Origin of the sequence: Streptococcus parapneumoniae, from assembly GCF_037076355.1 — a bacterium.
GTDB lineage: Bacteria > Bacillota > Bacilli > Lactobacillales > Streptococcaceae > Streptococcus > Streptococcus parapneumoniae.
Map to the genome: position 1 here is coordinate 148,779 of NZ_AP026968.1, position 48,722 is coordinate 197,500.

41 protein-coding genes, 2 tRNA genes and 2 rRNA genes (2 of these 45 cut by a window edge) are annotated in these 48,722 nt (G+C 41.5%); 33 read left to right on the forward strand and 12 right to left on the reverse strand.

Going from position 1 to position 48,722, the window contains the following annotated elements; all coding sequences use genetic code 11:
- The 9 genes from SP4011_RS00840 to SP4011_RS00880 form a co-directional block, all read left to right on the forward strand.
- On the forward strand, positions 1-23 hold the 3' portion of the coding sequence (locus SP4011_RS00840; protein ID WP_050365217.1) for a hypothetical protein. The gene continues 166 nt to the left of window position 1, outside the view; only the last 23 of its 189 coding nucleotides appear in the window; its start codon lies off the left edge, out of view; the stop codon is at positions 21-23.
- Positions 10-198, forward strand: a complete 189-nt coding sequence (locus SP4011_RS00845; RefSeq protein ID WP_001046123.1) for a hypothetical protein — start codon at positions 10-12, stop codon at positions 196-198. The genes SP4011_RS00840 and SP4011_RS00845 overlap by 14 nt, the downstream gene beginning before the upstream one ends.
- An 11-nt stretch (positions 199-209) precedes the next feature.
- Positions 210-959 (forward strand): DUF3169 family protein, encoded by a 750-nt coding sequence (locus SP4011_RS00850; protein ID WP_173277670.1) that lies wholly within the window; start codon positions 210-212, stop codon positions 957-959.
- Positions 960-969: 10 nt separating this feature from the next.
- Positions 970-1,794 carry an ABC transporter ATP-binding protein gene (locus tag SP4011_RS00855; RefSeq protein WP_000621677.1) on the forward strand — a complete coding sequence of 275 codons (825 nt, stop codon included), beginning with the start codon at positions 970-972 and terminating at the stop codon, positions 1,792-1,794.
- Positions 1,787-2,485, forward strand: coding sequence for an ABC transporter permease (locus tag SP4011_RS00860; protein ID WP_173277672.1), 699 nt, complete (start codon positions 1,787-1,789; stop codon positions 2,483-2,485). The genes SP4011_RS00855 and SP4011_RS00860 overlap by 8 nt, the downstream gene beginning before the upstream one ends.
- Positions 2,486-2,494: 9 nt before the next feature.
- On the forward strand, positions 2,495-3,136 hold the full coding sequence (locus tag SP4011_RS00865; RefSeq protein WP_173306492.1) for a type II CAAX prenyl endopeptidase Rce1 family protein: 642 nt from the start codon (positions 2,495-2,497) through the stop codon (positions 3,134-3,136).
- Positions 3,137-3,153: 17 nt separating this feature from the next.
- Entirely contained in the window at positions 3,154-3,384 is a 231-nt protein-coding gene (locus SP4011_RS00870) for a hypothetical protein (RefSeq protein ID WP_000832181.1), read from the forward strand.
- 135 nt (positions 3,385-3,519) lie between these two features.
- Positions 3,520-5,283, forward strand: coding sequence for an aspartate--tRNA ligase (gene aspS / locus SP4011_RS00875; protein WP_338619487.1), 1,764 nt, complete (start codon positions 3,520-3,522; stop codon positions 5,281-5,283).
- Positions 5,261-6,202 carry a YitT family protein gene (locus SP4011_RS00880; protein WP_164226272.1) on the forward strand — a complete coding sequence of 314 codons (942 nt, stop codon included), beginning with the start codon at positions 5,261-5,263 and terminating at the stop codon, positions 6,200-6,202. Before aspS ends, SP4011_RS00880 begins: the two co-directional genes overlap by 23 nt.
- A 29-nt stretch (positions 6,203-6,231) precedes the next feature.
- On the opposite strand, the gene SP4011_RS00885 is transcribed toward SP4011_RS00880, so the two are convergent.
- The 5 genes from SP4011_RS00885 to SP4011_RS00905 all read right to left on the reverse strand — a co-directional run bounded on the left by SP4011_RS00885 (position 6,232) and on the right by SP4011_RS00905 (position 11,808).
- Positions 6,232-7,218, reverse strand: coding sequence for a LacI family DNA-binding transcriptional regulator (locus SP4011_RS00885; RefSeq protein ID WP_164226273.1), 987 nt, complete (start codon positions 7,216-7,218; stop codon positions 6,232-6,234).
- Between the two features lie 9 nt (positions 7,219-7,227).
- Complete coding sequence (locus SP4011_RS00890; protein ID WP_338619490.1) at positions 7,228-8,028, reverse strand: DUF1189 domain-containing protein; 801 nt, start codon at positions 8,026-8,028, stop codon at positions 7,228-7,230.
- A 261-nt stretch (positions 8,029-8,289) separates the two neighbouring features.
- A complete protein-coding gene (locus tag SP4011_RS00895) occupies positions 8,290-9,132 on the reverse strand; it encodes a sugar ABC transporter permease (protein ID WP_004236955.1) in 843 nt (280 codons plus the stop codon).
- A 1-nt stretch (position 9,133) separates the two neighbouring features.
- Positions 9,134-10,426 carry a carbohydrate ABC transporter permease gene (locus tag SP4011_RS00900; RefSeq protein ID WP_172581575.1) on the reverse strand — a complete coding sequence of 431 codons (1,293 nt, stop codon included), beginning with the start codon at positions 10,424-10,426 and terminating at the stop codon, positions 9,134-9,136.
- Between the two features lie 110 nt (positions 10,427-10,536).
- Entirely contained in the window at positions 10,537-11,808 is a 1,272-nt protein-coding gene (locus tag SP4011_RS00905; protein ID WP_338619493.1) for a maltodextrin ABC transporter substrate-binding protein, read from the reverse strand.
- Between the two features lie 554 nt (positions 11,809-12,362).
- On the opposite strand from SP4011_RS00905, the gene malQ reads away from it, so the two are divergent.
- The 3 genes from malQ (at position 12,363) to SP4011_RS00920 (ending at position 17,065) form a co-directional block, all read left to right on the forward strand.
- A complete protein-coding gene (malQ, locus tag SP4011_RS00910; RefSeq protein WP_338619495.1) occupies positions 12,363-13,880 on the forward strand; it encodes a 4-alpha-glucanotransferase in 1,518 nt (505 codons plus the stop codon).
- A 25-nt stretch (positions 13,881-13,905) separates the two neighbouring features.
- Positions 13,906-16,164 (forward strand): glycogen/starch/alpha-glucan family phosphorylase, encoded by a 2,259-nt coding sequence (glgP, locus tag SP4011_RS00915; protein ID WP_220052609.1) that lies wholly within the window; start codon positions 13,906-13,908, stop codon positions 16,162-16,164.
- A gap of 712 nt (positions 16,165-16,876) precedes the next feature.
- Entirely contained in the window at positions 16,877-17,065 is a 189-nt protein-coding gene (locus tag SP4011_RS00920; protein ID WP_057488177.1) for a hypothetical protein, read from the forward strand.
- A gap of 139 nt (positions 17,066-17,204) precedes the next feature.
- Here the strand turns inward: SP4011_RS00920 and SP4011_RS00925 are convergent, their stop codons facing one another.
- The gene (locus tag SP4011_RS00925) at positions 17,205-17,777 is read right to left on the reverse strand and encodes a hypothetical protein (protein ID WP_338619500.1); all 573 of its coding nucleotides are present in this window, start codon (positions 17,775-17,777) and stop codon (positions 17,205-17,207) included.
- 67 nt (positions 17,778-17,844) lie between these two features.
- On the opposite strand from SP4011_RS00925, the gene SP4011_RS00930 reads away from it, so the two are divergent.
- Complete coding sequence (locus SP4011_RS00930; RefSeq protein ID WP_120164296.1) at positions 17,845-18,060, forward strand: hypothetical protein; 216 nt, start codon at positions 17,845-17,847, stop codon at positions 18,058-18,060.
- A 337-nt stretch (positions 18,061-18,397) separates the two neighbouring features.
- On the opposite strand, the gene SP4011_RS00935 is transcribed toward SP4011_RS00930, so the two are convergent.
- Positions 18,398-19,246, reverse strand: coding sequence for a putative RNA methyltransferase (locus SP4011_RS00935; protein ID WP_120164295.1), 849 nt, complete (start codon positions 19,244-19,246; stop codon positions 18,398-18,400).
- A 150-nt stretch (positions 19,247-19,396) separates the two neighbouring features.
- Between SP4011_RS00935 and SP4011_RS00940 the strand changes: the two genes are divergently transcribed.
- Positions 19,397-19,675, forward strand: a complete 279-nt coding sequence (locus SP4011_RS00940) for a DUF6110 family protein (protein WP_000910910.1) — start codon at positions 19,397-19,399, stop codon at positions 19,673-19,675.
- A gap of 1 nt (position 19,676) precedes the next feature.
- Entirely contained in the window at positions 19,677-21,740 is a 2,064-nt protein-coding gene (locus SP4011_RS00945) for a heavy metal translocating P-type ATPase (RefSeq protein ID WP_120164294.1), read from the forward strand.
- A gap of 77 nt (positions 21,741-21,817) precedes the next feature.
- Here SP4011_RS00945 and tyrS read toward each other — a convergent pair whose 3' ends face one another.
- On the reverse strand, positions 21,818-23,074 hold the full coding sequence (gene tyrS, locus SP4011_RS00950) for a tyrosine--tRNA ligase (RefSeq protein ID WP_120164293.1): 1,257 nt from the start codon (positions 23,072-23,074) through the stop codon (positions 21,818-21,820).
- 141 nt (positions 23,075-23,215) lie between these two features.
- Here tyrS and pbp1b point away from each other — a divergent pair, with 141 nt between their 5' ends.
- The 6 genes from pbp1b to SP4011_RS00980 all read left to right on the forward strand — a co-directional run bounded on the left by pbp1b (position 23,216) and on the right by SP4011_RS00980 (position 30,011).
- Positions 23,216-25,681, forward strand: coding sequence for a penicillin-binding protein PBP1B (gene pbp1b / locus SP4011_RS00955; RefSeq protein WP_338619502.1), 2,466 nt, complete (start codon positions 23,216-23,218; stop codon positions 25,679-25,681).
- Between the two features lie 82 nt (positions 25,682-25,763).
- The gene (locus SP4011_RS00960; RefSeq protein ID WP_120164291.1) at positions 25,764-26,675 is read left to right on the forward strand and encodes an EamA family transporter; all 912 of its coding nucleotides are present in this window, start codon (positions 25,764-25,766) and stop codon (positions 26,673-26,675) included.
- Positions 26,676-26,904: 229 nt separating this feature from the next.
- Positions 26,905-27,603, forward strand: coding sequence for a 2,3,4,5-tetrahydropyridine-2,6-dicarboxylate N-acetyltransferase (dapD, locus tag SP4011_RS00965; RefSeq protein ID WP_164226280.1), 699 nt, complete (start codon positions 26,905-26,907; stop codon positions 27,601-27,603).
- A 68-nt stretch (positions 27,604-27,671) separates the two neighbouring features.
- Positions 27,672-28,802: an N-acetyldiaminopimelate deacetylase gene (locus tag SP4011_RS00970; protein ID WP_338619505.1), complete on the forward strand. Its 1,131-nt coding sequence runs from the start codon at positions 27,672-27,674 to the stop codon at positions 28,800-28,802.
- A gap of 11 nt (positions 28,803-28,813) precedes the next feature.
- Complete coding sequence (locus SP4011_RS00975; protein WP_338619506.1) at positions 28,814-29,353, forward strand: 5-formyltetrahydrofolate cyclo-ligase; 540 nt, start codon at positions 28,814-28,816, stop codon at positions 29,351-29,353.
- Entirely contained in the window at positions 29,337-30,011 is a 675-nt protein-coding gene (locus tag SP4011_RS00980; protein ID WP_338619507.1) for a rhomboid family intramembrane serine protease, read from the forward strand. The genes SP4011_RS00975 and SP4011_RS00980 overlap by 17 nt, the downstream gene beginning before the upstream one ends.
- Before the next feature lie 251 nt (positions 30,012-30,262).
- Here the strand turns inward: SP4011_RS00980 and galU are convergent, their stop codons facing one another.
- From galU to argS, 4 genes are all read right to left on the reverse strand, one after another.
- On the reverse strand, positions 30,263-31,162 hold the full coding sequence (gene galU, locus SP4011_RS00985; RefSeq protein ID WP_338619509.1) for a UTP--glucose-1-phosphate uridylyltransferase GalU: 900 nt from the start codon (positions 31,160-31,162) through the stop codon (positions 30,263-30,265).
- 21 nt (positions 31,163-31,183) lie between these two features.
- On the reverse strand, positions 31,184-32,200 hold the full coding sequence (locus tag SP4011_RS00990; RefSeq protein ID WP_338619510.1) for an NAD(P)H-dependent glycerol-3-phosphate dehydrogenase: 1,017 nt from the start codon (positions 32,198-32,200) through the stop codon (positions 31,184-31,186).
- Between the two features lie 169 nt (positions 32,201-32,369).
- Positions 32,370-32,615, reverse strand: coding sequence for a hypothetical protein (locus SP4011_RS00995; RefSeq protein WP_020903404.1), 246 nt, complete (start codon positions 32,613-32,615; stop codon positions 32,370-32,372).
- A gap of 302 nt (positions 32,616-32,917) precedes the next feature.
- A complete protein-coding gene (argS, locus tag SP4011_RS01000; RefSeq protein WP_338619512.1) occupies positions 32,918-34,609 on the reverse strand; it encodes an arginine--tRNA ligase in 1,692 nt (563 codons plus the stop codon).
- A gap of 135 nt (positions 34,610-34,744) precedes the next feature.
- Here argS and argR point away from each other — a divergent pair, with 135 nt between their 5' ends.
- From argR to SP4011_RS01060, 12 genes are all read left to right on the forward strand, one after another.
- The gene (argR, locus tag SP4011_RS01005; protein ID WP_001231476.1) at positions 34,745-35,191 is read left to right on the forward strand and encodes an arginine repressor; all 447 of its coding nucleotides are present in this window, start codon (positions 34,745-34,747) and stop codon (positions 35,189-35,191) included.
- 50 nt (positions 35,192-35,241) lie between these two features.
- On the forward strand, positions 35,242-37,776 hold the full coding sequence (gene mutS, locus SP4011_RS01010) for a DNA mismatch repair protein MutS (protein ID WP_338619515.1): 2,535 nt from the start codon (positions 35,242-35,244) through the stop codon (positions 37,774-37,776).
- Positions 37,777-37,921: 145 nt separating this feature from the next.
- Entirely contained in the window at positions 37,922-39,628 is a 1,707-nt protein-coding gene (patA, locus tag SP4011_RS01015) for a multidrug efflux ABC transporter subunit PatA (RefSeq protein WP_338619516.1), read from the forward strand.
- A gap of 1 nt (position 39,629) precedes the next feature.
- Positions 39,630-41,396: a multidrug efflux ABC transporter subunit PatB gene (patB, locus tag SP4011_RS01020; RefSeq protein WP_338619517.1), complete on the forward strand. Its 1,767-nt coding sequence runs from the start codon at positions 39,630-39,632 to the stop codon at positions 41,394-41,396.
- Between the two features lie 138 nt (positions 41,397-41,534).
- Entirely contained in the window at positions 41,535-42,224 is a 690-nt protein-coding gene (locus SP4011_RS01025; RefSeq protein WP_000124770.1) for a gamma-glutamyl-gamma-aminobutyrate hydrolase family protein, read from the forward strand.
- 168 nt (positions 42,225-42,392) lie between these two features.
- A complete protein-coding gene (locus tag SP4011_RS01030) occupies positions 42,393-43,742 on the forward strand; it encodes a glucose-6-phosphate isomerase (RefSeq protein ID WP_000018268.1) in 1,350 nt (449 codons plus the stop codon).
- A gap of 127 nt (positions 43,743-43,869) precedes the next feature.
- Positions 43,870-45,330: a glutamate--tRNA ligase gene (gene gltX, locus SP4011_RS01035; RefSeq protein WP_172927958.1), complete on the forward strand. Its 1,461-nt coding sequence runs from the start codon at positions 43,870-43,872 to the stop codon at positions 45,328-45,330.
- A 13-nt stretch (positions 45,331-45,343) separates the two neighbouring features.
- Complete coding sequence (locus tag SP4011_RS01040; protein WP_050243285.1) at positions 45,344-45,778, forward strand: cytidine deaminase family protein; 435 nt, start codon at positions 45,344-45,346, stop codon at positions 45,776-45,778.
- A 382-nt stretch (positions 45,779-46,160) separates the two neighbouring features.
- Positions 46,161-46,232, forward strand: a tRNA-Glu gene (locus tag SP4011_RS01045).
- A 243-nt stretch (positions 46,233-46,475) separates the two neighbouring features.
- Positions 46,476-48,021 (forward strand): 16S ribosomal RNA (locus tag SP4011_RS01050).
- A 51-nt stretch (positions 48,022-48,072) separates the two neighbouring features.
- A tRNA-Ala gene (locus SP4011_RS01055) sits at positions 48,073-48,145 on the forward strand.
- Positions 48,146-48,269: 124 nt separating this feature from the next.
- Positions 48,270-48,722: ribosomal RNA gene (locus SP4011_RS01060) — 23S ribosomal RNA — on the forward strand; it runs 2,448 nt beyond the window's last position.
- Together the 16S and 23S rRNA genes with 2 tRNA genes alongside form the textbook arrangement of a ribosomal RNA operon.

Consider the following 48,722-nt stretch of genomic DNA (forward strand, 5'->3'; position numbering starts at 1 on the left):
AGAAAAATGATGAACAAGTATAAAGTGATTTATTATGTAGTTGCCATAGCTCTATTAGTCAGCCTGTGTCTACTAATTGGAACAAATCTAGGATGGTTTGATCTCTATTACAGCGACCAATTTATCTGGGCCTACTTTGCTCTTATCCCAGTCGTTGACTGGATTGAAAAGAAATCCAAAAATCTAGCAAGTAAATAAGGAGAATGAATATGGAAAAGAAAAAGAAAAAGAAACGTGGATTGTTATTATTTTTGATGTCTATTGTCTTGGGAGGTTTCTTGGGCATGTTTGTAGGGATGTTTAAGGCACGTGCCGAATCCCACGAAATTATGTTAGATGTGAAAGTCTTGATACCATGGATATCAGCTATTTGTTTACTGATAGGTTTCATTAGTCTTCTTTTGACGTTCAATTTCCTAAAGAAAAGCAGAAAATTTCACTCCTTGTATCAAGAGGAAATGGATGATGATCTGAATGAAGCCTATTATGTGCAGATGTATCGGAATCTCGAGTTTGGAACTATTGCTTTTAATAGTGCAAGCGTAGCGATTTTATTGGCTCTCTTCATTTCAGGAAGTGAAGTAATTGTACTCGATATAAGCCATATAACCTTATCCCTTTCCTTTTTGGGATTAGTGTTGGTTTTCAATGCTCAAAATTATCTTTTTAAGACTATTGCGATTGTTCGTCAGATTGGTTTGGTGTTTTTCTCTACACCAAAGGATATCTTGGAGCATTTAGATTCTTACGATGAAGGGGAGCGCAAGGCTAATTTGGAACAGAGTTTTCGGATTTTATTCCAATTAAATAACTATGTCTTGCCAGGTCTCTACTTTCTGATTGCTCTCTTTTCTTTACTGACAGGAGAGATTCAGTTACTAGCCTTCTTGCTTGTCGGAGCAATCCATATTTATATCAATGTGATGCAGTTACCTATGGTAAAACGCTATTTCAAATAAAGGAGTTTCTATGATTCGTGTTGAAAATGTAAGCAAAAGTTTTGGGAGCAAAAAAGCTCTTCATCAGATTTCTTTTGAGATTAAGGAGGGTGAAATCTTTGGTTTTCTTGGTCCTTCTGGCTCAGGTAAAACAACCATGATCAATGTCTTAACAGGACAGTTGGCTGCTGATCAAGGTAAAACAGTTTTGTTAGGCAAGAATTCTCAAGATTTAACCTCAAATGATTTGGAACAAATTGGTATTGTTAGTGATGGCAGTGGTTTTTATGAAAAGATGAGTCTTTATAAAAATCTTCTCATCTATGCTAAGTTATATGGTCTCAAGTCAGATAGAGTAAATCAGGTACTCCAACAGGTTGGATTGGCAGATGCTAAAGATATTATCGCAGAAAAACTATCTACAGGAATGAAACAACGAATGTTCTTGGCTCGTGCCCTTCTGAATGCACCTAAGATTCTCTTCCTAGATGAGCCAACCAGTGGCTTAGACCCTACAACATCTAAGATGATTCATACCCTACTTCAAGAATTAAAGCAGGCGGGGACAACTATCTTTCTGACCACGCATGATATGAATGAAGCAACTCTGCTTTGTGATCGCTTATCTCTTTTAAATAAGGGGAACTTAATAGAGTATGGAAGTCCGCAAGATATTATCCAGAAGTACCATGTGGATAAGAAAGTACGTGTGGTTTATAACGATGGACGAGAACAGATAGTTCCATTTGAAGAATTACCACATTTAGACACGACAGATTTGATGGTGGTTCACTCTTGTGAGCCAACACTAGAAGAAATCTTTATCAGATTGACAGGAGAAAAGTTAGATGTTTAGAAAATTAAATGCCCTACTATGGTTAAGAGTGCAAGTTCTTATTAGCAATTCAACTTTGTTGGCGACTTTATTGATGCCTTTTGGTATTGCTGTTTTATATAATGAATTTTTAAATAAGAATGGACAATTGAGCCTGTTTTTACTATCTGCTAGCTTGACGATGGTCTTGAGCATGGGAAGTGGTTATATGGTATCGATTATGATGGCTGAAGATAAGGAAAAGCGCAATCTTAAATCACTCATCCTAAGTGGTGTGACAGCAACAGAATATACTTTCAGTATGCTCATTCTCCCTATGTTGATTATGTTGCTTGGAATGATTTCACTACCAATCTATCTTAAAGTGGATGTATCAGGTTACTTATTTGCCTATGTTATCTATTTGGTCCTAGCAACTATTAGTGTTATTTTTCTCAACCTTCTAATCGGTGCGGTGTCAGATACTCAATCTAAAGCGCAAGTTTATAGTATCTTTCCTATGTTTATCGTCTCTTTTTTACCCATGTTTGCTCTTCAAAATGATACGGTTCAGAAAGTATTGGATTACTCTTTTATTGGTCCAATTGTAAATCTTTTAAATAAAAAAGGTGGAGAAATATCTTTTTCTAACATCGGCATGTTACTTGCCTGGGTACTTGTGTTAGGAATAGCAAACCTCTTTGTATTGAAAAACAGTTATAAAGCAAGATAGGAGACTTTTATGAAATTACTTAAAAACCTCGGCTGGTTTATTCTAGCCATTCTATCCTTTTTATTCATCTATGGCTTCATTCAGGTGCTCGCAACTACGTCGCTTGCCTTAGGCGGTTCACCCTATGCTGTGACCTTGCTCTATGTGGCCTTGGCTGGAGTTTATGTGTACGGCATTTACAAATGGTACCAGAAAGGTTCTGTCCATATTGAGAAGAGCGACTTCAACCGATTTATTTGGCTTCCTGCCTTGGTTTGGTTCTTATCTCTGGTTGTCCAGTTTTTCTTGCCAAATGACCCTTCAGTAAATCAGCAAATAGCGATAGACTTGACCTTATCTCAACCACTTTTCTCATTCTTTGCGGTCGTTATTTTTGCTCCTTTGACGGAAGAACTTATCTTTAGAGGGATGTTAGCACGCTACCTCTTTCCTAAGCAGGACAATAGTAAACAAACTCTGATTTTTCTTCTGGTATCCAGTGTTTTGTTTGCTTTGATTCATTTCCCAGGTGATGTGCAACAATTTTTTGTCTATTTTAGCCTTGGTTTTAGTTTAGGCTTGGCTTATATTAGCAGAAAAGGTCTGGTCTACAGTATTTCTCTTCACGCTTTGAATAATTTAGTCGGCTTTTTGATGATTCTCATGCTATAATAGAGTCAGGAGGTCACATGAAACGAGTAATTTTATTAGCAGTGATTCAAGCAGTTGTTCTATTTTTCATTATCGGGGCACTAGCTTATGCCTTCAAAGGCGATTTCTTCTACAATTATCTAGCAGTTGTCTTTGCCCCTATTGCAGGTGTACTGCGTTTTGGGACGGCTTACATAACGGAAATTGTCTTGCCTCGAAAGGCAGCCGAAATTGCTGAAAAGCGTAAAGCAGGCAACAATTCAAAATAAAAGAGTCCGGTGAACTTCATCGGATTTTTTGTATGGGCGCTAATTTTTAAAGACTGGCAAACTTTTCTGCTGATTTTCATGAAGAGCCTGCGCTTTTATGGTAAAATAGTAACAGAATAAAAGAGGAGAGAAACAATGAAACGTAGTATGTATGCTGGTCGTGTTCGTGAGGAACACATCGGACAAGAAATAACCTTGAAAGGATGGGTTGGCCGTCGTCGTGACCTTGGTGGTTTGATCTTTATCGACCTTCGTGACCGTGAAGGAATCATGCAGTTGGTTATCAACCCTGAAAAAGTCTCTGCAGAGGTTATGGCAACAGCTGAAAGCCTTCGTAGCGAATTTGTTATCGAGGTGACTGGTCAAGTTGCTGCGCGTGAGCAAGCCAATGATAAGTTGCCAACTGGTGCAGTTGAGTTAAACGTGACGGCTTTGACAGTGCTTAATACAGCTAAGACAACACCATTTGAGATTAAGGATGGTATTGAGGCCAATGACGATACGCGTTTGCGTTACCGTTACCTTGACCTTCGTCGTCCAGAGATGCTGGAAAATCTTAAACTTCGTGCTAAGGTGACCCACTCTATCCGCAACTACTTGGATGAGTTGGAGTTTATCGACGTGGAGACACCATTCCTTTCTAAGTCAACGCCAGAAGGGGCGCGTGACTACTTGGTGCCATCTCGTGTTAATAAAGGGCATTTCTATGCTCTTCCTCAAAGTCCACAAATCACGAAACAACTCTTGATGAATGCTGGTTTTGACCGCTACTACCAAATCGTCAAATGTTTCCGTGATGAGGACTTGCGTGGTGACCGCCAGCCTGAGTTCACTCAGGTCGACTTGGAAACGTCTTTCCTTACTGAGCAAGAAATCCAAGATATCACAGAAGGTTTGATTGCGCGCGTCATGAAGGAAACAAAAGGCATTGAAGTCACTCTGCCTTTCCCTCGTATGAAATACGATGATGCGATGGCTCTTTACGGTTCTGACAAGCCAGATACCCGTTTTGACATGTTGCTTCAGGACTTGACAGAAGTGGTCAAAGGTGTAGACTTTAAAGTCTTTTCAGAAGCACCTGCTGTAAAAGCAATTGTAGTCAAAGGCGCTGCGGACAACTATTCACGTAAAGACATCGACAAGATGACAGAAGTAGCCAAACAATATGGTGCCAAAGGCCTTGCTTGGGTCAAGGTGGTTGATGGAGAATTAAACGGACCAGTTGCCAAGTTCTTGACAGGCATCCAAGCAGAATTGACAACAGCGCTTGCTCTTGAAGATAAGGACTTGGTTCTCTTTGTGGCGGATACGCTTGAGGTAGCAAATGCAACGCTTGGTGCCCTGCGTGGACGTATCGCCAAAGAGCTTGGTTTGATTGATAACGATAAATTCAACTTCCTTTGGGTGGTTGACTGGCCAATGTTTGAATGGTCTGAAGAAGAAGGTCGCTACATGAGCGCCCACCATCCGTTCACCCTTCCACAGGAGGAGACTACTCATGAATTAGAAGGTGATTTGGCTGAGGTTCGTGCCATTGCTTACGATATTGTCTTGAACGGCTATGAGCTTGGTGGTGGTAGCCTTCGTATCAATCAAAAAGACCTTCAAGAACGTATGTTCAAGGCTCTTGGTTTCTCAGCCGAAGAAGCCAATGACCAGTTTGGCTTCCTTCTTGAAGCCATGGACTATGGTTTCCCACCACACGGTGGTTTGGCTATCGGGCTTGACCGATTTGTCATGCTCTTAGCAGGAGAAGAAAATATCCGTGAAGTTATTGCCTTTCCTAAGAACAACAAGGCAAGTGACCCAATGACACAAGCTCCTTCAACAGTCGCTCTCAAACAACTAGAGGAACTCAGCTTACAAGTAGAAGAAGATGAAACAAGCAAAACGAATTAAGCGGTGGCGCTATTATCTGCGCCGCTTTGCTTATCAGATAAAAATTTTACGTGTCTTACAAAGCATCTCTCGGGAAAAATATGATGAGAAGATTTCAGCTTCTCTGGTCTATGGTTTTTTATCAGCAGTGGCAGTCAATTTCTTTTTCCAACCAGGGCATGTGTATTCGAGTGGTGCGACAGGTCTGGCACAGATTATCTCTGCCTTGAGTAATCACTGGTTTGGTTTTCATATTCCGATTTCGCTAACCTTTTACGCTATTAACTTCCCTTTGATGGTCTTGGCTTGGTATCAGATTGGCCATAAGTTCACCGTCTTTACCTTTATCACGGTATCCATGAGTTCCTTCTTTATCCAGTTTGTCCCTGTGGCAACCTTGACGGAGGATCCCATTATCAATGCCCTTTTTGGGGGCGTTGTCATGGGCTTGGGGATTGGTTTTGCTCTTCGCAACAATATCTCTAGTGGTGGGACGGATATTGTCAGTTTGACTATTCGCAAGAAAACAGGTAAGAATGTCGGTAGTATTTCTTTCTTAGTAAATGGGACTATCATGCTGATAGCAGGCTTGACCTTTGGTTGGAAATACGCTCTCTACTCTATGATTACCATCTTTGTCTCTAGCCGTGTCACAGACGCTGTCTTTACTAAGCAAAAACGCATGCAGGCTATGATTGTGACCAATCATCCAGATAAAGTAATTGAGAAAATCCATAAAAAATTGCACCGCGGAGCAACCATGATCCACGATGCAGAAGGAACCTACAATCACGAGAGAAAGGCAGTTTTAATCACTGTTATTACACGTGCAGAGTTTAATGAATTTAAACAGATTATGAAACAGGTGGACTCAGGAGCCTTTGTCTCTGTATCGGAGAATGTTCATATTCTGGGACGATTCGTTGAAACAGAAAATTAGTGACCAAAAAAACCAGCGCGAGCTGGTTTTTATTTTTCGATAATTTTGTGGGCGATTAACTGACGGTAACAAATTTGTTTATTGCTTTTAGCATCGTTGATAATCTGAAGAATTGTTTCAAATGATGTTCGACCAAGTTCTAGGCTATTAATATCGACATAGGCTGCCAAGTTGAGCTTGGGATTGACTGAGTCGAAGCTGAGGACAGGGACATCCAGTTGGTGTTTTGCGATGTAATCACAGACCCCTGCAGCAAGGAGACTATCAATGGTAATAATAGCGTCAATATTTGGATCGTGTTTGAAGAGAAGTCTACTAAAGCGATAACCATTATCTTCAAGAAATTCAGTAGCAAAGTAAGTCAGATTAGTATCGAGAGGAAGTTGGTATTGTTTTAGAGCTAGCTCGTAACCTGTCAGACGGTCTTGTGTTACGAAGAGTCGCTTAGTACCTCCGATAAAGGCAATTCGCTTGCATCCTTTTTTGATGAAATACTCTGTCGCATCAAAACCAGCTTGGACATTGTCATTATCGACAAGTGGAATGAAAGGAGATAGAGATTTACCTAAGATAAGGAAAGGAAATTGCTCGTCTGCTACTAACTTAACCAAAGGGTCCTCTTCTTGGGCATAGAGGAAAATCAAACCATCTACACGCTTACCATAGACCATCTGAGAAATAGCTTTAAGACGCTCTTTGGCATCTTTACCTGTCGCAATCTGAATGGCGTAGTGATTTTCAGAAGCGACTTGGGCAATGCCACGGAGAACAGATGGGAAGAAAGGATTTTGATAGAAGGCATCTGAGTCGTCAGGAAGCACCAAGCCAATAACTTGGGTATAACTGCTTACCAAGCTACGAGCATTGAGGTTGGGGTGGTAGTTGAGTTCCTTCATAGCCTTGCGAACGCGTTTTTTTGTTTCGTCGCTAATGGTTGATTTATTTTGAATAACACGGGTTACGGTTGAAGGCGAAACACCAGCAGCCTTGGCCACGTCTTTAATCGTAACGGGCATAAAAATCTCCTATTTATGGTAATCTGGATCACGGAAATGTGTTTTATAAAAGATAGTGACCAGATACAGAACAAAAAGAATGTTTTGTATAGTGATGAGGTTTGACATATTTTGGCCAAATAATCCCAAAATAAGCGTAATCAGAGTTGGCAATCCTAAACAGTTCAAGATAAAATGATAGCACTCTTTAAAGGTTCTAAATGAAAAGAGGCGTGATTTCTTAGTGATATAAAGGAGAAGACTAGCTCCTAGAGAGACAATAAAGAAATTCAAACCAAAGAGGAAGCTGGCACCGAGAACTAGGAAGAGACTGATATAGACACGATTCTGTTGGTACCAGTCTTTAGAAATCGCTTGGGTTAAGCTGTCTTTGCTTTTGAAACTCTCAGTATCAATCACTCGGTAAGAGACTCGGGTCAGTTCCTTATTTTCCTTGCTGATGACGAGCTCATTCGTATCGAAATGCAGTTGCAAGTCCTTAGGTAACTCCTTACTTTGACTGGGACCAATCACAATAGAAGGCGCTTGACTAGCTGTGCCTGTATAAGTTAATGTACCATCAACAATTGCAGCATGCTCAGAGAGATCCTGGACAACCTCATCTGTCAATGGTTCATAGACATTATCGATAAAGGTTTCTAGCGGATAAGTCTCCTGCGAGCTGTTTTGAATGGCAATGGGTACCATAGACAAGCTGATAAGGAAGATACTGGTAAAGAGTAGTTGGAACCAGTTGAGTCCGAAACGTTTGGACAGGGGCTTACGAAATCCCCAAATACTTGAAAAATAGGAAAATGGATATGGAAGCATAGGTATCTTTCTAAAAGGTGTTTTCTATATGAGTATTATTATATAGAGAAATGTGCTTTATTTCAAGTCTAGGAGAAAAATTGCTTGTTGTAAGGATGTTATTTACAGTAACAATCGCTAATACTCAATGAAAATCAAAGTGCAAACTAGGAAGCTAGCCGCAGGTTGCTCAAAGCACAACTTTGAGGTTGCAGATGGAAGCTGACGTGGTTTGAAGAGGTTTTCGAAGAGTATAAAATGAAAAAGGGTGGCGGGGATATATTATCCCTTGTCGCCACCACTTGTAAGTCCTGAAACAAAGTTCTTTTGTAGGAAGAAGAAGAGAATACAGATTGGAAGGGCGATGAGGATAGCACCTGCTGAGAAGTAGGCAATCTTCATGTTTTTCACATTGCTAACGAAGGTTTGGAGACCTACGGCAACAGTAAAGTATTCTTTCTCACGAAGCAAGAAACTAGAGAGGATGTAGTCCCCAAAAGGTCCCATGAAGGCCCAGAGAGCTTGTACGGCAACCATTGGGCGAACAAGTGGAAGAACAATTTGCCAGAAACGGCGGAAGTGTCCTGCACCGTCTAGTTTTGCAGATTCGTCTAAAGACATTGGCACTGTATCGAAGTAGCCTTTCATGAGCCAAGCATTCATCGGGATACCACCACCAACGTAGAGGAAGATGAGGAACCAGCTGTGGTTAAGGGCGTTCAACATAAGCGCCATAACGAAGAAGGCTGTCAAAGCGGCCATAGTTGGCACCATTTGGATAATCAAGAAGAAGACCAAACTTTGTTTACGAGCCAAGAAGTTGTAACGGCTGTAAGCATAACCAGCAAGTACGATAATACTTGTTTGAACAGCCATGGTAATCAAGGCGATAATCAAAGTGTTGAGGTACCAAGTACCGTACAAGGTTTCAGTGAAGAGGCCTTTAAAGTTATCAAAATTGAGGTCGATGTTAGTATCTAGTTTAAAGGCTGAGACGTTACCTGCTTTAAAGGCTGACATGATGGTAATCAAAAGTGGATAGATAATGACAATTGATAGACCAATCAGGTAAAGGTAAGTAAGGGTTTGAGTCAGTCTACGTTTGAGTTTAATTGAGTTATTCATCTTAGACGTCCTCCATATCAAATGCGTGTAGTTTCTTGAATGCGATCATAGAGATTGAGATGACAATGATAGAGATAATCAAGGTAACAGCTGCCGCCATTGAGTATTGAGGAGATGTACCTGTTGTCAAACGGTAAATCCATGAGATCAAGATATCGGTTGAACCAGCTCCACCACCGACACTACCAGGACCTCCACCATTGAAGAGGTACATGATAGAGAAGTTGTTAAAGTTGAAGGTGTATTGACTAATCAAAGTAGGTGCCGCAACAGCCAAGATCATTGGGAAAGTGATGTTGCGGAATTTTTGCCAAGCATTAGCACCGTCAATATAAGCTGCTTCGTAAAGGTCGTTAGGAATAGATTGTAAGATACCCAAAGTCAAAACGTAGATGTATGGGAATCCGAGCCAACCTTGCATCATAATCAAGGCAATCTTAGTCCAAGTTGGGTCTGTTTTCCAAGGGATAAGAGCCCCATCAAGGAAAGGAAGGAATTTAGCAAAGATTGGCAATACTTGAGTGTTGATAGCTCCGACACTATCATTAAACATGTTTGAGAATGTCAAGATAGTGATGAAGGCTGGGACAGCCCAAGGAAGAAGGAAAATAACACCAAAGATACGTTTTCCTTTGATAAATGGTTGGTTAGCAATGATAGCTGTGAAGATACCAATCACAATCTGTAAAGTTGAGGCTGCCAAAGCCCAGATGATAGTCCAAGAAAGAACAGACCCAAAGGCTGAACGGAAGGTACTCAAGCTCCAGATATTACTAAAGTTTGTTAAACCAACCCAGTCCAACAATTTGTTTGGTGGTAAGTGTTGGAAGTCATAGTTGGTAAAGGCGATCATCAAGGTTACGATAACTGGGAAGATAATCGCGAAGGTCATGGCAACATAAGATGGAATGATCAAGAGGTAAGGGAAGCCATTTTCATAAATCCCTTTGATCATGTCTTTGAATGTGCGTGGAACTGGAATTCCATTGTTAATGCGTTTTGCAATCGTATGTGCATCTTTGATATTTGAGAAATAAAAGAGTACATAAACGACTACAAAGATTAAATGGAAGGCACCGCGAATCAGCATAAAGAGGGAATTGTCACGACCTGGCTTGTCACCAAGAGTGATGAGGTTGCTCAATTCAGGGGCTGCAAGTGCTAGGAAATAAAGGACAAATACGATGGTTACACCAAGGAAGATAAAACCTTTGGCTTTTTGTTTATTGTAAATCTGTCCTAACCCAGGAATGATAGACAGCAGGGCTGCTTTACTAGGTTGTTGCTTTTCCATAATAACTCCTTTCATAGGATACTGCTTTTTTATAAGAAAGCTAAATTATTTGTGTTTCTATTGATAAATTCAAAGGGGGATTTGATTTCCACCCCCCTTGAACAAATTTGTTATTCACCAAATTTTTGTTTGATTGTTTCTTTAATCAATGTTACAGCATCGTTAGCAGATGTTTTCGCATCTTTTTGACCACTTACAGCATCAAAGAGCATGTTTTTCGCTGGATCCCAAACTGCAGACATTTGAGAGATGTTTGGCAGTGGCTGAGTGCTCTTGAACTGTTTGATAACAGCTGTTGTCAACTCATCGTTTTTACCTTCAGCGTATGAACGAGCTTCAGTATTAGCTGGGATTTCATTAGTCTTATCGTATAAGGCTTTTTGTTGTTCAGTTGAAACAAGGAAGTCTACAAATTTTTGTGCGGCTTCAAGGTTCTTAACGGCTTGAGGGATGACCCAGGCTTTACCACCACCGAATGCAGCATATTCTTTTCCATTTGGAAGAGTTGGAATAGTTGCAACTCCGTAGTTTACTTTAGCATCTTTGAAGGCTTGAGCTTTCCAAGGTCCGTCGATGATAGCAGCTGTTTTACCTTCTTGGAAATGAGTTTGGATCAAGTTTCCAGCACCTTCTGTATCTTGCATACCTTTAGGCCATTTTTCATACCAAGATTTAGCGTAGTTGATACCTGCGATAGAACCGTCGTTGGCAAGACCGATGTCTTTAGGATCTTTACCATTTTGACCGAATACGTATCCGCCGTTACCAGCAAGAAGTCCGTATGCATAGTAGAAGTTTGTCCAGTCAGCTAGGAAGGCAGTAGTTTTGCCATCTTCTCCAGCGAAGGCATATTTGCTATCTTTAGCAAGGTTTTCCAAGTCAGCAAATGTTTTTGGAGCATCTTTTACCAAGTCTTTGTTGTAGTACATAACAAGTGACTCGATAACGGCAGGAGCACCGTAAACTTTACCATTAGCAGCGGTTACAAGAGATTTAGTTGTGTCGTCTGTTTTAGCACCATCGCTCAATTTCACTTCTGAAAGTTGTCCGTCAGAACCAAGGCTACCTACACGGTCGTATGGAGCCATCATAATATCAGGGACATTACCAGATTGGTTATCAAGTGAAAGTTTATCAAGACCTCCTAGAGCATCACCAGTTTTAAGAGTAATTTTTACGCCAGCTTCTTTTTCATAAGCTTTAGCAATCTCTTCAATATAGCTCTTATATCCTTCGTCTACATATACAGTGAGTTCTTTGGCTTCAGATGAACCAGACTCAGCAGGCTTATCAGCAGTTTTGCTTCCACAAGCTACCAAAAGCAAGCTAGCAAGTGTAACAGTTCCAAGCACCGCAGCGCTCTTCATGAATTTAGATGACATAGTGTATTCCTCCTAAAGAATAACAAGTTTTATTGATAAGGAAAACGCAAACGTTTTCCTTTATGAGCTTAGTATAGCACAAATAGAAAACGGTTGCAAGTGTTTTTGTCAAAAATTTTAAAAAAATTTTAAGCTTGATTTGATAGCATGATTTTGCTTTTTAATAGAAGAAAAGTGTGAAATAGATAAGAATACAGTATTTTTAATAAAAAATAGATGGAATCTGTCTAAAGAGGGAAATCAGGAGGGGCTATCTCCCTGTTTCTAATTCCTATCTATTTTCTATAGACCTTTGTGCCTCCTTGCATCTAAATTCAAGTTTTCTAGGGGAGGATTTGCAGTTTGTAGACTGTTCTGTGAGAGTCAAACTTTAGGATTAGATAGTTTTAAGTTATCTTTGCTAAAATGGGTTAGTCTCCTTAAAAATAATCAAAAAAGTTTTTTAAAAACGCTTGCAATTATGCTTGAAAAGGAGTATACTTATAAGTAGCGCAAACGTTTGCGTCTGCAAAAATACGCAACGTTCCATTAATTTTAACACATGAGGTGCTATTATGAAAAAACGTCAAAGTGGTGTGTTGATGCACATCTCTTCTCTTCCAGGAGCATACGGAATCGGATCATTTGGTCAAAGTGCTTACGACTTCGTTGATTTCTTGGTTCGTACAAAACAACGTTACTGGCAAATCCTTCCACTAGGAACAACTAGTTACGGGGATTCTCCTTACCAATCTTTCTCAGCCTTCGCAGGAAACACTCATTTTATCGATTTGGATATCTTGGTGGAGCAAGGTTTGTTGGAAGCAAGTGACCTTGAAGGAGTTGATTTTGGTAGCGATGCGTCTGAAGTTGATTATGCGAAAATCTACTATGCACGTCGTCCTCTTTTAGAAAAAGCGGTAAAACGTTTCTTGGAAGTAGGAGATGTTAAAGATTTTGAGAAATTTGCTCAAGACAACCAATCATGGCTTGAACTCTTTGCAGAGTATATGGCTATCAAAGAGCATTTTGACAATCTTGCTTGGACTGAATGGCCAGATGCTGATGCTCGTGCTCGTAAAGCTTCAGCACTTGAAAACTACCGTGAGCAATTAGCAGACAAGTTGGTTTACCACCGTGTGACTCAATACTTCTTCTTCCAACAATGGTTGAAATTGAAAGCTTACGCTAACGACAACCACATCGAAATCGTTGGGGACATGCCAATCTACGTAGCGGAAGATTCAAGCGATATGTGGGCAAATCCACATCTCTTCAAGACAGATGTCAACGGTAAAGCAACTTGTATCGCAGGATGCCCACCAGATGAGTTTTCTGCAACTGGTCAGCTTTGGGGTAACCCAATCTATGACTGGGAAGCAATGGATAAAGACGGTTACAAATGGTGGATTGAACGCTTGCGTGAAAGCTTCAAAATCTACGATATCGTTCGTATCGACCACTTCCGTGGCTTCGAATCTTACTGGGAAATCCCTGCTGGTTCCGATACAGCAGCACCTGGTGAGTGGGTGAAAGGTCCAGGCTACAAGCTTTTTGCAGCCGTTAAGGAAGAACTTGGTGAGCTAAACATCATCGCAGAAGACCTTGGCTTCATGACAGATGAAGTTATTGAGTTGCGTGAACGTACTGGCTTCCCAGGAATGAAGATTCTTCAATTTGCTTTCAACCCAGAAGACGAAAGCATCGATAGCCCACACTTGGCACCTGCTAACTCAGTTATGTACACAGGAACACACGATAACAATACGGTCCTTGGCTGGTACCGTAACGAGATCGATGATGCGACTCGTGAGTACATGGCTCGTTACACGAACCGTAAAGAGTATGAAACAGTTCCACACGCTATGCTTCGTACAGTCTTTTCATCAGTTAGCTTCATGGCAATTGCAACTATGCAAGATTTGCTAGAATTGGATGAGACAGCTCGTATGAACTTCCCATCTACCCTTGGTGGAAACTGGTCTTGGCGTATGACTGAAGATCAATTGACACCAGCTGTCGAGGAAGGTTTGCTTGACTTGACAACAATCTATCGCCGAATCAATGAAAATTTGGTAGATTTAAAGAAATAATACAATATCAGGAGACATCTTAAACATGTTATCACTACAAGAATTTGTACAAAATCGTTACAATAAAACCATTGCAGAATGTAGCAATGAAGAGCTTTACCTTGCTCTTCTTAACTATAGCAAGCTTGCAAGTAGCCAAAAACCAGTTAACACTGGTAAGAAAAAAGTTTACTACATCTCAGCTGAGTTCTTGATTGGTAAACTCTTGTCAAACAACTTGATCAACCTTGGTCTTTACGACGATGTCAAAAAAGAACTTGCTGCTGCAGGTAAAGACTTGATCGAAGTTGAAGAAGTTGAATTAGAACCATCTCTTGGTAATGGTGGTTTGGGACGTTTGGCCGCCTGCTTTATCGACTCAATTGCTACTCTTGGTTTGAATGGTGACGGTGTTGGTCTTAACTACCACTTTGGTCTTTTCCAACAAGTTCTTAAAAACAACCAACAAGAAACAATTCCAAATGCATGGTTGACAGAGCAAAACTGGTTGGTTCGCTCAAGCCGTAGCTACCAAGTGCCATTTGCAGACTTTACTTTGACATCAACTCTTTATGATATTGATGTTCCTGGTTACAAGACAGAAACGAAGAACCGCTTGCGTTTGTTTGACTTGGATTCAGTTGATTCTTCTATTATTAAAGACGGTATCAGCTTTGACAAGACAGACATCGCTCGCAACTTGACTCTCTTCCTTTACCCAGATGATAGTGACCGTCAAGGTGAATTGCTCCGTATCTTCCAACAATACTTCATGGTTTCAAACGGTGCGCAATTGATCATCGACGAAGCAATTGAAAAAGGAAGCAACTTGCATGACCTTGCTGACTACGCAGTTGTGCAAATCAACGATACTCACCCATCAATGGTTATCCCTGAATTGATCCGTCTTTTGACTGCACGTGGTATCGAGCTTGACGAAGCAATCTCAATCGTTCGTAGTATGACTGCCTACACTAACCACACAATCCTTGCTGAAGCCCTTGAAAAATGGCCTCTTGAATTCTTGCAAGAAGTGGTTCCTCACTTGGTACCAATCATCGAAGAATTGGACCGTCGCGTGAAAGCAGAATACAAAGATCCAGCTGTTCAAATCATCGATGAGAGCGGACGTGTTCACATGGCTCACATGGATATTCACTACGGATACAGTGTTAACGGGGTAGCAGCACTTCACACTGAAATCTTGAAGAACTCTGAGTTGAAAGCTTTCTACGACCTTTACCCAGAAAAATTCAACAACAAAACAAACGGTATCACTTTCCGTCGTTGGCTCATGCATGCTAACCCAAGATTGTCTCACTACTTGGATGAGATTCTTGGAGACGGCTGGCACCATGAAGCTGATGAGCTTGAAAAACTCTTGTCTTATGAAGACAAAGCAGCTGTCAAAGAAAAATTGGAAAGCATCAAGGCTCACAACAAACGTAAATTGGCTCGTCACTTGAAAGAACACCAAGGTGTGGAAATCAATCCAAACTCTATCTTTGACATCCAAATCAAACGTCTTCACGAGTACAAACGTCAACAAATGAACGCCTTGTACGTGATCCACAAATACCTTGACATCAAAGCTGGTAACATCCCTGCTCGTCCAATCACAATCTTCTTTGGTGGTAAAGCAGCTCCAGCCTACACAATCGCTCAAGACATTATCCACTTGATTCTTTGCATGTCAGAAGTTATTGCTAACGATCCAGCAGTAGCTCCACACTTGCAAGTAGTTATGGTTGAAAACTACAACGTTACTGCAGCAAGCTTCCTTATCCCAGCATGTGATATTTCAGAACAAATCTCACTTGCTTCTAAAGAAGCTTCAGGTACTGGTAACATGAAATTCATGTTGAACGGAGCTTTGACTCTTGGTACTATGGACGGTGCTAACGTGGAAATCGCTGAGTTGGTTGGCGACGAAAACATCTACATCTTTGGTGAAGATTCAGAAACTGTTATCGACCTTTACGCAAAAGCAGCTTACAAATCAAGCGAATTCTACGCTCGTGAAGCTATCAAACCATTGGTTGACTTCATCGTTAGCGATGCAGTTCTTGCAGCTGGAAATAAAGAGCGCTTGGAACGTCTTTACAATGAATTGATCAACAAAGACTGGTTCATGACCCTTCTTGACTTGGAAGACTACATCAAGGTTAAAGAGCAAATGCTTGCTGACTACGAAGACCGTGACGCATGGTTGGATAAAGTTATCGTTAACATTTCTAAAGCAGGATTCTTCTCATCTGACCGTACAATCGCTCAGTATAACGAAGATATCTGGCACTTGAACTAATACTCTTCGAAAATCAAATTCAAACCACGTCAGCGTTGCCTTGCCGTACTCAAGTACAGCCTGCGGCTAGCTTCCTAGTTTGCTCTTTGATTTTCATTGAGTATAAGATACAAATTCATACTAATACATTTTGTAAAAAAGCGAGTTTCGATTGAAATTCGCTTTTTTAATGATGTAGATTTGAGTCAATCTTGTCTTAAAAAGATAGAAATCATAGATACAGTGAAGGCTTTAAATACTGCTTTTTACTGTCTTCAGCCTTATATTTTTTCGTAGTTGATTAACTCATATATCTTGTATTCGCTTACATTTTATTATATAATGTTATTGTAGTAAAGAAAGAAGGTGTTTTTATGATATACACACTTAAATTGGTGTTGTTTATTACCTTTCTTGTAATAAGCTTGTTACCTGATAAGATTTTTGGAAAAAATAAAAAAATTTGGAAAATAGTTTTTGCAATATTGACGGCGGTGGCAGCATTGTCATTTATGTACTAAGTTATTTTAAGAATGTAGGGAAATAAACCCTACATTCTTTTTAGTTTTTTCTGTTTTCTAAATTCTATTTATCCAAGCGCTTCAACATTTCTTGCTTCTTCGCTTCAAGTTCTGCACGCTTTTCTTCGATTTCGGCATGTTTTTTCTCGAATTCAGAACAACTTGCACCATTGCTAAACTCTTTTCGCCATCAGGAGATAGGGTGAGTCGACATGTCTATTACTAACCCAAAGCAGTCCTACAAAGCAGGAATTTTCTGTTACTTTTTTGGAAATAGTAACGTTTATACAGCTTTGACACTTCGTATCAAAGCGCCAAACACACTCCGAGGGATTTACAGAAAGCAGAAAAGGAATGATCTTATATCAGATCATTCCTTTTCTCTATTTTTCTTTAAGTAATTATATACAATGTACGACGAAGTCGTCATTGCAATGCTGATCCACCACCTAAAGGGAACTTTAAACAACATTGATAAGATAAAGAATATAAACAACGAAAATACGTTATACCCAATTAATTTTATTGTATATCTCATGATTAAAAGTTAATTCTTCCGTTGTTAGGAAAGGCATCATTTTTATCCCATAATTCTGCTAAATAAGTCCCCGGTGATAATAAATTCATAGCGAATTCTAAAGCAACATCATTTACAAACCAACTACCTAGATATTTAGAAATTGCTGAACGAATAGCACTTTTTACTGCATGTTTTCCTTTTACTTTAATTAGACTTGCAAGGCCTGCAGTAGTTCCTCCTAATGCTAAAGCTATTGCAGTATCTAATAGAGCACCCATTTGATTAACTGTAATACCTTGCCAAGCTGCTCTAAATGGAGAGTATGTAGGTGGGATTGTATAATCGCCTTGTAATTGTCGGTTAATTACTTCTTTGATCCATTGTTGTGAGACGTCTGGATGAAAAGATTGGATTTCGTTTGCAAGTGTATTGATTTGTTCTTCTGTTAGAGAAGTGATAGGTTGAAGTTCCATATTTGTTTCAATTTGTGATACTTGTTCAGAAGCGTATACAGCTGAAACACTTGGAATCGCTGATACAATTAACACAATTGACGTCAAAAAAATCGAAATAAATTTCATTGATTTGTTCATGAGCTTTTCTCCTTTTTATTTGTATTTGCTTACATTTTATCATATAATGTTATTGTAGTCAAGAAAAATATGTTATTATTTTAAAAAATATTTTTCAAAATATAAATGGACGGATTTATTTTGGATTTTATTTGTTATTTTGACATGCCTCTATATAGGTAACCATGATTTGTTTCCTCTCAATCATCAAGAAATCTCGCTTCGAGGGAGTTTCTGGGGATTTGTACTTGCCTTATTTCACTTGCTATTTATTGATAAGTTTGTTATCTCGAATCGAAAATAAAGATTAGGGTGCTTAGCTGTGTACCTTTAGGATTGATTTTTGGAGGAAGATTTTGTCTCTATTATTTATTATTTTAAATTTGTTTATCTTGTACAAGATTTATTCTTTAAGGCGGGAGAAATCGAAATACTTGATTTATACGGCCTATATCATATTTGGGGTAAATGTACTATATGGTATTCAATGGTTATTAAAAGAACTGGTTTCAACTATTTCCCCTTAATGTGTATGGAAACTATAACAAAACGCATAAGATTAAGGTTTTGACCACCTGTTCTTATGCGTTTTCGTAATATTGAAGATTCTCAGTAAGTTTTCTACTTTTGGGAAGTCTAGTTTAGAATGCTTTCCCAACCAAAATCTCTGCTTCAATGGTAATCTCTGTCAAGTCGCTCCAGTCAATCTTGCTCTGGTCAACGTGAAAGAGGAGAGGGGTCATGCTGAGTAGGGCTTGAAGTTGCTCTGATGTGATAGTCTTAGTCAGAGAGGCAGTTTGACTAGATAGGATGGTAAAGTGTTCTTGGAAATGATTTTTGATACCTTGATTAGAATAATCCTTGTTTGTCAGCTGGTTCTGTACCCTTTGACGGATTTCCTTGAGATGATTTTCAGTTGGGATAACCTTTATCAAGATACCGTCTTTGGATAAAACGCGACGAAATTCTCCATAGTTGGCAGGTGAGAAGATATCAAGCAGAATATCCATGCTAGCGTCTTTTATAGGAAGACGAGCTAAGTCACCAACGAACCAGTTGACTGCCCAGTTGGGTTCACTCTTGGCAGCGATTTGGACGGAATCTTTGGAGATGTCAAAAGCATAGAAGGTTTTGTCAGGATGACTTTCTTGAAGTTTGCGAGAATAGAATCCTTCGCCACAACCGATATCTAAGACTGTGGTGCTAGTTTCTGAATTTGCTAACAAGTCAGATACAGCATCTAAAATAGCTTGGTAAAAGCCAGCTTCTAGGATTTGTTGGCGGTTTTGAAAGTTTTCTTTGTCGTAGTTGGCAGATTGCTTGATTTGAGGTGCCAGATTGACATAGCCAAATTTTGCCAGATCAAAAGAATGGCGATTGTTACATTTGAGGCTGCTCTCTACCAGAGCTAGATTTTCTTGACAGACAGGACAGGCAAAGGCAGTCGCAGAAGCAAAGCGTTGGAGTTTGGGTTTGAGATTTGTATTCATAGTTTAAGTGTATCAAAAGAGGCAAATGAAAGCAACTTTAGGATGATTTGTAATAGAATTAAATAGTAGTATAATTACTTTTCAAAGTGCCAAAATTAAATTGCTTTTATATCCAAAATGCTATATAATAATGATAAGGAGGAAATAAGTATGTTAAAAGAAGTATTAACCGTTGCAAAAGTTGCGAAAAAATCATCACTCTTTTTGGGTGGTGTCGCATTTGGTACCCTTGGTTTGAAAATCTTGGCAAGTAAGGAAGCTAAAAAAGGTTATTCTAAAGCTTTGGCTAAGGCTTACAAGTTGAAAGACGGGCTAGATGCATCTGTTTCTGTTGTGAAGCAACATGGAGACGATGTCTTGCAAGATGCCAAATATTTGTATGAGCAAGAGAAAAAAGAAGAGCAATTAGATAGCCTTATAGGAGAATAATATGTCTTTTAAAGTGCTACATAGAGGATACCAACATATCCGACTATCATCTTCTTTTTCGCTCACCTTGGATATTCAAGACTATCTTCGTTCCTTGGCGAGAGATGAAAAGGGGATTGAGTCTATCCAGTTTTACATGGATCAACAGCACTTTACTCTACGCATAAAAGAAGGCTTTTCTGTATTAGATAATGCAGAAGCCTTTTTAAAAAGAATTGATAAAGGGAAAGTTTCTGAGTTGATGACTCTTCCCATTCGTAGAGAAGAGAGTGCTTATTCTATTGTTTCAGGTGCAGCGATTAAGCGTGTGCTTTTTCGTAGTTTTGTGCCGTATCCCATTCGCTATATATGGACTTGTTATCAGGCTTTTGGCTATATTAGAGAAGCCTATCAAACACTAGCGCGTAAGGAACTAACGATGGAGGTCTTGGACTGTTCGGCGATTTTATTGTCCTTGTTTATGAACCAATCCAAGACAGCTAGCAATATCATGTTTATGCTTGATTTGGGGAATCATTTAGATCAGTGGTCTTTGAAAAAAACTGCAACGGATTTAGAACAGAGTCTTCTTGCAAAAGAGAGCGATGTATTCTTAGTACAGGGCGATACGGTCGTTAGTATCAAGAGTTCCGACGTTCAAATAGGAGATGTCTTGGTCCTATCTCAAGGAAATGAAATTCTGTTTGATGGACAAGTAGTTTCAGGTTTAGGTATGGTCAACGAAAGTTCCTTGACGGGAGAGAGTTTTCCAGTTGAAAAAAGAGAGTCTGATTCGGTTTGTGCAAACACAGTCTTGGAGACTGGGGAGCTACGCATTCGTGTAACCGATAATCAGATGAACAGCCGTATTTTACAGCTGATTGAGTTGATGAAGAAATCTGAAGAAAACAAGAAAACGAAACAACGCTATTTCATCAAGATGGCGGACAAGGTCGTCAAATATAATTTCTTGGGGGCTGGGCTGACTTACCTATTGACAGGTTCTTTTTCGAAGGCCATTTCTTTCTTATTGGTCGATTTCTCCTGCGCTTTGAAAATCTCTACTCCTGTAGCTTATTTGACAGCTATCAAGGAGGGGTTGAATCGTGAAATGGTGATTAAGGATGGGGATGTTCTGGAGAAATATCTGGAAGTTGATACTTTCTTGTTTGATAAGACGGGAACAATCACAACTAGTTATCCTATAGTTGAAAAGGTGTTACCTTTTGGGGACTATAATGAGGAAGATATTCTCAGAATCAGTGCCTGTCTTGAGGAGCACATTTATCATCCTATCGCTAATGCCATCGTCAAGCAAGCTGAGATAGAGGGGATTGAACATGAGGAAATGCATGGAAAACTCCAATATATCGCAAGCAAGGGGATCAAATCTCATATAGATGGGCAACCAGTTCTTATTGGAAATTATGTCTTGATGCAGGATGAGCAGATTCATATCAGTTCGGAGCAAAATGCTTTAATTGAAGAGTACAAGAGTCACTACAATCTCTTATTCTTGGCTTATCAGAATGAATTGATTGGAATGTTCTGCATCCATACTCCTTTGAGAAAAGAAGCTAAGGCAGCCTTGGAGAAACTTAAGGCACAAGGGAAAAAATTGATTCTGGCAACAGGGGACACCCTAGTTAGGACAGAGGAATTAGTCAAAGATTTGCCCTTTGATCAGGTCTATACAGACTTGAAACCTGATGGAAAATTTGAGTTAGTAGAAGAACTGCAGAAAGCAGGTCACACTATTTTGATGGTTGGAGATGGATTGAATGACTCAGCGGCTCTAACCCTATCAGATATCGGTGTGGTGATGAATGAGAGTGCAGATATTTCTAAGCAGATGAGTGATATCTTATTGTTAGATAATCGTTTGGATTTCTTCCAAGAGTTGGATTGGCTATCATCATCTTTGCAAACACTCATCAAGAAGAATATTCAAGATACCGTTGTCGTAAATAGTAGTTTGATTGGCTTTGGCTTGTTTAATTGGCTCAGTCCTTCAAATCTCTCTATCTTACATAATCTAACAACCTTGCGCATTGTCCTGCGTAGTCTGTCTATTAAAAATAGATAGATGAGAGTTATTAACAGCAAAAAGGAGTTACCTTTCTCGAGGTTAACTCCTTTGTTTATAGGTAAATGTTGAACAGTTTAGTAAGTCAATACAAAATATTTTTTCTTTCCACGACGGATAACAGTCAGTTCATTCTCAAGCTTATCTGCGTCAGTCAAGACATAGTCAAGGTCTTGGATGCGGTCGCCGTTGACGTAGATAGCTCCGTTTTGGACGTCTTCACGGGCTTGGCGTTTTGAGTTAACCACACCAGATGAGACGAGCAGTTCTACGATATTGTGATTTTCGTCTGCTTGTACTTGGTAGTTTGGTACACCACGAAGTCCTTGTTTAAGCTCTTTAACAGAAAGATTTTTGATGTTTCCTGCAAAGAGTTGCTCAGTGATGTTGAGGGCTTCTTTGTAAGCTTCTTCTCCGTGAACAAGTGTGACGACTTCACGAGCCAAGACTTTTTGAGCCAAGCGTTCGTGTGGCGCTGCTTCAAATTGTTTACGAATATCTTCAATCTCTTCAAGTGACAAGAAAGTAAAGATCTTCAAGAAGCGAACAGCGTCAGCGTCCATAACGTTCATCCAGAATTGGTACATTTCGTATGGAGAAGTCTTTTCAGGATTGAGCCAGACTGCGTTTCCTTCTGATTTACCAAATTTCTTACCAGTTGCATCTGTAATCAGTGGAACAGTGATTACGTGACCAGTCTTGTCAGCTTTACGACGAAGCAATTCAGTACCAGCTGTCATATTTCCCCACTGGTCAGAACCACCGATTTGAAGCGTTACGTTGTGGTCTTGGTTAAGGACGAAGAAGTCGTACCCTTGCATGATTTGGTAAGCGAACTCAGTGTAAGAAATCCCAGTTTCAATCCGTTTTTTTACAGACTCTTTACTCATCATGTAGTTGACAGTGAAGTATTTTCCAATATCACGGAGGAAGTCAATGAAGCTGATGCTGCCAAACCAGTCGTAGTTGTTGACCATGACAGCCTTGTTTTCACCATTTTCAAAGTCAAGAAAACGAGAAAGTTGTCCTTGGATAGACTTGACCCAGCCATCTACTGTGTCTTTTGTTTGGAGACTACGTTCAGCATCTTTGAAGGACGGATCTCCGATGAGACCTGTAGCACCGCCAACGAGCGCATAAGGTTTGTGACCTGCTAGTTGCAAGCGACGACTTGTCAAGATTGCGACAAGGTGGCCTAGGTGAAGGCTGTCAGCAGTTGGATCGTAGCCAGTATAGTAAGAAACTTGACCTTCTTCTAGGGCTTTACGCAAAGCTTCTTCATCAGTCGTTTGAAAAATCAAACCACGCTCTTTTAGCTCATCAAAAATGTGCATGTGTCTTTTCTCCTTTTTAAAATTATTGTTTCTACCTATTGTATCACAAACTTGGGCAATAGCCTAGCAGAATAGGGAAGAAAGTGGCTATTTTATTGAAAGTTTCCCTTTTGTGGTATAATAGATAGAGTGAGGAAATCCATGCAAAATCAATTAAATGAATTAAAACGAAAAATGCTGGAATTTTTCCAGCAAAAACAAAAACATAAAAAATCAGCTAGGCCGGCCAAGAAAGGTTCAAGTGCTGAGAAATCTAAATCCTTAGAGAAGCCAGCCATTTTTCCAGCTATTTTACTGAGTATAAAAGCCTTATTTAACTTACTCTTTGTACTCGGTTTTCTAGGAGGAATGTTGGGAGCTGGGATTGCTTTGGGGTACGGAGTGGCCTTATTTGACAAGGTACGTGTGCCTCAGACAGAAGAATTGGTGAATCAGGTCAAGGACATCTCTTCTATTTCAGAGATTACCCATGCGGACGGGACGGTAATTGCTTCCATAGAGAGTGATTTGTTGCGCACTTCTATCTCATCTGAGCAAATTTCGGAAAATCTGAAGAAGGCTATCATTGCGACAGAAGATGAACACTTTAAAGAACATAAGGGTGTAGTGCCGAAGGCGGTGATTCGTGCGACCTTGGGGAAATTTGTAGGTTTGGGTTCCTCAAGTGGGGGTTCAACCTTGACCCAGCAACTAATTAAACAGCAGGTGGTTGGGGATGCGCCGACCTTGGCTCGTAAGGCGACAGAGATTGTGGATGCTCTTGCCTTGGAACGTGCCATGAATAAGGATGAGATTTTAACGACCTATCTCAATGTGGCTCCCTTTGGTCGAAATAATAAGGGGCAGAATATTGCAGGAGCTCAGCAGGCAGCCGAGGGGATTTTCGGTGTAGATGCGAGTCAGTTGACGGTTCCTCAAGCAGCATTTTTAGCAGGACTTCCACAGAGTCCCATTACTTACTCTCCTTATGAAAATACTGGGGAGTTGAAGAGTGATGAAGACCTAGAAATTGGCTTAAGACGGGCTAAGGCAGTTCTTTACAGTATGTATCGTACAGGTGCCTTAGGCAAAGACGAGTATTCTCAATACAAGGATTATGATCTTAAACAGGACTTTTTACCATCGGGCACGGTCACAGGAATTTCGCGAGACTATTTATACTTTACAACTTTGGCGGAAGCTCAAGAACGTATGTATGACTATCTAGCTCAGAGAGACAATGTCTCCGCTAAGGAGTTGAAAAATGAGGCAACTCAGAAGTTTTATCGCGATTTGGCAGCCAAGGAAATTGAAAATGGTGGTTATAAGATTACTACTACTATAGATCAGAAAATTCATTCTGCTATGCAAAGTGCGGTTGCTGATTATGGCTATCTTTTAGACGATGGAACAGGTCGTGTAGAAGTAGGGAATGTCTTGATGGACAACCAAACAGGTGCTATTCTAGGCTTTGTAGGTGGTCGTAATTATCAAGAAAATCAAAATAATCATGCCTTTGATACTAAACGTTCGCCAGCTTCTACTACCAAGCCCTTGCTGGCCTACGGTATTGCTATTGACCAGGGCTTGATGGGAAGCGAAACGATTCTATCTAACTATCCAACAAACTTTGCTAATGGTAATCCGATTATGTATGCTAATAGCAAGGGAACAGGAATGATGACCTTGGGAGAAGCTCTGAACTATTCATGGAATATCCCTGCTTACTGGACCTATCGTATGCTTCGTGAAAAGGGGGTTGATGTCAAGGGGTATATGGAAAAGATGGGTTACGAGATTCCTGAGTACGGTATTGAGAGCCTGCCGATGGGTGGTGGTATTGAAGTCACAGTTGCCCAGCATACCAATGGCTATCAGACCTTAGCTAATAACGGAGTTTATCATCAGAAGCATGTGATTTCAAAGATTGAAGCAGCAGATGGTAGAGTGGTGTATGAGTATCAGGATAAACCGGTTCAAGTCTATTCAAAAGCTACTGCGACGATTATGCAGGGCTTGTTGCGAGAAGTTCTATCCTCTCGTGTGACAACAACCTTCAAGACGAATCTGACTGTTTTAAATCCTACTCTGGCTAATGCAGATTGGATTGGGAAGACTGGTACAACCAACCAAGACGAAAATATGTGGCTCATGCTTTCGACACCTAGATTAACCCTGGGTGGCTGGATTGGGCATGATGATAATCATTCACTGTCACGTAGAGCAGGTTATTCCAATAACTCTAATTACATGGCTCATCTGGTAAATGCGATTCAGCAAGCCTCCCCAAGCATTTGGGGGAACGAGCGCTTCGCTTTAGATCCTAGTGTCGTAAAATCCGAAGTTTTGAAATCAACAGGTCAAAAACCAGGGAAGGTTTCTGTTGAAGGAAAAGAGGTAGAGGTCACAGGTTCGACTGTTACCAGCTATTGGGCTAATAAGGCAGGAGCGCCAACGACCAGCTATCATTTTGCTATTGGAGGAAGTGAGTCAGATTATCAAAATGCTTGGTCAAGTATCGTTAGCACACTACCAACTCCATCAAGCTCCAGCAGTTCAAGTAGTAGTTCTAGCGATAGCAGTAACTCAAGTACTACACGACCTTCTTCTTCAAGGGCGAGACGATAAGTTCTATAAACTGTGCTAAATGAAGTGGCTAATCAATGGATTGCCACTTTTTTCTTTTTTCCTTTCGTGTTACAATAAAGGTATGAATCAGTATCAGAAAAAGATTGTTAAAGGAACCATTTATTCGCTCCTATCCGGCTTAATCTGGGGAATCTGTGGGATTTTAGGAGAGTACTTCTTTACTCATTATCAGGTGTCTTCGGGCTGGATTACCTCTATGCGTTTGACACTGGCAGGAAGTCTTGTACTCATTTGGTCTGCAATGCAATTAAAATCGCAAGTGCTAGATATTTGGCGAGATAAGAAAAATTACCTGCCCTTTTTAGCCTATGCTATTTTGGGGATTTTTTCAGTTCAGTATTTTTTCTATCTCTGTGTAGAATACTCAAATGCAGCGACAGCGACTATTTTACAGTTTATCAGTCCAGTCTTTATCCTCTTTTACAATCGCTTGGTTTATCAAAAACGAGCGTCAAAAAGCGCTATTTTTTATGTTTTGGTTGCCATGTTGGGTGTTGGCCTGATGGCGACAAAGGGCGATCTCTCTCAGTTATCCATGACACCACTAGCACTTGTGACGGGTTTGCTGAGTGCTATGGGGGTCATGTTTAATGTTATCTTACCCCAACCTTTTGCGAAACGTTATGGTTTTGTACCTACGGTTGGGTGGGGGATGATTTTGGCAGGTTTGTTTAGCAATGTCCTCTCGCCGGTTTATCAGCTTTCCTTTACTCCTGATATTTGGAGTATCTTGATTTGCCTTATTATCGCTTTTTTCGGGACGGCTTTTGCCTTTTTCATTTCCATGAAGGCTGTGTCCTTGGTTTCTCCTCTGGTGGTTTCCGTTATCAGTGCCAGTGAACCTCTCTCTTCTGCTCTCTTGAGTGTTTTGTTCTTAGGATTGGTAGTGGATTGGTCCCTCCTTCTAGCGATGGCCTTGATTATTTTGCCCATGATTTTCCTATCGGTAGAAGAAGCGAAAGAAAGTAGATAAAAAGTCTTTTCTTAATTCTAAAAGTGTGCTATACTAGAATAGTCAATAAAACACGGGGAGATAGTTGTGAAGATTGTTTTTAGGTTGTATCGGTAGGGGCTTGCTTTTACCGACAGCACGTTTTATCTCACATCCCTAAAAAATCATACCTAAAAACAGACAAAAAGGCTTCAAATTTGAGGCCTTTTTTGGTAGAATAGGTATCATTAAAATGAACTAGGAGGCGCCTATGACTGCTACAAAAATGAACGCACAAGAAATTATCCAATTTATCGCCAATGCCGAAAAGAAAACCAGTGTTAAAGTAACCTTTGAAGGACAACTTGCAACTGCTGTACCAAGCTCTGTTGTCAAATTAGGGAATGTCCTATTTGGAGACTGGAAGGACGTGGCTCCGCTTCTAGATGGTTTGGTAGAAAATCAAGACTATGTTGTTGAGCAAGATGCTCGTAATTCTGCAGTTCCTTTGCTAGATAAACGTGCTATCAATGCTCGTATCGAGCCAGGTGCGATTATCCGTGATCAGGTTGAAATTGGTGACAGTGCTGTTATCATGATGGGAGCAGTCATCAATATCGGTGCTGAAATTGGTGCAGGAACCATGATTGATATGGGTGCCATCCTTGGTGGCCGTGCCATAGTTGGGAAAAACAGTCACGTTGGTGCAGGTGCCGTTCTTGCAGGTGTGATTGAGCCAGCTAGCGCAGAACCAGTCCGTGTTGGAGATAATGTTCTTATCGGCGCTAATGCAGTGGTCATCGAAGGAGTTCAAATCGGTAGTGGTTCAGTTGTCGCAGCGGGAGCTATTGTTACCCAAGATGTCCCAGAAAACGTGGTGGTAGCAGGTGTTCCAGCTCGTATTATCAAAGAGATTGATGCCCAAACCCAACAAAAAACAGCGCTAGAGGATGCGCTTCGTACCTTGTGATTTGTAAAAGAAAAATAGAGGCGGGACCCTTTTTCCAGCCTCTTTCTGCTATATAGGAGGATAGATAGATGTTAGATTTGATTCAGACTAGACGAGATTTGCACCAGATTCCAGAGATTGGCTTGGAGGAGTTCAAGACTCAGGCTTATCTGCTGGATGTGATTGAGAAATTGACTGCAGGCAAGGATTTTGTCCAAGTTCGTACTTGGCGGACAGGGATTTTGGTCTATTTGCAGGGAAGTCAGCCAGAGCGTACCATTGGTTGGAGAACAGATATTGATGGCCTGCCTATCGTCGAACAAACAGGCCTTCCTTTCGCTTCCCAGCACCAAGGTCGTATGCACGCTTGTGGCCATGATTTTCATATGACTATTGCCTTGGGCTGTCTTGAGCGAGCCCTTGAGGAGCAACCAAAGAATAATCTGCTCTTTCTGTTTCAACCTGCTGAAGAAAATGAAGCTGGTGGTATGCTCATGTATGAGGATGGTGCTTTTGGAGACTGGTTGCCAGACCAATTTTATGGTCTCCATGTCCGTCCAGATTTGAAGGTTGGTCAGATTGCGACTAATACTCATACACTCTTTGCAGGGACCTGTGAGGTGAAGATCCGTTTCAAAGGCAAAGGTGGCCACGCAGCTTTTCCTCATGAAGCCAATGACGCCTTGGTGGCTGCTAGTTACTTTGTGACCCAAGTGCAGTCAGTTGTTAGCCGCAATGTCAACCCAATCGAGGGAGCAGTAGTGACCTTTGGTCTTTTTCAGGCTGGAACAACCAACAATGTTATCACAGACACAGCCTTTTTACATGGAACTATTCGGGCCTTGACACAGGACATGAGTCTCTTGGTGCAAAAGCGGGTCAAAACAGTTGCAGAAGGAGTTGCAGCAGCCTTTGGTATGGAAGTTGAGGTGGAACTCAAGCAAGGTGGTTACCTGCCTGTTGAGAACCATCCAGCCTTGGCGCGTGAACTGATGGATTTCTTTGAAGAAAAAGAGGGAATCGAGCTGATTGATATCGAGCCAGCTATGACAGGTGAGGACTTTGGTTATCTCCTTTCGAAGATAGATGGCGTTATGTTTTGGCTAGGTATTGATAGTCCTTACGCCCTTCATCACCCTCAGATGAGCCCTAAGGAAGAGGCACTAGCTATTGGGGTTGATGCGGTTTCTAGTTTCCTGAAAAAGAAGGCAGCAGAGTAGAGGGCTTGTCTATGAAATCGGAATTACGTAAGCAAGTCTTGCACGAAATGAAGGCTATCCCTCGAGAGCAAAAACAGTTTATAGACCAAGCTTTAACTGAGCGACTTTTACAACACCCCTTCTACCAAGAAGCCAAGATCATCGCAACCTATCTCTCTTTTCCTCATGAGTTTCAAACTCAGGGATTGATTGAGCAGGCGCTGAAGGACGGCAAGAAGGTTCTGATACCTAAAACTTATCCCAAAGGGCGCATGGACTTTGTGGTCTATGATCCGCAGCAGTTGGTAAAAACTTCCTTTGGATTACTGGAACCACAGGGAGATTTGGAAGTGGTGGATGCCTCTCAGATTGATTTGATTCATGTTCCAGGGCTGGCTTTTACGACAAAGGGATATCGAATTGGCTATGGCGGAGGTTATTATGACCGCTATCTGAAACATTTTCCTGGTCATACTTTGAGTACGGTTTATCCTTGTCAAATTCGGGACTTTAGCCCTGAAAATCATGATATTCCTGTTCAGGAGGTACTGATTGATGAAGGAAATCTTTGATAGGCGTTATCCTGTGACGAGTTTTTTCCTCTTAGTGACGGCCTTGGTATTTCTACTAATGTTGGTGACCACAGGAGGAAACTTTTACAGGGCAGATACCCTATTTCGATTTGGAGCCATGTACGGACCTGTCATTCACCTCTTTCCTGAGCAGGTTTGGCGTCTCTTCTCTGCCATTTTTGTTCATATTGGGTGGGAGCATTTCATTGTTAATATGCTTTCGCTTTATTATCTTGGTAGGCAGGTAGAGGAAATTTTCGGTTCTAAGCAGTTTTTCTTTCTCTATCTCTTATCAGGAATGATGGGCAATCTCTTTGTTTTTGAGTTTAGTCCAAAATCCTTAGCAGCAGGAGCTTCTACTTCTCTCTATGGGCTATTTGCTGCGATTATTGTTCTTCGCTATGCAACTCGCAATCCTTATATCCAACAGCTAGGGCAATCTTATCTGACACTTTTTGTGGTTAACATTATTGGAAGTGTTCTGATTCCTGGAATCAGTCTAGCAGGTCATATCGGAGGTGCAGTTGGTGGAGCATTTCTAGCAGTTATCTTTCCAGTTAGAGGAGAAAGACGGATATATAGTGCTAGTCAGAGACTGGTAGCGTTAGTGTTATTCGTAGGACTCGCAGTCTTGCTTCTCTACAAGGGAATGGGATGAAAATTTGTGTAATGAAAAAAGATAAGGCATTTTTTGAACCTTATCTTTTTTGTTTTATACTCAATGAAAATCAAAAAGCAAACTAGGAAACTAGCAGCAGGTTGCTCAAAGCACTGCTTTGAGGTTGTAGATAGAACTGACGAAGTCAGCTCAAAACACTGTTTTGAGGTTGCAGATAAGACTGACGAAGTCAGTAACCATATATACGGCAAGGCAACGCTAACGTGGTTTGAAGAGATTTTCGAAGGGTATTATTCCTTCTCAGCTAATTCTTTTCCCAGTTGGATGAGGTAATCTTTTAAGTCATCTTTGACTTGTGGATGTTTGAGGGCGTAGTCAATAGATGTTTTCATAAAGCCAAACTTATCCCCAACGTCGTAACGAGCTCCTGTAAATTCACGGGCGAAAACACGTTGTGTTTTATTAAGCGTATCGATAGCATCGGTAAGCTGGATTTCATTTCCAGCACCAGGAGCTTGCTTTTCGAGGATTTCAAAAATCTCTGGTGTGAGCAGATAGCGACCGATAATTGCTAGATCACTTGGTGCATCTTCGGGAGCTGGTTTTTCTACGAAAGTTTCAACGCTGTAGAGACCATTAATCCCTTCACCTTGAGGAGCGATAACTCCATATGATGAAACGTCTTCGTGTGGTACGGGCATGACAGCAATGGTTGATGCGTGTGTCTTTTCGTAATCATTCATCAGTTGTTTTGTCAAAGGAACGGCATTCTCATTTGTGATGTCCATAAGGTCATCGCCCAGCATAACAACGAAGGGCTCATTCCCTACAAAAGCTTTGGCTTGTAAGACAGCGTCTCCAAGACCACGAGGGTGAGTTTGGCGAATGAAATGGAGGCGCATACCAGTTGCTTCATCTACCAATTTTAACAAATCCGTTTTACCTTTTTCTTTAAGATTGTATTCAAGCTCAAAGTTTGAGTCAAAGTGGTCCTCAATAGAACGTTTTGATTTACCAGTGACAACTAGAATATCTTCAATACCTGATTTGAGAGCCTCTTCCACGATAAACTGGATAGTTGGTTTGTCTACGATTGGCAACATTTCTTTGGCAAGTGCCTTAGTTGCTGGTAAAAATCGAGTTCCAAGCCCAGCGGCAGGGATGACTGCCTTTCTAACTTTTGATGTCATAAGAATCCTTTCTTTAGAGGGTTAAGACCACTCATTTTCTGCTTTAAATTCATTGTTCATGATGTCATAAATGGCATCTTTGATATTGGTTCCGTGGTAGATAACTTGGTAAATGGCTTGTGTAATGGGCATATAGACTCCAAGTTCTTGCGCTAGTTCATAGGCTGCTCGGGTTGTTGAGATTCCTTCAATTACCATGCCCATATTGGCTTCGATATCAGCTAGGGATTCTCCACGACCAAGGGCATCTCCAGCTCTCCAGTTACGAGAGTGGATGGAAGTTCCCGTTACGATCAAATCTCCCACACCAGATAAGCCGCTATAGGTCAATGGACTGGCACCGAGTGCTACTCCTAAGCGGGTAATTTCTGCCAAGCCTCGAGCGATGATGGCTGCCTTAGCATTGTCACCAAATCCCAAACCATGTAAAGCTCCAGCACCGACAGCAATAATATTTTTAAGAGCACCAGCAGTTTCAACTCCAATAACATCCGTATTGGTATAAAGTCGGAAGTAGTGATTACTAAAGAGTTCTTGAACGTATTGAGCTGTTTGTAAATCTTTAGAAGCAGCAGTGATTAAAGTCAGGTCACGTACAATGGTCTCTTCTGCATGGCTAGGCCCTGAGACAACGACGATATCACTGCGGAGCTGTTCAGGAATCTCTTCTTCAAGGATGGTTGATAATCGTTTATGACTATCAGGCTCTAATCCCTTTGAAGCGTGCATGATGATAGCCTTATGGTCTAAGGTTTTTGCAACTTGTTGGGCAACAAGTCGTGTCACTTTTGTTGGGACAACAAACAAAATCGCATCTACATCTTTTAATGCCTCTGCTAAGTCGGTGTAGGCAATGATATTTTCGTCTAGAACGACATCTTTAAAGTAGTGCTTGTTAGTATGATAGGTATTAATTTCATTGATTTGTTCGGGAATGTTTCCCCAAATACGTACCTCGTGTCCATTGTCATTTAAGACTTGTGAAAGGGCAGTTCCCCAAGAACCAGGCCCCAAGACGGCGATGGTTTGTTTTTCCATGATTTCCTCCTTAATAGAGTCCTTTCCATTATTCTATCATATTCTAGAGGATTTTGCACTTGCATTGCTGGGATAGTGGTGGCTTTGTGACTTGAAAAATATACAAAAACCGAGACGAAGGGATAAACTCTTAGTCTCGGTTTTGATATTCATTAAAGTATAGCTAGGTTTATTTCAATTGATCTGTAATGTCTTTTGATAGCAACATTCCCAGATGATAAGTTTTATTGATGTAAGCAATGACATCATTGATGTTTTCAGTCGTGTGAATTTTTTCTTTGATGTCAGATCTAAATGTTTCATCCTTCAAAAGTTGTTCTTGGTAGAGCCTTTGCAGTCTCTCCTTCTCGTACTTATTGAGCAGAAAAAGGAAAACCAAACTAATTACAACGAGGATATAAGCATATTGGCTCATAGGAAATCTCCCTGTATGATAAAGAAGTAGTAGTGAGTAAATCGATTTAGTGAACATAAAATAGCAGAACAAGCCAGCAAAACTTGATAAGATTTTTGATAGACCTCTAAACCAAAATCCGTATAGGATTTGGTCTTAGTTACTTAGACTGCTTTACAATCAAGTAACTTGAAGATTACGACGTCATGGTCTCTAAATCGATTATATTTAGAGAACATGACTAGTGAAGCAGTTAGCTAGTCCGCATATAAGTGGCTAGCGTCTAACAATTAGGAACTTTAGTTCCAATTGTTAGTACTGAATCACATCTTCTCTGGCGCTTCTACTCCAAGCAAGCGAAGGGCTTCTTTGAGAACAACTGCAGTTGCGTAGCTGAGGGCTAGACGGCTGTCGCGCTCAGGATTTTCGTCTAGGATACGTGTATGTGCATAGTATTTGTTAAAGGCTTGAGCCAGGCTAATTGCAAATTTAGCAATGATAGAAGGTTCAAAGTTATCCGCCGCACGGTTGATAATACGTGGGAAGTCTTGGATGAGTTTGATGATTTCCCAACTTTCAGCATCATTCAAGCTATAGTTACTAGCTGTTTCTGGTTTAAAATCCGCTTTGCGTAAGATAGATTGGATACGAGCATAGGCATATTGTACATAAGGACCGGTTTCCCCCTCGAAGGATACCATAGCTTCTAGGTCGAAGTCGTATCCATTTGTACGGTCGGTTTTGAGGTCATAGAATTTAATGGCTCCAACCCCAACAGCATGCGCTACCTGGTCTTTGTTTTCAAGTTCAGGATTTTTAGCCTCGATTTGGGCTTTGGCACGACTAACAGCCTCTGCAACAGTAGGTTCTAGCAGGATGACATTCCCTTTTCGAGTAGAGAGTTTCTTCCCTTCTTTTGTAACCAAACCAAAAGGAACATGGGTAATGTCGTCACTCCAATCGTAGCCCATCTCTTGCAAAACAGCTTTGAGCTGTTTAAAGTGGGCAGATTGCTCTTGACCAACGACATAGATAGATTTAGCAAATTGGTATTCGTTTTTACGGTAAAGGGCTGCAGCTAAGTCACGTGTGATATAGAGAGTTGCACCATCAGATTTCTTGATAAGGGCTGGATGTTCAATTCCATATTTCTCAAGATTCACAACTTGGGCACCTTCTGATTCAACAAGAAGGCCTTTTTCAGAAAGAATGTCTACAACAGCATCCATCTTATCGTTGTAGAAGGCTTCCCCATTGTAGCTGTCAAATTCGACTTGCAATTCATTGTAAAGACGGTTAAATTCTACTAAACTTTCATCACGGAACCATTGCCAAAGAGCGAGAGCTTCCTCGTCTCCATTTTCAAGTTTACGGAACCATTCGCGTGCTTCTTCATCCAAGCTAGGGTCATTTTCAGCTTCAGCATTGATGCGGACATAGAGTTTAAGAAGTTCATCAATTGGATGAGCTTTTACAGCTTCTTCGTCACCCCATTTTTTGTAGGCAACAATCAGCATCCCAAACTGTTTACCCCAGTCTCCCAAATGGTTGATCTTGACCGTTTGATAACCGATTTTTTGGAAGATATGTGATAAGCTATCTCCGATGACAGTTGAGCGCAGGTGACCAATAGAGAATGGTTTAGCGATATTGGGACTAGACATATCGATAACAACATTTTCTTGTTTGCCAATAGTTTGGTCAGCATAGTGTTCTTTTTGAGTGATAACAGCTTGCAATACTTGAGCAGAAATGGCAGATTTATCAAGGAAAAAGTTAACGTAAGGTCCTGTTGCGACAACCTTTTCAAAGGCTTGGCTGTTAATTTTTTCAGCCAGTTCAGCCGCAATCATTTGAGGTGCTTTACGTTCGACTTTTGCAAGAGAAAAAGCAGGGAAAGCGATGTCTCCCATTTCTGAGTTTTTAGGGGTTTCCAGTAAATTTAAAATAGCCTCTTGGTCTAGGCTATCAATGACGCTAGCCAATTCGCTAGCAATCAATTCTTTTGTATTCATTAAGAGCTCCTTTTTGGACTTTTCTACTATTTTATCACAATTTTAAAGAAAGAAGAAAAAATTTTTGAAATCTCCTATTTTTTTGGTATAATATAGTTATAAAAATAGTTATAAATATTCACATAAGAGGATTTTATGAGAAAAAGAGATCGTCATCAGTTAATAAAAAAAATGATTACTGAGGAGAAATTAAGTACACAAAAAGAAATTCAAGATCGGTTGGAGGCGCACAATGTTTTTGTGACACAGACAACCTTGTCTCGTGATTTGCGCGAAATCGGCTTGACCAAGGTCAAGAAAAATGATATGGTGTATTATGTACTAGCAAATGAGACAGAAAAGATTGATTTGGTTGAATTTTTGTCTCATCATTTAGAAGGTGTTGCAAGAGCAGAGTTTACCTTGGTGCTTCATACCAAACTGGGAGAAGCCTCTGTTTTGGCAAATATTGTAGATGCAAACAAGGATGAATGGATTTTAGGAACAGTTGCTGGTGCCAATACCTTATTGGTCATTTGTCGAGACCAGCACGTTGCCAAACTCATGGAAGATCGTTTGCTAGATTTGATGAAAGATAAGTAAGGTCTTGGGAGTTGCTCTCAAGACTTATTTTTGACAAGGAGAGACGGAAAATGGCGACAGAAAAGCTATCACCCGGCATGCAACAGTATGTGGATATAAAAAAGCAATATCCAGATGCTTTTTTGCTCTTTCGGATGGGTGATTTTTATGAATTATTTTATGAGGATGCGGTCAATGCTGCGCAGATTCTGGAAATTTCCTTAACGAGTCGCAACAAGAATGCGGACAATCCGATCCCTATGGCGGGTGTTCCCTATCATTCTGCCCAACAGTATATCGATGTCTTGATTGAGCAGGGCTATAAGGTAGCTATCGCAGAGCAGATGGAAGATCCTAAACAAGCAGTTGGGGTTGTTAAACGAGAGGTTGTTCAGGTCATTACGCCAGGGACAGTGGTCGATAGCAGTAAGCCGGACAGTCAGAATAATTTTTTGGTTGCCATAGATCGAGATGGCAATCAATTTGGCTTAGCTTATATGGACCTGGTGACGGGTGACTTTTATGTGACAGGTCTTTTGGATTTCACGCTGGTTTGTGGGGAAATCCGTAATCTCAAGGCGCGAGAAGTGGTGCTGGGCTATGACTTGTCTGAGGAAGAGGAACAAATCCTTAGTCGTCAGATGAATCTGGTACTTTCCTATGAAAAAGAAGGCTTTGAAGACCTTCATTTACTGGATTCACGATTGGCATCTGTGGAGCAAGCGGCATCTAGTAAATTGCTCCAGTATGTTCATCGGACTCAGATGAGGGAATTGAACCACCTCAAACCTGTTATTCGCTATGAAATCAAGGATTTCTTGCAGATGGATTATGCGACCAAGGCCAGTCTGGATTTGGTTGAGAATGCTCGGTCAGGCAAGAAGCAAGGCAGTCTTTTCTGGCTTTTGGATGAAACCAAAACAGCTATGGGTATGCGGCTCTTGCGGTCTTGGATTCATCGTCCTTTGATTGATAAGGAACGAATCATCCAACGTCAAGAAGTGGTGCAGGTTTTCCTCGACCATTTCTTTGAGCGCAGTGATTTGACAGACAGTCTCAAGGGTGTTTATGACATCGAACGCTTGGCTAGTCGGGTTTCTTTTGGCAAGACCAACCCAAAGGATCTCTTGCAGTTGGCGACTACCTTGTCTAGTGTGCCACGGATTCGTGCGATTTTAGAAGGGATGGAGCAACCTGCTCTGGCTTATCTTATCGAACAATTGGATGGAATCCCTGAGTTGGAGAGTTTGATTAGCGCAGCGATTGCTCCTGAAGCTCCTCATGTGATTACAGATGGGGGCATTATCCGGACTGGATTTGATGAGACCTTAGACAAGTACCGTCGCGTTCTCAGAGAAGGGACTGGTTGGATTGCTGAAATTGAGGCTAAGGAGCGAGAAAACTCTGGTATCAGTACGCTTAAGATTGACTACAATAAAAAGGATGGCTACTATTTCCATGTGACCAATTCTCAACTGGGAAATGTGCCTGCTCACTTTTTCCGCAAGGCAACGCTGAAAAACTCGGAACGTTTTGGAACCGAGGAATTGGCGCGTATCGAGGGAGATATGCTGGAGGCGCGTGAGAAGTCAGCCAACCTAGAGTACGAAATCTTTATGCGCATTCGTGAAGAGGTCAGCAAGTACATCCAGCGTTTGCAGGCTCTAGCTCAAGGAATTGCGACAGTTGATGTCTTGCAAAGTCTAGCAGTTGTGGCCGAAACCCAGCATTTGATTCGACCTGAGTTCGGAGATGATTCGCGAATTGATATCCAGAAAGGGCGCCATGCTGTCGTTGAAAAGGTTATGGGGGCTCAGACCTATATTCCCAATACGATTCAGATGGCAGAAGATACCAGTATTCAACTGATTACAGGGCCCAATATGAGCGGGAAGTCAACCTACATGCGTCAGTTAGCCATGACGGCGGTTATGGCTCAGTTGGGTTCTTATGTGCCAGCAGAAAGCGCCCATTTACCTATTTTTGATGCTATCTTTACCCGTATCGGAGCAGCAGATGACTTGGTTTCAGGCCAATCAACCTTTATGGTGGAGATGATGGAGGCCAACAATGCCATTTCGCATGCGACCAAGAACTCTCTCATTCTCTTTGATGAGTTAGGTCGCGGAACTGCAACTTATGACGGAATGGCTCTTGCTCAGTCTATCATCGAATACATCCATGAGCATATTGGAGCCAAGACCCTCTTTGCGACCCACTACCATGAGTTGACTAGTCTGGAGTCTAGCTTGGAACACTTGGTCAATGTCCATGTGGCAACCTTGGAGCAGGATGGGCAGGTGACCTTCCTTCATAAGATTGAACCAGGGCCAGCTGACAAATCCTACGGTATCCATGTAGCCAAGATTGCTGGCTTGCCAGCAGACCTTTTAGCAAGGGCGGATAAGATTTTGACTCAGTTAGAGAATCAGGGTACAGAAAGTCCTACTCCTATGAAACAAACAAGTACTGTCTCAGAACAGATTTCACTCTTTGATACGGCAGAAGAGCATCCTATCCTAGCAGAATTAGCTAAACTGGATGTTTACAATATGACACCTATGCAGGCTATGAATGTCTTGGTCGAGTTAAAACAAAAATTATAAAGAATGAATTACTTGTCATTCTAGCTATATCAAGGAGCCTTCTTTGACAAGTTCCCATTTTTTTGCTAGAATAACATCACACAAACAGAATGAAAAGGAGCTGACGCATTGTCGCTCCCTTTTGTCTATTTTTTAAGGAGAAAGTATGCTGATTCAGAAAATAAAAACCTACAAGTGGCAGGCCTTAGCTTCGCTCCTGATGACGGGCTTGATGGTTGCTAGTTCACTTTTGCAACCGCGTTATCTGCAGGAAGTCTTAGACGCCCTCCTTGCTGGAAAATATGAAGCCATTTATAGTATCGGGGCTTGGTTGATTGGTGTGGCCTTGGTCGGTTTGGTTGCTGGTGGGCTTAATGTTATCCTTGCAGCCTATATTGCCCAAGGAGTTTCATCCGACCTTCGAGAGGATGCCTTCCGTAAAATCCAAACCTTTTCTTATGCCAATATTGAACAATTTAATGCGGGAAATCTAGTTGTTCGCATGACAAATGATATCAACCAGATTCAGAACGTGGTCATGATGACCTTCCAAATTCTTTTCAGACTTCCCCTCTTGTTCATCGGTTCCTTTATCCTGGCGGTTCAAACTTTACCTTCTCTGTGGTGGGTGATTGTTCTCATGGTAGTCTTGATTTTTGGTTTGACTGCTGTCATGATGGGGATGATGGAGCCTCGTTTTGCCAAGTTTCAAACCCTTCTTGAGCGCATCAATGCAATTGCTAAGGAAAATCTGCGTGGCGTTCGCGTGGTCAAGTCCTTTGTCCAAGAAAAAGAGCAGTTTGCTAAGTTTACGGAGGTTTCAGACGAGCTTCTTGGTCAAAACCTTTACATCGGTTATGCCTTTTCAGTAGTGGAACCCTTTATGATGTTGGTCGGCTACGGGGCGGTTTTCCTCTCTATTTGGCTAGTTGCTGGGATGGTTCAGTCGGATCCGTCAGTTGTTGGATCCATTGCTTCCTTTGTCAATTACCTGAGCCAGATTATCTTTACCGTTGTCATGGTTGGATTTTTGGGAAATTCTGTCAGTCGTGCTATGATTTCTATGCGTCGTATTCGAGAAATTCTTGACGCAGAGCCAGCTATGACCTTCAAGGATGTGCCAGATGAAGAGTTGGTCGGAAGTCTTAGCTTTGAAAATGTAACCTTTACCTATCCAATGGATAAGGAACCGATGCTGAAAGATGTGAGCTTTACTATTGAATCTGGTCAAATGGTTGGTGTCGTTGGAGCGACTGGTGCAGGGAAGTCAACCTTGGCTCAATTGATTCCACGTCTCTTTGATCCGCAAGAAGGCTCTATTAAAATCGGTGGCAAGGATATTCGAGAAGTGAGTGAAGGAACCCTGCGTAAAACAGTGTCTATCGTTCTCCAACGTGCCATTCTCTTCAGTGGAACGATTGCAGATAACTTGAGACAGGGTAAGGGAGATGCCACTCTATTTGAAATGGAGCGAGCAGCCAATATTGCCCAAGCCAGTGAATTCATTCATCGTATGGAGAAAACCTTTGAAAGTCCAGTTGAGGAACGGGGAACCAATTTCTCTGGTGGGCAAAAGCAACGGATGTCGATTGCTCGTGGAATTGTCAGCAATCCGCGTATTCTGATTTTTGACGATTCGACCTCGGCCTTGGATGCCAAGTCAGAGCGCCTAGTGCAAGAAGCCTTGAATAAGGACTTGAAAGGGACGACAACCATTATCATCGCTCAAAAGATTAGCTCGGTTGTTCATGCAGACAAGATCTTGGTACTGGATCAAGGACGATTGATTGGTCAAGGCACGCATGCAGACTTGGTTGCCAACAATGCCGTTTACCGTGAAATCTACGAAACACAGAAAGGAAAGGAGGAGTAAAATGAAGACAGTTCAATTTTTTTGGAATTATTTTAAAGTCTATAAGCTATCATTTGTAGTTGTCATCCTGATGATTGTTCTGGCTACTCTTGCCCAAGCCCTCTTTCCGGTCTTTTCTGGACAAGCAGTAACAGAGCTAGCCAATTTAGTTCAAGCTTATCAAGATGGCAATCCAGAACTTGTTTGGCAAAGCCTATCAGGAATCATGTTCAATCTTGGTCTGCTGGTTTTGGTTCTATTTATCTCTAGTGTGATATACATGTGTCTCATGACGCGCGTGATTGCGGAGTCGACCAACGAGATGCGCAAAGGCCTCTTCGGTAAGCTTGCTCGGTTAACGGTTTCTTTCTTTGACCGCCGACAGGATGGCGATATCCTATCTCGTTTTACTAGTGATTTGGATAATATCCTCCAAGCCTTTAATGAAAGTCTGGTTCAGGTCATGAGCAATATTGTTTTATATATCGGTCTGATTCTTGTCATGTTTTCGAGAAATGTGACGCTGGCCCTCATCGCTATTGCCAGCACACCAGTAGCCTTCCTCATGCTGATTTTCATCGTGAAAATGGCACGCAAATACACCAACCTCCAGCAGAAAGAGGTAGGGAAGCTCAACGCCTATATGGATGAGAGTATCTCAGGTCAAAAAGCCGTGATTGTACAAGGAATTCAAGAGGATATGATGGCAGGATTTCTTGAACAAAATGAGCGCGTGCGCAAGGCGACCTTTAAAGGAAGGATGTTCTCAGGAATTCTTTTCCCTGTCATGAATGGGATGAGCCTGGTCAACACAGCCATCGTTATCTTTGCTGGTTCAGCTGTACTTTTGAATGATAAGTCTATTGAAACAAGTACAGCCTTAGGTTTGATTGTTATGTTTGCCCAATTTTCACAGCAGTACTACCAGCCTATTATCCAAGTTGCAGCTAGTTGGGGAAGCCTTCAGTTAGCCTTTACTGGGGCTGAACGGATTCAGGAAATGTTTGACGCAGAGGAAGAAATCCGACCTGAAAAGGCTCCAATCTTCACTCAGTTGCAAGAAGGTGTTGAAATCAGTCATATTGATTTCTCGTATTTGCCTGATAAACCTATTTTGAAAGATGTCAGCATTTCCGCTCCGAAAGGACAGATGACGGCGGTTGTTGGTCCAACAGGTTCAGGGAAAACGACTATTATGAACCTCATCAATCGCTTTTATGATGTTGATGCTGGTGGGATTTATTTTGACGGCAAAGACATCCGTGACTATGATTTAGATAGTCTCAGAAGCAAGGTGGGAATTGTCTTGCAAGATTCAGTCTTATTTAGTGGAACCATTCGAGACAATATCCGTTTCGGTATGCCAGATGCTAGTCAAGAAATGGTTGAGGCAGCAGCCAAAGCAACCCACATTCATGACTATATCGAAAGCTTACCTGATAAATACGATACTCTTATAGATGATGACCAGAGCATCTTCTCAACAGGACAAAAGCAATTGATTTCTATCGCTCGAACCCTGATGACAGATCCAGAAGTTCTCATTCTAGATGAAGCAACTTCAAACGTAGATACGGTGACAGAAAGCAAGATTCAGCATGCCATGGAGGCGGTTGTAGCAGGCAGAACTAGTTTCGTCATTGCCCACCGTTTGAAGACCATCCTCAATGCAGACCAGATTATTGTCCTCAAAGATGGAGAAGTCATTGAACGTGGTAACCACCATGAACTCTTGAAGTTAGGTGGATTTTACTCAGAACTCTATCACAATCAATTTGTTTTTGAATAAGAAAAAAGTTGTCCTATGTGGGCAGCTTTTTCTTGTCTATAAAAAATTTTTATCACGGCCTTTAAAAAAACATATTAGACGAAAGTCATTTTGAGTGATATGATAGGACTATCGTTAATATTCGAAAGGAGAGACATCATGGCTAGAACGGTTGTAGGAGTTGCTGCAAATCTATGTCCCGTAGACGCAGAAGGCAAAAACATTCATTCATCTGTATCTTGTAGATTCGCAGAGAGCATTCGTCAAGTCGGCGGTCTCCCTTTAGTCATTCCTGTTGGTGATGAGTCAGTTGTACGCGATTATGTGGAAATGATTGACAAACTCATTTTGACAGGAGGCCAAAATGTTCATCCTCAGTTTTATGGAGAGAAAAAGACCATCGAGAGTGATGATTACAATCTAGTACGTGATGAGTTTGAACTGGCTCTCCTGAAAGAAGCGCTTCGTCAGAATAAACCAATTATGGCAATCTGTCGCGGTGTCCAACTTGTCAATGTTGCCTTTGGTGGAACCCTCAATCAAGAAATCGAAGGTCACTGGCAAGGCCTACCTTTCGGAACATCTCACTCTATTGAGACAGTGGAAGGAAGCGTGGTGGCCAAGCTATTTGGGAAAGAAAGTCAGGTCAACTCTGTCCATCGTCAAAGCATTAAAGATTTGGCACCTAATTTCCGTGTAACTGCTATTGATCCAAGAGACCAGACCATCGAAGCGATTGAGTCTATCGATGAGCACCGCATTATCGGTTTGCAGTGGCATCCAGAGTTTCTGGTTAATGAAGAAGATGGTAATTTAGAATTATTTGAGTATTTATTGAATGAACTGTAACGACTGGAACATCTAGTCGTTCTTTCTTTTATTTTTTCAAAATTTTTGGAATGTGGGATTTTACGCAAACGTTTGAATTCTGATAAAAATTGGAGAAATTCGATAAAAAACTTGAAAAAAACGAAGGTAAGCGTTATGATAGAAAAGAAGAAATATTGGAGGAATAACATGTCACATATTAAATTTGATTATTCAAAAGTCTTAGACAAATTTGTTGCACCACATGAAGTGGAATACATGCAATCACAAGTAACAGCAGCAGATGAATTGATCCGTAAAGGAACTGGTGCTGGTAGCGACTTCTTGGGATGGTTGGATCTTCCTGAAAACTACGACCGTGAAGAATTTGACCGTATCTTGAAAGCTGCTGAGCAAATCAAATCAGACAGCGATGTCTTGGTTGTAATCGGTATCGGTGGATCTTACCTTGGTGCCAAAGCAGCAATCGACTTCTTGAACCACCATTTTGCTAACTTGCAAACAAAAGAAGAACGTAAAGCTCCACAAATCCTTTACGCTGGAAACTCAATCTCATCTACTTACCTTGCTGACTTGGTAGAGTATGTTGCAGACAAAGACTTCTCAGTAAACGTGATTTCTAAATCAGGTACAACAACTGAACCAGCTATCGCTTTCCGTGTTTTCAAAGAACTCTTGGTTAAGAAATACGGTCAAGAAGAAGCCAACAAACGTATCTATGCAACAACTGACCGCCAAAAAGGTGCTGTTAAGGTTGAAGCAGATGCTAACGGCTGGGAAACATTTGTTGTTCCAGATGACATCGGTGGACGCTTCTCAGTATTGACAGCAGTTGGTTTGCTTCCAATCGCTGCATCAGGAGCTGACATCAAAGCCCTTATGGAAGGTGCGAATGCAGCTCGCAAAGACTACACTTCAGACAAAATCTCTGAAAACGAAGCTTACCAATACGCAGCAGTTCGTAACATCCTTTACCGTAAAGGCTATGCAACTGAGATCTTGGTAAACTACGAGCCATCACTTCAATACTTCTCAGAATGGTGGAAACAATTGGCTGGTGAATCAGAAGGAAAAGACCAAAAAGGTATCTACCCAACTTCAGCCAACTTCTCAACTGACTTGCACTCACTTGGTCAATTTATCCAAGAAGGAACTCGTATCATGTTTGAAACAGTTGTCCGTGTTGACAAACCTCGTAAAAACGTGATTATCCCTAGCTTGGAAGAAGACCTTGACGGACTTGGTTACCTTCAAGGAAAAGACGTTGACTTTGTAAACAAAAAAGCGACTGATGGTGTTCTTCTTGCCCACACAGATGGTGATGTACCAAACATGTATGTGACTCTTCCAGAGCAAGACGCTTTCACTCTTGGTTACACTATCTACTTCTTCGAATTGGCTATCGCTCTTTCAGGTTACTTGAATGCTATCAACCCATTTGACCAACCAGGTGTTGAAGCTTACAAACGTAACATGTTTGCCCTTCTTGGAAAACCAGGATTTGAAGAATTGAGCAAAGAACTTAACGCACGTCTATAATAGAAGAAAAGAGTGGCTTGCCCACTCTTTTTACTCTCTTTATCCATAGAAATTGGACTCAGCCAAGACTTGTGATATAATATAGAGAGCAAAAAGGCAGACGCCTAGAGACTTTATAGGAGAAACTATGTCAAAAGATATCCGCGTACGTTACGCACCAAGTCCAACAGGACTACTACACATCGGAAATGCTCGTACAGCATTGTTCAACTATCTTTACGCCCGTCATCATGGTGGAACTTTTATTATCCGTATCGAAGATACTGACCGTAAACGTCATGTCGAAGATGGTGAACGTTCACAGCTTGAAAACCTTCGTTGGTTGGGCATGGATTGGGATGAAAGTCCAGAAACACATGAAAACTACCGTCAGTCTGAGCGTTTGGACTTGTATCAAAAATACATTGACCAACTATTAGCTGAAGGAAAAGCTTACAAATCTTATGTTACAGAAGAAGAATTAGCGGCTGAACGCGAACGCCAAGAAGCAGCTGGTGAAACACCTCGCTACGTAAATGAATACCTTGGCATGAGTGAAGAGGAAAAAGCGACTTACATCTCAGAACGTGAAGCAGCAGGAATCATCCCAACGGTTCGTTTGGCTGTCAATGAGTCAGGTATCTACAAGTGGCATGATATGGTTAAAGGCGATATTGAATTTGAAGGTGGCAATATTGGTGGTGACTGGGTTATCCAAAAGAAAGACGGTTACCCAACTTACAACTTTGCCGTTGTCATCGATGACCATGATATGCAAATCTCCCATGTTATCCGTGGAGACGACCACATTGCCAACACACCAAAACAGCTCATGGTTTATGAAGCCCTTGGTTGGGAAGCTCCAGAGTTCGGTCACATGACCTTGATTATCAATTCTGAAACTGGTAAGAAGTTATCTAAACGTGATACTAATACTCTTCAGTTTATCGAAGACTACCGTAAAAAAGGTTATTTACCAGAAGCAGTCTTTAACTTTATTGCTCTTCTTGGTTGGAACCCAGGTGGCGAAGATGAGATTTTCTCTCGTGAGGAACTCATTAAACTTTTCGATGAAAACCGCCTCAGCAAGTCTCCAGCAGCCTTTGACCAGAAAAAACTAGACTGGATGAGCAATGATTATATCAAGAATGCAGATTTAGAAACCATCTTTGAAATGGCAAAACCATTCCTAGAAGAAGCAGGACGTTTAACTGACAAAGCTGAAAAACTAGTTGAGCTCTATAAACCACAAATGAAATCAGTAGATGAAATTATTCCATTGACAGATCTTTTCTTCTCAGATTTCCCAGAATTGACAGAAGCAGAGCGCGAAGTCATGGCAGGTGAAACAGTCCCAACAGTTCTTGAAGCCTTCAAAGCAAAACTTGAAGCAATGACAGATGATGAATTTGTGACAGAAAATATCTTCCCACAAATTAAAGCAGTCCAAAAAGAAACAGGTATTAAAGGGAAAAATCTTTTCATGCCTATTCGTATCGCTGTTTCAGGTGAAATGCATGGTCCAGAGTTGCCAGATACGATCTTCTTGTTAGGCCGTGAAAAATCAATCCAGCATATCGAAAATATGTTAAAGGAAATCTCTAAATAAGGAGGATGCAACAATGGACATCTGGGAAAAGATGTATGAAGAAGCACAGAAGCTATACAATCCACATGAAGTATCAGACTTTGTTTATGCTAATCATGTTGTAGCTGCAGTAGAAGCAGAAGATGGACAAATATTTACAGGATTCTGTATGGAGGGAACCTGTGGTGTGTTCCATCTCTGCGCAGAGCGGGCAGCACTCTTCAATATGTACCAATTTTCAGGACAAACTAAGGTTAAAAAAGTATTAGCCTTTCGAGACAAACCACCTTATGGTGGAAGTTCAGGAATGCCCTGTGGAGCTTGCAGAGAATTCCTTTTAGAGTTGAACGCTGAAAATAAAGATGCAGAAGTCATGATGGACTATGATACAAGAAAAACAGTTAAAGTCGCAGAACTAATCCCCTATTGGTGGGGAGAAGAACGTGCTTCTAAGTTTAATGAACAATAGAAGAGTCAGTATAATTCTGGCTCTTTTTACTATAATTTGAAAAAGTTGATTTGAAAAAAAGGTAAATTCCCAAACTAAGTTCTACTGCTAATCCAAGTGGAAGTTGGTCTGATAAAAATCGTAAAAACCAGTGGAGATCCGTGTCAGCGTAAGTTCAACTGGTTTTAATCATGCTTGATTTCATAGCTTTTGTAGCCAAAATGAATCGAAAAAAAGAGCGCACAAAATCCCCTCATCTAAAAGCGTTTCAGATTAAGTTCCGCTATGGTGGAAGTTACTTTGAGAAGTTACCAAAGTCGAAAAAAATTAAAAAAAGTTTAAAAAAGGTGTTGACAAAGTTTGAAAAGTGGGTATAATAGTAAGAGTTGAAAATAACAGCTCTGGTCCGTTGGTCAAGGGGTTAAGACACCGCCTTTTCACGGCGGTAACACGGGTTCGAATCCCGTACGGACTATGGGTATGTTACGGTTGTAACACTTGATGAAAAAAGTTTTAAAAAAGTTTCAAAAAAGTGTTGACAAGCGAAAGCGACTGTGATATACTAATATAGTTGTCGCTTGAGAGAAGCGAGTGACAAAGACCTTTGAAAACTGAACAAGACGAACCAATGTGCAGGGCACTACAACTAAGGTTGTAGTACTGAACAATGAAAAAACAATAAATCTGTCAGTGACAGAAATGAGTGAGAACTCAAACTTTTAATGAGAGTTTGATCCTGGCTCAGGACGAACGCTGGCGGCGTGCCTAATACATGCAAGTAGAACGCTGAAGGAGGAGCTTGCTTCTCTGGATGAGTTGCGAACGGGTGAGTAACGCGTAGGTAACCTGCCTGGTAGCGGGGGATAACTATTGGAAACGATAGCTAATACCGCATAAGAGTAGATGTTGCATGACATTTGCTTAAAAGGTGCAAATGCATCACTACCAGATGGACCTGCGTTGTATTAGCTAGTTGGTGGGGTAACGGCTCACCAAGGCGACGATACATAGCCGACCTGAGAGGGTGATCGGCCACACTGGGACTGAGACACGGCCCAGACTCCTACGGGAGGCAGCAGTAGGGAATCTTCGGCAATGGACGGAAGTCTGACCGAGCAACGCCGCGTGAGTGAAGAAGGTTTTCGGATCGTAAAGCTCTGTTGTAAGAGAAGAACGAGTGTGAGAGTGGAAAGTTCACACTGTGACGGTATCTTACCAGAAAGGGACGGCTAACTACGTGCCAGCAGCCGCGGTAATACGTAGGTCCCGAGCGTTGTCCGGATTTATTGGGCGTAAAGCGAGCGCAGGCGGTTAGATAAGTCTGAAGTTAAAGGCTGTGGCTTAACCATAGTACGCTTTGGAAACTGTTTAACTTGAGTGCAAGAGGGGAGAGTGGAATTCCATGTGTAGCGGTGAAATGCGTAGATATATGGAGGAACACCGGTGGCGAAAGCGGCTCTCTGGCTTGTAACTGACGCTGAGGCTCGAAAGCGTGGGGAGCAAACAGGATTAGATACCCTGGTAGTCCACGCCGTAAACGATGAGTGCTAGGTGTTAGACCCTTTCCGGGGTTTAGTGCCGTAGCTAACGCATTAAGCACTCCGCCTGGGGAGTACGACCGCAAGGTTGAAACTCAAAGGAATTGACGGGGGCCCGCACAAGCGGTGGAGCATGTGGTTTAATTCGAAGCAACGCGAAGAACCTTACCAGGTCTTGACATCCCTCTGACCGCTCTAGAGATAGAGCTTTCCTTCGGGACAGAGGTGACAGGTGGTGCATGGTTGTCGTCAGCTCGTGTCGTGAGATGTTGGGTTAAGTCCCGCAACGAGCGCAACCCCTATTGTTAGTTGCCATCATTCAGTTGGGCACTCTAGCGAGACTGCCGGTAATAAACCGGAGGAAGGTGGGGATGACGTCAAATCATCATGCCCCTTATGACCTGGGCTACACACGTGCTACAATGGCTGGTACAACGAGTCGCAAGCCGGTGACGGCAAGCTAATCTCTTAAAGCCAGTCTCAGTTCGGATTGTAGGCTGCAACTCGCCTACATGAAGTCGGAATCGCTAGTAATCGCGGATCAGCACGCCGCGGTGAATACGTTCCCGGGCCTTGTACACACCGCCCGTCACACCACGAGAGTTTGTAACACCCGAAGTCGGTGAGGTAACCGTAAGGAGCCAGCCGCCTAAGGTGGGATAGATGATTGGGGTGAAGTCGTAACAAGGTAGCCGTATCGGAAGGTGCGGCTGGATCACCTCCTTTCTAAGGATAAGGAACTGCGCATTGGTCTTGTTTAGTCTTGAGAGGTCTTGTGGGGCCTTAGCTCAGCTGGGAGAGCGCCTGCTTTGCACGCAGGAGGTCAGCGGTTCGATCCCGCTAGGCTCCATTGGTGAGAGATCACCAAGTAATGCACATTGAAAATTGAATATCTATATCAAATAGTAACAAGAAAATAAACCGAAAACGCTGTAGTATTAATAAGAGTTTATGACTGAAAGGTCAGAAAATAAGGTTAAGTTAATAAGGGCGCACGGTGGATGCCTTGGCACTAGGAGCCGAAGAAGGACGTGACAAACGACGATATGCCTTGGGTAGCTGTAAGTAAGCGATGATCCAGGGATTTCCGAATGGGGGAACCCAACAGGTACTACCTGTTACCCGCATCTGTTAAGGATGTGAGGAGGAAGACGCAGTGAACTGAAACATCTAAGTAGCTGCAGGAAGAGAAAGCAAAAGCGATTGCCTTAGTAGCGGCGAGCGAAACGGCAGGAGGGCAAACCGAAGAGTTTACTCTTCGGGGTTGTAGGACTGCAATGTGGACTCAAAGATTATAGAAGAATGATTTGGGAAGATCAGCCAAAGAGAGTAATAGCCTCGTATTTAAAATAGTCTTTGTACCTAGCAGTATCCTGAGTACGGCGGGACACGTGAAATCCCGTCGGAATCTGGGAGGACCATCTCCC

What these genes read in the sequence shown, in the direction of transcription:
- dapD (WP_164226280.1), top strand. Translation starts at nt 26,905, where the DNA reads ATGACTGCTACAAAAATGAACGCACAAGAAATTATCCAATTTATCGCC.
- SP4011_RS00980 (WP_338619507.1), top strand. Translation starts at nt 29,337, where the DNA reads ATGAAGGAAATCTTTGATAGGCGTTATCCTGTGACGAGTTTTTTCCTC.
- SP4011_RS00975 (WP_338619506.1), top strand. Translation starts at nt 28,814, where the DNA reads ATGAAATCGGAATTACGTAAGCAAGTCTTGCACGAAATGAAGGCTATC.
- SP4011_RS00900 (WP_172581575.1), bottom strand. Translation starts at nt 10,426, where the DNA reads ATGGAAAAGCAACAACCTAGTAAAGCAGCCCTGCTGTCTATCATTCCT.
- aspS (WP_338619487.1), top strand. Translation starts at nt 3,520, where the DNA reads ATGAAACGTAGTATGTATGCTGGTCGTGTTCGTGAGGAACACATCGGA.
- galU (WP_338619509.1), bottom strand. Translation starts at nt 31,162, where the DNA reads ATGACATCAAAAGTTAGAAAGGCAGTCATCCCTGCCGCTGGGCTTGGA.
- SP4011_RS00945 (WP_120164294.1), top strand. Translation starts at nt 19,677, where the DNA reads ATGTCTTTTAAAGTGCTACATAGAGGATACCAACATATCCGACTATCA.
- SP4011_RS00935 (WP_120164295.1), bottom strand. Translation starts at nt 19,246, where the DNA reads ATGAATACAAATCTCAAACCCAAACTCCAACGCTTTGCTTCTGCGACT.
- SP4011_RS00855 (WP_000621677.1), top strand. Translation starts at nt 970, where the DNA reads ATGATTCGTGTTGAAAATGTAAGCAAAAGTTTTGGGAGCAAAAAAGCT.
- SP4011_RS00870 (WP_000832181.1), top strand. Translation starts at nt 3,154, where the DNA reads ATGAAACGAGTAATTTTATTAGCAGTGATTCAAGCAGTTGTTCTATTT.
- SP4011_RS00890 (WP_338619490.1), bottom strand. Translation starts at nt 8,028, where the DNA reads ATGCTTCCATATCCATTTTCCTATTTTTCAAGTATTTGGGGATTTCGT.
- tyrS (WP_120164293.1), bottom strand. Translation starts at nt 23,074, where the DNA reads ATGCACATTTTTGATGAGCTAAAAGAGCGTGGTTTGATTTTTCAAACG.
- argR (WP_001231476.1), top strand. Translation starts at nt 34,745, where the DNA reads ATGAGAAAAAGAGATCGTCATCAGTTAATAAAAAAAATGATTACTGAG.
- SP4011_RS00850 (WP_173277670.1), top strand. Translation starts at nt 210, where the DNA reads ATGGAAAAGAAAAAGAAAAAGAAACGTGGATTGTTATTATTTTTGATG.
- SP4011_RS00905 (WP_338619493.1), bottom strand. Translation starts at nt 11,808, where the DNA reads ATGTCATCTAAATTCATGAAGAGCGCTGCGGTGCTTGGAACTGTTACA.
- SP4011_RS00960 (WP_120164291.1), top strand. Translation starts at nt 25,764, where the DNA reads ATGAATCAGTATCAGAAAAAGATTGTTAAAGGAACCATTTATTCGCTC.
- gltX (WP_172927958.1), top strand. Translation starts at nt 43,870, where the DNA reads ATGTCAAAAGATATCCGCGTACGTTACGCACCAAGTCCAACAGGACTA.
- patA (WP_338619516.1), top strand. Translation starts at nt 37,922, where the DNA reads ATGCTGATTCAGAAAATAAAAACCTACAAGTGGCAGGCCTTAGCTTCG.
- argS (WP_338619512.1), bottom strand. Translation starts at nt 34,609, where the DNA reads ATGAATACAAAAGAATTGATTGCTAGCGAATTGGCTAGCGTCATTGAT.
- SP4011_RS00860 (WP_173277672.1), top strand. Translation starts at nt 1,787, where the DNA reads ATGTTTAGAAAATTAAATGCCCTACTATGGTTAAGAGTGCAAGTTCTT.
- SP4011_RS01025 (WP_000124770.1), top strand. Translation starts at nt 41,535, where the DNA reads ATGGCTAGAACGGTTGTAGGAGTTGCTGCAAATCTATGTCCCGTAGAC.
- SP4011_RS01030 (WP_000018268.1), top strand. Translation starts at nt 42,393, where the DNA reads ATGTCACATATTAAATTTGATTATTCAAAAGTCTTAGACAAATTTGTT.
- SP4011_RS00895 (WP_004236955.1), bottom strand. Translation starts at nt 9,132, where the DNA reads ATGAATAACTCAATTAAACTCAAACGTAGACTGACTCAAACCCTTACT.
- malQ (WP_338619495.1), top strand. Translation starts at nt 12,363, where the DNA reads ATGAAAAAACGTCAAAGTGGTGTGTTGATGCACATCTCTTCTCTTCCA.
- patB (WP_338619517.1), top strand. Translation starts at nt 39,630, where the DNA reads ATGAAGACAGTTCAATTTTTTTGGAATTATTTTAAAGTCTATAAGCTA.
- SP4011_RS00845 (WP_001046123.1), top strand. Translation starts at nt 10, where the DNA reads ATGAACAAGTATAAAGTGATTTATTATGTAGTTGCCATAGCTCTATTA.
- pbp1b (WP_338619502.1), top strand. Translation starts at nt 23,216, where the DNA reads ATGCAAAATCAATTAAATGAATTAAAACGAAAAATGCTGGAATTTTTC.
- SP4011_RS00885 (WP_164226273.1), bottom strand. Translation starts at nt 7,218, where the DNA reads ATGCCCGTTACGATTAAAGACGTGGCCAAGGCTGCTGGTGTTTCGCCT.
- SP4011_RS00925 (WP_338619500.1), bottom strand. Translation starts at nt 17,777, where the DNA reads ATGAACAAATCAATGAAATTTATTTCGATTTTTTTGACGTCAATTGTG.
- SP4011_RS00865 (WP_173306492.1), top strand. Translation starts at nt 2,495, where the DNA reads ATGAAATTACTTAAAAACCTCGGCTGGTTTATTCTAGCCATTCTATCC.
- SP4011_RS00990 (WP_338619510.1), bottom strand. Translation starts at nt 32,200, where the DNA reads ATGGAAAAACAAACCATCGCCGTCTTGGGGCCTGGTTCTTGGGGAACT.
- SP4011_RS00880 (WP_164226272.1), top strand. Translation starts at nt 5,261, where the DNA reads ATGAAACAAGCAAAACGAATTAAGCGGTGGCGCTATTATCTGCGCCGC.
- mutS (WP_338619515.1), top strand. Translation starts at nt 35,242, where the DNA reads ATGGCGACAGAAAAGCTATCACCCGGCATGCAACAGTATGTGGATATA.
- SP4011_RS00940 (WP_000910910.1), top strand. Translation starts at nt 19,397, where the DNA reads ATGTTAAAAGAAGTATTAACCGTTGCAAAAGTTGCGAAAAAATCATCA.
- SP4011_RS00995 (WP_020903404.1), bottom strand. Translation starts at nt 32,615, where the DNA reads ATGAGCCAATATGCTTATATCCTCGTTGTAATTAGTTTGGTTTTCCTT.
- SP4011_RS00970 (WP_338619505.1), top strand. Translation starts at nt 27,672, where the DNA reads ATGTTAGATTTGATTCAGACTAGACGAGATTTGCACCAGATTCCAGAG.
- SP4011_RS00920 (WP_057488177.1), top strand. Translation starts at nt 16,877, where the DNA reads ATGTCTATTACTAACCCAAAGCAGTCCTACAAAGCAGGAATTTTCTGT.
- glgP (WP_220052609.1), top strand. Translation starts at nt 13,906, where the DNA reads ATGTTATCACTACAAGAATTTGTACAAAATCGTTACAATAAAACCATT.
- SP4011_RS01040 (WP_050243285.1), top strand. Translation starts at nt 45,344, where the DNA reads ATGGACATCTGGGAAAAGATGTATGAAGAAGCACAGAAGCTATACAAT.